The sequence below is a fragment of the Thioalkalivibrio sp. ALJ3 genome, assembly GCF_000377205.1.
In the GTDB taxonomy this organism is placed as follows: domain Bacteria; phylum Pseudomonadota; class Gammaproteobacteria; order Ectothiorhodospirales; family Ectothiorhodospiraceae; genus Thioalkalivibrio.
The window spans coordinates 1-56,299 of sequence record NZ_KB897911.1 but is presented as its reverse complement, the minus strand read 5'-3'; the positions used below and the strand labels follow the sequence as shown (position 1 = coordinate 56,299).

Here is a 56,299-nt window from a genome sequence, read left to right as displayed (position 1 = left end):
CTGACGCGCCTTGCTTGCCTTGGCGCGAAAACGGCGCACGAAATCCTCCAGGTGTGCACGCTCGGCGGCGACCTTCGCGGCCGCGGCCTCGCTTTGGGCCGCGACCTCCGCGCGTCGGGCCTCCGCCTGGGTGTACCCCCCGCTGTAGGTCTCGATCTGTCCGCGTTCGATATGCGCGATGTGCGTGACCACCCCATCAAGGAAGCGCCGGTCGTGGGCAATCACGATCACGGTACCGGGATAGCGCGCCAGCCAGCCCTCCAGCCAGAGTATGGCCTCCATGTCGAGGTGGTTGGTCGGTTCGTCCAGCAGCAGGAGGTCCGAGCGGGTCATCAGGGTCCGCCCCAGACCCAGGCGCATGCGCCAGCCGCCCGAAAAGTCGCTCATCGGGCGCTCGGCATCCTCCGGCGCAAAACCGAGGCCGGCCAGCAGGCGCCGCGCCCGCGCCTCGGCGGACCAGCCATCGATCGCGTCGATGGCCGCATACAGCCGCGCGTGCTCGGCACCATCCTCGACCGACTCCAGCCGCCGTTCCAGATCACGCAGCTCGGCATCGCCATCGAGTACATAGTCGACCGCACGGCGAGGGCTGCCCGGGACCTCCTGCGGGAGGTGGGCCACCACCCATTCCATCGGCACCTCGACACTACCGGCATCCACTGACAGTTCGCCCTGCAAGGCGGCCAGCAGCGACGATTTGCCGCAGCCGTTGGCACCGGTGAGTCCCACGCGCCAGCCGGCATGAACGGTCAGGTCGCTGCGCTGCAGCAGCACCTGCCGGCCACGCCGCAATTCAATATCGGAAAGTCGGATCATCGGAGCAGTTTAGGGAAACGCTTGCCAGTACACACGCGGGCGTACGTGATCAAAGGCCTGCCCCGAACCCATGTGTCAATTTATTGACACCTCTTGCCGGCCGGGGCGGCCCCCCCTTTGCCACCCCGGCAGACCGGCGCCGTTTTTACGTCACCAGGCCACAACCATAAACCACAAGATGCTGATAATTAATTACATTTTTTAAGTGGCACAAAAATCGCTTGACTCAGGCTCCAAGACTCAGGACACGGCGAGGCCGCCATGAATCGCGACGGAAACGCAGGGAATCTGCGCCTGGTATCGGGCAAGGGAAAATCCACCAAGCGCACCGAGGCACCCTTCGATGCACTGGCCTTCGTCCAGTCCCTGACCACTACGCTGGAGTTCGACACCGTCCTTCAGCGGTTGCACGAACAGCTTCACGCACTCGTGAAGCACTCGGGGTGGATCTTCTACACCGAGGGCGACGACCAGAGCTGGTCGGGCGGCGAGGATGACCGCCACCGTATCGAGTACGGCCTGAGCTACAACGGCGTCAACATGGGCTCGCTGATCCTGATGCGCGGGCGCCGCTTCAGCGACGCAGAGCAAGAACAGATCGAGGCATTGCTGGGTCTTGCCGCACCGTCCCTGCACAACGCCCACCGCTTCCGCCGGCTCATATCCAGCCTGGAGGCCGATGAACTCACGGGGCTGGGGAATCGCCGCGCCTTCGAGATCCAGGGTGCCAAGTGGTTGGCCGACTGCCGGCGCCAGGAGCGCCCCTTGTCCGTGCTGGCGATCGACCTGGATCACTTCAAGCGAATCAACGACGAATACGGCCATTCCGTGGGCGACGAGTTGTTGCGCCGCGTCGCCGATACGCTGCGCACCGCCACTCGGCAGTCCGATCTGCTCGTGCGCATGGGCGGAGAGGAGTTTCTGGCCGTTCTGCCGGGCGCCGATCTGGCATGCGCGATGGAATGCGCGGAGCGCATCCGCCTGGCAATTGGCAACATCCGCACCACCGCGACGGCCGACGATGCGTCGGCTCTGCAAAGCGAGGGCGCGGTCAAGGTCACAGCCAGCATCGGGGTCGCGAGCATTGGCCGCACGACGTCACTGCAGGCCCTCTACCAGAAGGCCGACGAGGCGCTTTACGGCGCCAAGCAATCCGGCCGCAACCGGGTCCTGGCCAGTCACTAGGCCGAACGTTTCATGAACGGTTTGGGCCTGAAGCTCGCCGCCCGGAACTTCAGGGGCTCTCACCGGGTTGAATGAAGTCCACACAGGTCAGCGCCGTCGCCAGCACCGCCTGGCGCAGGGCCTCGATTGCCTCCGGACGCGGGAAGCTGGTTCGCCAGGCCAGTGCCACCCGGCGACTGGGTACCGGCTCCTCGAACCGACGCACAGCCAGCAGGCGCTGGGCGTAGCGATCAGCCCCCACCGCAGTGCACGGCAGAATGGTCACCCCCATACCCGAAGCCACCATATGGCGAATGGTCTCCAGTGAAGACCCCTCCAGGTTACGCGGCGTACTGCCATCCGCGGTGACGGTCCGCTGACAGGCGGCACACCGCTCCAGCACCTGGTCACGGAAACAGTGCCCGGCGCCAAGCATCAGCAAGGTGGCATCCGCCATGTCTTCCAGGGTCAGCGTCTCCTTGTCCTGTAGCGGGTGGCCACCCGGAAGCACCGCAACGAAGGGTTCGTCGTACAACGGCAGCGAAACCACACCCGGCTCTTCGAATGGCAGCGAGATGATGATCGCGTCCAGTTCGCCATGCTTCAGACGCTCACGCAACTGCGCGGTATAGTTCTCTTCGATGACCAGCGGCATCCTGGGGGCCCGTTCGCGCAGCGCCGGAATCAGCTCGGGCAGCAGATAGGGGCCAATGGTGTAGATCGCCCCCAGGCGCAGAGGCCCCGTCAACTGGTCCTGACTCTGCACTGCCACCGCGCGCAGCTGTTCCACCTCGGTCAGCACCCGTCGGGCCTGGGCGACCACCTGCTCGCCAGCCGGGGTCACGCTGACCTCGCCACGACCGCGCTCGAACAGGGGGACGCCCAGTTCGTCCTCGAGTTTGCGAATGGCGACGGACAAAGATGGCTGACTGACATGACAGGCCTCGGCCGCACGGCCAAAATGACGCCGGTCGGCTACCGCAACGACATAGCGCAGCTCGCTCAGTGTCATCGTTCGGGAGTCCGATGCCCGACATTGTCATTGCCCTCGACGAGACGCCCATCATCGGGCAGGTCCAGGGTGACCTGGCGCAGGCGCCGCCCATCCAGCGAGATCTCGCCGACATGCCGGCTGGAACCGTCAATGGCAAATTCAAAGCGGTACTGCCGCCGCCAGGCCAGCCCTCCGGGCTGGCGCCGGATGGCCTGGCGCGTGCGCACCACGCTGCCATCCAGGAACTGCACACCAGCCTGTTCGCAACTACGCCGCGCGATCCGGCGGACCCGTTCGTGCGTGCGCCAGGAATCGTTCACGTAAAAGGCCACCAGAACCAGCGCGAGGATTATCAGCAAAGGCGTCATGGATCGGTATGATACCCACATTCCACTTTTCGCCGACGATTGGCCCAGACCCGACGCCCCATGTCCATTAGCGCCATTGCATTCAATCAACTTGCCGCCGAGCTTCGCACCATCGGCCAGAGCGAACTGCTACCGCGCTTCGAAGCCGGGATCGCTGTGGACTACAAGGCGGACGGCTCGGTGATCACCCAAGCCGACCACGCGGTCGATGCACGGCTGCGCAATCTGCTGGAGTGCGCGGTCACGGACGAGCCCGTGCTGAGCGAGGAACAATCCCGACAGGAGCAGACCCGCGTGCTCGAGCAGGCACCCGCCTTCTGGCTGGTCGATCCACTGGACGGCACCAGCAACTTTGCGGGCGGCATGCCCTTCTTCGCGATCTCCGTTGCCCGCATCGAGGGAGACCGGGTCACCCACGGCGCGACCTATGACCCAGTACGCGACGAGCTCTTTACCGCGCGCGAAGACGGGCCATTACTGCTGAACGAGGCGCCACCCCCGGCCGCCGACCGCGCTCCGGTCAGCCGCCTGGACAAGGCGATCGCGCTGGTCGACTACAAGCGCCTGGACCCCGCCCTGGCCAGTGCGATGGCCACGGACGCCCCGTACCGATCGCAACGCAACCTGGGTGCCTGCGCCCTGGAATGGGCGTGGCTGGCGACCGGACGGGCAGATGTGTATCTGCATGGAGGACAGGCACTGTGGGACAGTGCCGCCGGGAGCCTGATGCTGGCCCGCGCGGGCGGTACGATGAGCAACCTCGACGGTGCGTCGGCGTTTGACCGCTCCTTGGAAAAGCGCTCCGCCATTGCGGCCCGTTCAGCCGCGCTGTTCGATCAATGGCGGGAATGGCTGAACCCACGCCGCCAACCCTCCGTGGCTTCTGTTTCGTGAAATCCAGAAAACCCAGCAACGGGCGCCTGTCTGCGGGGGACTTCACCCCGCGTTATCTGCCCATTGCCTGGAAGATCGTCGCAGTCGTAGCCGTCCTCACCTTGCTTGGCATCGGCACCCTCTCGGTCGTGGTGCTGAACCAGGTCACCAACGTCCTCAATAACCAGGTCCGCGCGCAGGCCGAACTGACCCTGGCGCCGGTTGCCCGCACCTCGGCCGAGCTGATGCTGGCCGAGGACTACCTGACGCTGGAAACCCTGCTGAACTCCCTGGTCGAGGACGGCCGCGTCGAGTCCGTGACCGCCTACGCCATCGACCGCGGCGTCATCGCCTCGGCCGGCACCCCACCATCTCCCGGGGGCATCGGGGAAGGAGTCTGGCCACTGGCCGCCTCGGCAGAGCCCTACCAGCGCGAGGTGCGCTTTCAGGATGTCCAGGTCGGGTACATCGAGGCGCATATCGACACCACCCCGATGCAGGAGCTGATCCGCAACACCATCAACGCAGGGATTGCGACTGCCGTCGGTGTGTTTCTGCTCAGCCTGATCCTGGCAATCGACATCAGCAAGCGCCTGGTGCGTCCACTCGAACGCCTGGCACATGCCATGCGCGAACGCATCCGCCGCCCCGTGGATGAACACGGACGCCCCCTGCCGATGGTGCACGAGGACGAGATCGCCCAACTGACTGCCGCCTTCAATAACATGGCCCAGGATCTGCTGCGCAAGGACCAGGTCGAATCGGCTCTGCGCCGCTACGTCTCCGATGCGATCGCGCAGGACATCCTGGAAAACCTGGACCGGATCGAACTCGGCGGGCGTGCGGTCGAGGGCTCAGTGCTGTTCGCGGACATCAAGGGCTACACCTCGCTGTCGGAACGCTGCACACCCGAAGAACTCGGCCGCATGCTGAACGAATTCTTCGGTCCAATGGCGGAATGTATTGCCCGTCACGGTGGGACGGTAGACAAGTACATGGGCGACTGTACCATGGCGGTATTTGGCCTCGGTGGGGATGACAATCACCGCCAGACCGCCGCCCGAACCGGCCTCGCCCTGCTGGAAACGGTCGCGGCGATCAACGCCGAACGGCAAGGTCGGGGCGAGGAACGCGTCGAGTTTCGCATTGGCCTGAATGCGGGCGAGATGCTGGCCGGCAATATGGGCGCGCAAGACCGCATGCAGTTCACCGTGGTCGGCGACACCGTCAACGTGGCGGCTCGCCTGGTCACGGTCGCGCCTTCCGCCGGCATGGTGACCACAAATTGCTTTATGGAGCATGAGCAGGTGAAAGGGCATTTCGAGACCGAGCATTGGGGAATCCACGAACTGCACGGTGTCAGCGAACCTGTCGAGGTCGTTCGCGTCCTCGCGGTGGCGGACGCCGATTGATGGGTTTCCGGGTCTCGCGGCTTGATCTGCTGCTGGTGGCGCTCGCCCTGTTGTTTTTCCAGGGCTGTGCCGGCATGCAGCCCTTCATGACGGCGGAAGACCAGATCGAAACCGCTGTCGAAGAGGGCCACTACCAGCGAGCTCTGGAACTGCTCGACGAGTACGAACCTGAACCGGCCAACGAATGGGCCACCCGACGCGAAGAGATCGAAGTCCTGGCGCAAGAGGCGGCCGATCAGGCAATGAAGGATGCGCGCGCGGTTTCGGCCGAGGGCGCGGTCGCCGAGGCCCTCGGGATCCTGGAGGATGCCGACTCCCGCTTGCCCGAGAGCGAGGAGCGCACGCGCTTTATGGACCAGCTGGAGCGCCAGCGCCAGGTCGGACTGCGTACTCTGCAGCAACGCCACGACATACTCGAGGCCCGCAATCTGGTCGAACAATTGCGCCTGCTGGAAATCATGCGTCCCCTGGTGCAGGAGACCAACCAATTGCCTGCAGACCCGGACGCCCTGAACGAACGTGCGCCTACCCTGGCCGAGAATCTGGAACGCTATGCCGAGGACAGCGAAGGGCAGGAGCGTCTGGAGCTGTTGCGTCTGGCGCAGGACTTGTCCCCCGCGAGTGAACGTGCCACCCGCATCCGCGAACTCAACGAAGAGTTGCGCACACGCGAAGAAGACGAGGATCGCGAAAAAGAGGCCGAACGGCTGTCCGCGATCAATGCGCAACTGCGTCAGGCCCTAGAGGCGGGCGAGCTGCAGCGGGCCTCCCAGTGGTGCCGGAGCGGGGATCTGCAGCTGGACGAAGACGCCTCGGATCCCGACCAGGCCGCCCAGCGGGCGCGCATATCCTTGTGCGAAGAATGGCGCGCACAGCGCGATGCACGCGCGGAGCAACTGCTGGAGGAGGGGCGCCGCCAGTACACCGCCGGCCAGATCCAGGAGGCAGTCAACACCTGGGAGGAGGGGCTCGCGATGGCCCCCAACCACTCCGGTCTGGCTACAGCCCGGGAACGGGCCCTGCGCGTACTCGAACGCCTGGACACGCTGCGCATCCCCGAGGCCCCGATGCCGGTAGGCCCCGACGGGGCGCCGTTGCCCGAGTCCGATGCCGAGGATGCACCCGAGACGGACGCGGAAGACACTGAAGAATGATCCTGAGGAGGTCGCAGCCCTGAAGCGACCCCAACCGGACACCACTTGAGTCGCAAGCTTGCGATTCAAGTGGTGTCTCCCTAGGATTGCCGCGCTGCAGCCCGCGCGCCCAACCGGACCACCCGCTTGCGATGACCGCCTCCGTTCACGACCTGATCGCCGACGAACCCCACCGCATTCTGCAGCTCGGCGATACCGAGGTGGTCGTGCTCGGCACGGCCCACGTGTCCCGCGCCAGTGCCGACAAGGTGCGCGCACTGGTGGACACCGGCGAATTCGACGCGGTGGCGATCGAACTGTGCGAAAGCCGCCAGCGCGCGATGCTCGACCCGGACGCGGTCCGGCGCATGGACCTGTTCAGCGTGATGCGTCAGGGTCAGGCGCCGATGATCGCCGCAAGCCTCGCGCTGGGCGCCTATCAACAGCGCCTGGCCGAGCAGTACGGGATCGAACCGGGTGCCGAGATGCGTGCGGCCATGGACGTGGCACTGGATCGTGGCCTGCCGCTGGCGCTGATCGACCGCGACCTCGGCCTGACACTGCGGCGCACCTATCGCGCGGTGCCCTGGTGGCAACGCATGGGTCTGATCGGCGGCCTGTTCGGCTCGGTACTTTCGCGCGAGAAGATCGACGAATCGGAGATCGAACGGCTGAAGGAAGGCGACATGCTGGAGTCGACCTTCAGCGAGTTCGCCGAACAGTCGGAGGACCTCTACCGGACGCTGATCCACGAGCGCGACCAGTACATGGCGGCCCACCTGCGGCGCCTGGCCGAGTCCGGCAACCACCGCCGCATCCTCGCCGTGGTCGGTGCCGGGCACCTGTCCGGGATCGCGACCCAGGCGGGCGATGACCTGACGCCCCCCGATGCCATCCTCGATTCCCTCGACCAGCCACCGCCCAAGGCGCGCTGGCCGAAGATCCTGCCGTGGGTCATCGTCGCCGTCATCCTGACCGGCTTCGTGATCGGCTTCCTGCGCAATCCGGACATCGGCCTGCAGATGGTGATGGACTGGGTAATGATCAACGGCGGCCTCGCCGCCATCGGCGCAATCATCGCGCTGGCCCACCCGCTGACCGTGGTCACCGCGGCGCTGGCCGCACCGCTGACCTCGCTGAACCCGACCATCGGGGTCGGCTTCGTCGCCGCCGCGGCCGAGCTTTTCCTGCGCAAACCGCGTGTCGACGACTTTGCGCGCCTGCGCCAGGACACCACCACCCCGCGGGGCTGGTGGCGCAATCGGGTCTCGCGCGTACTGCTGGTCTTCCTGCTGACCACACTGGGCTCTGCCGCCGGCACCTATATCGGCGGTGCGCGCGTGTTCAGCCACCTGTTCGGCAGCTGACCCGCACCCTACTCCGGAATCCGCAGGACGAGCTTGCCGCTGCGCCCGGCGGCCTCGATGCGCCGATGCGCCTCCGCCGCCTCGGCCAGCGGCAGGCTGTCCTCCACATTCACCTGCAGGCGCCCGCTGGCGAGTCGCGCGAGCCCCTCGGCCACCAGCGTGGCCTGGTGCTTCAGGCGTCGCCGGTCGCCTTCCAGCATCGGCGTCAGCATCAGTTCCAGGCTGATGCTCGGGTTGCGCAGGCGCGCCGCGTTCCAGTCCACCTCGTCCGGCGGTGCCAGAAGCGTGATCAGATCGCCACCGTAGGCCACCTGCGCGAGTCCTTCGCGAAAGGCCGGCCCACCCACGGTATCCAGCACAATGTCGAAGCCGCGACCGTCCGTGTAGGCCCGGATCGATTCCTCCGAGTCGGACTGGGTCAGGTCGACCACGTCACCGCCGAGGCCGGTAACCAGGCGCTTGGCCTCCTCGCGCCGTACCAGCCCCAGGACCCGTGCTCCGGCAGTGCGCGCGATCTGTACGGCCATCTGCCCCACCCCACCCGCGGCGGCATGCACCAGCACGGCCTGGCCACGCTGCAGGTCGGCACGCTCGAACAATGCTTCCCAGGCGGTCAGCCAGGCCAGCGGCAAGGCGGCGGCCTGCAAGTCGGTTACCGCGGCCGGCACCGGTACGATGGCCGCCTCCGGGACCACTACCTGCTCGGCATAGGTACCCGGATCCGCTCCCACGCCACCAAAGCAGAACGCCACACGCTGTCCCGGGCGCACATGACGCACACCACTGGAACAGGACTCGACCACACCGACGCCGTCACAGCCGGGCGTGTTCCGCACGGCTCCCGGGACGAGCATGCCGCGCGCCCGGACCTTGGTATCGACGGGGTTCACGCCGGCCGCCAGGAGCCGAATCTTGACGTCGTCCGGCCCTTCAAGCTCGGGCTCGGGGACCTCTCTCATTTCCAGGACATCCGCCCCACCGGGCTCGTCGAAAACGATTGCTCGCATCGAGCGACTCCTCGTGTTTGAACATGCCTTGTGGATTTTGATACCGCTTCGGGAAGTCTTTCCAGAGACGCGCTAGAGGCCAATCCCGATGCCGATCCCGAAACGCACGCCCGACGACGGGCGCGGCGGCTCCGGGTCCGGCCACAGATGCACCGAGTAGGCATCCAGCAGCGGAAAGACATACGCGAGCTCGCCAATCGAGCCCTCCTCGGTCCCCGATACCGTACCCACCGCCGTGACACGCCGCCCCGGACGGTAATCGACCGGATCGGCAAAGCCATCGAGCTTGAGGCGAAAACGCCCCGTGTTGGCTTGCCGTGTCTGGGGCTCCTGGCGCTGCAACGGGTAGCTGACCACCTCGAGCACCGTGCTGTCCGCCCGATTGTCGACCCGCGCGATCACCCCGCCCCAGACCTGGTCCTCGGCAGGCAGGCTGTCGGCGGCCACACTGCGCGGGGGTACCGGGTCACCCACCGCGTCGGGGATCTCCAGCGGGCCCGAGGCACAGCCAGCCAGCAGCACCGGCGCAACAACCAGCACCAGCGCAGCCACTCGCGCGCGCCATGCGTTACCAGTACCAGGGATCATATCGCCAGGGGTCGTGACGCCAGTGGTAGGGATGGGGTCGCCAGTACGGGCCCATGTAGCCCGGCGGGCCCCACGGGTCGTAGTAGTACCGGTCGCGCGGCGGCGGACGCTTGGCCCACAGGTGTACCGTTTGTGCCTCGATGCGAACAAAGCGGTAGTCAAACTCGCCGATCGAGCCTTCCTCGACTCCGTCGATCCGTCCGCGAACGGTGACCTCGCGTCCCTCCTCGTAGACCTGGGGATCAAGGAAGTCATCGATGTAGGCGCGGAAACGCCCTTCCGACTGGTCGACTTCGCGCGGACGGGCCTCGCGACCGAGCGGGCGCGCTACAATCTCGAGCCGGGTGCCGTCCCGGGTGTTCTCGACCTGTGCGATGACGCCGCCCCAGACCACCGCCTGACCCTTGGCCGCCTCGGGATCGGCGAGGACCTCGGCACGACTCAGGGGCTCCTCCGGCAGCGGCTCAATCCCTTCGGGGATGCTCGCGCAGCCCACGAGCAGCCCACCGAGCAGCAACCCGGTCAGCAGAGAAAAATGGCGGCATGGATTCATGTCCATTAAGACCGTCCTCACCGCTGCAAGGTTCGTGTCACTCCGGGCCTGGCGCACAAAGCGCCTCGACATCCACGACCTCGTGCTGTGCCGCCTCCACGGCCTGCAACAAGTCGTCGGGTCCGAGACCGACCATCTCCCAGACCTTCGCATCAACCGGCGGGGCGTCGGCCCAGTCGCGAGAGTCGATCTCGGCCAGGTGGGCTCCCGTATTGGCGAGATGCACCAGCGTCACTTCCGTGCGGTATGCCTCCGGCGCTGAACGGGGATGATGGTGCCCGGCCACACAGGCAACCAGGCCATCCGGCAGTCCCCAATGGGCAGCCAGGGCCCCACCCAGTTCCGCATGGTCGAACCCGAGCTGCTCACGCTCGGCCCCCTGCGGGCTCAGGCCGTCCCCGATATCGAGGCTGGAGAGGAACGCACGATGCGCCGCCTCCGGCGACTGGGTGAACAGCAAGAGCTTGCCCAAATCGTGCAGCAGCCCGGCGAGAAACACGCTGCCGGACTGGCGGGGCAGGACCCGGTCGGCCAGGTGACGGGCGATTACCGCGCAATAGGCAGAATGCCGCCAGAACACCTCCAGTGGCAGACGCTCCTGGTCGGGAATATTGCCGGTCGCACGCGTGATGGCACCCGCGACGACCAGACGCTGCAGGGTATCCCGGCCGAGCAGATTTACCGCCCGTTCCACCGTATCCACGCTGCGCGACTGCGCGTAAACGGGGCTGTTGGCCAGGCGCAGGACCAGCGCCACCAGGCCAGGGTCACGCCCGAGGCTGCTGGCGATCTGCCCCGGTGTGCTGGCGTCATCTTCCAGCAGGCGCGCCACGTCGAACACGACCTGCGGCATTGCCAGGAGCTTGTCGGCCGACTGGACGCGTGTCTTGAGGCTTTCCGTTGCGTTCATCTCGGACATCCCGGTTCTCCATAACGGGGCCCTATGCCCCGTGGTATCTACTGTAGCCCCATGCCCCTCGCCAGGGAAACGAAGTGCGGGCAAATCACGACGGAACGAACCATAATCGGGTACTCGGGTCGTTAATTGTTGCTTGTCCCCCACAATGGAGGTTGTCCCATGGCGTTTCGACTGACCGCTGCACTACTGGCCTTTACCCTCCCCGGCCTGGCGCTGGCCGGCATTCAGACCGAAGAGGTCACATACGAACATGATGGCGAGGAAATGACCGGCTATCTCGCCTACCCCGACAGCGACGGACCCCACCCGGGTGTCCTGGTCGTCCATGAGTGGTGGGGTCACAACGAATATGCTCGCGATCGGGCGGAGCAACTGGCACGCGAGGGCTATGCCGCGTTCGCGCTGGACATGTACGGCAGCGGCAAGAAGGCCGACCATCCGTCTGAGGCGGGAGAGTTCGCCGGCCAGATTCGGGGTAACCGGGAACTCTTGCTGGGCCGTTTCACCGCCGCGCACGACTGGCTCAAGGAGCACGATGCCACGGCCGACCAGCCCCTGGCGGGAGTCGGCTATTGCTTTGGCGGAACCGTGGTTCTCGAAGCGGCACGCGCGGGGATGGATCTGGCGCTGGTGGCCAGCTTCCATGGCGCGCTGGCAACTGACCACCCGGCGGGGACGGGCGACGTCAAGGCAGAGGTCCTGGTCTTCAACGGCGCGGCCGACCCGATGGTACCGCCGGAACAGGTGGCCAACTTCCGCGAGGAGATGGACAACGCCGAAGCCACCTACACCTTCGTCGACTTCTCCGGTGTGGTGCACAGTTTTACCAACCCCGGGGCCGACGAGATCGCCGAGAAGTTCGACATGCCGGTGGGCTACGACGAGCGGGCCGACCGCGACTCCTGGAAGCACCTGCTAAGCGCCCTGGAGCGCATGTAATTCGAGTGCCAGGCTGCGTGAGTGTGGCAGGCGCGGCCCGCCACACTCGATTCATGCCCACGCACGGCCGGCGGCTCAATCAGAAGTTGCGGAAGAAGATCAGGGTCCCCAGACCTACCACGACGGCAACCATGACCAGGATAGCCAGCTTCAGCCAGCGCCAGCCGCGCGAACGCCCCGAACGACTGCGGCGCTTGCGCGATGAAGTCCTGGGAGCGGGTGCATCCGCCGCCAGGGTCGGGCCCGCCGCCAGCACCGCGTCATCGGCCCGAGCCACCAGGGGCTCGCGCTGTTCCATGCGCGTCGAGGGCACTTCACCTCCCTCCCCCGAAAGGGACGCGCTGGCATCCAGCGGGGCCGCCCCCTGCTCCAGTTCGCGGATCCGGCTCCGGAGGGCCTGGTTGCGCTCGCGCGCCTCGGCCAACTCCTGCTCACGCTGTGCCAGCCGTTCACCCAGGGCCGAGGTCGAGCCATCCTGTTCCGTGCAACGGGCCTCCAGATCGGCGCGCGCACGCTCGGCCGCGGCCGCACGTTCGCACTGCTGGTTGCGTTCCTGGCGCAGGCGGGCGGCCTCCTCCAACGCCTGGTCTCGCTCCTTTTGCACGGTCTCGCGCAGACGGTCGGCTTCCACCAGTTCGTGGTCAAGACGGATGTTCTCGTTCTCGAATTCGCGCAACCGAGCGCGCAATCCCTCCACCTCATCGGTCAGCTCTGCGGCATCCGAGACCTGCGCCGACTCGTCCGGGTCTTCGCCCACGATCATCTCGGTCGCCTGCAACTCCGCCAGCTGACGTTCGCTGTCTTCGGCCCGCTGCAGGGCAGCGGTCGCCTCGTCGCGGGCTTCACCCAGCGCCGCACGCAGGCGTTCAATCTCGTACTGGGCTTCGCGCTCGTCGGCCGATTGCTGGCGAAGCATCAGTTCGCGACGCAGCCGATCGAGTTCCTGGCGCAGTGCCTGGTCGCCACCGCCCTCGGGGGCACGCGGCAGCAGGTCATTGACCACGTCGCGCACACGGCCGGGCACGAACGGCTTGATCAATACGGCGTTGGCACCCAGCTCCAGCCATTCACGGCTGGCGGACTCGTCGCTTTCCTGGCCGGTGATAATGACAACCGGCAGATCGGCCGGGAGCCCTTCGACGCCATCACGGATGCGCAGCAACAGATCCTGTCCGTCCAGGCCCGGCATGGAGAGGTCCGTCAGCACCAGACCGACATCGGGGTTGCGCTGCAGGAGCGACCAGGCCTCTTCGCCATCCGCCGCTTCATAAACCACACGCTCGCCCTGCAGGATGCGCTGCAGGGCAATCCGGATCACCTTGGAGTCATCCACCACCAGGATCGCGGTGCGGATCGCTGGCGATTGCTGTTCAGTCATCAAAGTCCCCCGGGGCCCGTCGCGGCTATACATCCCTGCACGGGCAGACTCGAGCCCCCTTGGGAAGGTTACGCATGCGTCCGCCCCGGCGCCAGCACACCACGAGCCCCAGCGCGAACCAGGTCACGTTTTTGCGCACCGACTCAGACGGGCTTCGACTTCCACTGAACCGCATACAGATCCCGCCGACGATCGCGCAGGTTGCGCACCGACCCGTGGTTGCGCAGCTCCTTGAGGTTATCGAGGTCGAGATCGACGATCAGGGTCATCTCGGTATTCGGCGTCGCCTCGGCGGCTACTGCATCGTGCGGGAACGCAAAGTCGGACGGTGTGAACACCGCCGCCTGTGAGTACTGCATGTCCATGTTCTCGACTTTGGGAAGGTTGCCGACGGAACCCGACATGACGACATAGCACTCGTTCTCGATCGCGCGCGCCTGTGCACAGCGGCGCACCCGCAGGTAGGCATTCTTGGTATCGGTCCAGAACGGCACGAACAGGATCTGCAGCCCCTTCTCGGCCATTACCCTGGGCAGCTCCGGGAACTCCACGTCGTAGCAGATCAGGATGCCGATCTTGCCGAAGTCGGTGTCGAATACGTGCACCTCGTCGCCCCCCTGCAGCCCCCAGTAGGCCACCTCGTCGGGGGTGACATGGACCTTGTACTGCCGGTCCCAGGTCCCGTCCCGACGACACAGGTAGGAGACATTGCGCAGGACCTCGTCGCTGTACTCGGGCATCGAGCCGGCGACGATGTTGATGTTGTAGGCGAGCGCCAGGCGCACCATCTCCTCGCGGATCTGCTCGGTGTACTCGGCCAGGTGCCGCACGGCCTCGGCCGGATACTCCTGGTTGAACGCGCCCATCAGCGGACCATTGAAGAACTCCGGGAACAGCACGCAGTCAGAGCGGTAGCCGGAGACGGCATCCACGAAGTACTCGACTTGCTGAAACAGCGAGTCGAGGTCCGGTGTCGGGCGCATCTGCCACTGGACCACGCCGATGCGCACGTCCGAACGGCTGCCCCCGATCAGCTTTTCCTTTTCCTCGTAGTAGATGTTCAGCCACTCGATCAGCGTCGCGTAGGCGCCCGATTTCTCGTCGTCCGGGAGGTAGTTGGTGATGATCTTGCGAACGTGGAAATCGTTGGCCAGCTGGAAGGTCAGGATCGGATCGGTGATCTCGTGATTCTTGACCTTCTCCACGTACTGCTGCGGGGTCAGCTCGTCCCGGTGCTGCTCGTAGCCCGGGATGCGCCCACCGGCCACGATCGCGCGCAGATTGAGCTTCTGACACAGCTCTTTACGCGCGTCATACAAACGACGGCCAAGACGCAGACCGCGATAGTCGGGGTGAACGAAGATATCGACGCCGTACAGGGTGTCGCCGTCCGGGTCGTGGGTTGTCAGAAACCCGTTTCCGGTGATCTGCCAGTAGCTGTGCTGATCGCCAAAACGCTTGTACTCGACGATCAGGCTGATCGCCGCCGCGACCACCTTGCCCTTGTCCTCGATGCAGATCTGCCCTTCGGGGAAACGGGAGATCTGCGAACGAAACTGGGCCTCGCTCCAGGCACCGTCGAGGTCGTGGTAGACCCGCTCCATGATCTCGCGGATGTCGTCGTAGTCCTCCATCCGCGTCGGACGCAGTGTCAGGCGATGCGGGGCGTTGGGGTCGGCGTCTTGCTGATTGCTCACGCGTTCGGTGCTCCGTCGTGGTGGGGGCTACCCGCCGACCGATTCAGAAGATCCAGGCCAGCAGCAGCCAGAAAAAGACAAAAAACAGAAAAAAGCCGGGGATCATGAACTGCAGCTCGCCAATGACGCCCTCGCCGGCCGCCAGTGCGAACACCAGCATGATCAACACCGAGACGATCGCAGCCACCAGGGCCGCCATCTGCAGGCCCATGCCATCATCGAAGGTGTTCGCAACCCACTCGGACAACCCAGGCAGGGTGACGGCCGCGCCCAGAACAATCAACGCCACCAGCAATGCAGCCAGCGCCGAAGTCCCGAACAGGATTCGCAGCGCCAGAAGGCTGTCGCGGCGATCGCCGGAACTCACGCGGCCGCCTCGCGACGATCGCGCACATAGTCGCGCACGCGGTGCGGGTCCGGGATACCGCTAACGCGGAACTCCGGGTTGTCGCCGGTGGTGTACACCGCAATCTCGCCGACCCGGAAGATCCGATTCCAGAAGCTCTGGTCGACCTTCACGGTCCGGATCTGGCCGATATCCAGGTCCACATGGGATTTGCTGAGCAGCCCTTCTTCCAGATGCACCTGGTCGGCGTCGATGCGCAGACGCACCGACCGCGTCTGCAGATACCACCACAGCAGAATCAAGAGCCCAAGACCAAAGGCCGCGATCAGCAAAACACTGAAGAGGAAACCAAACGGGTGATTGCGAAACATCGCCGGATGGGCGTCGATCGCGGGGGCACGACTGGTCATGGGACCTCCGGTTCGCGGACAGGTACCGACAGTGTGCCAGATGGAGTGCCCGACGCGGATATCGCCAGAAAATGCGGCCGCGTCAACCGATAAACGCGGCGTTGGGATCAGGCCGGGCGGCTCATGTTCTTGCCGTAGAAGATCTCCATCATCTCGTGCTTGAGCAGCTTGGCGATGCGCTTGGCCTCCTTGGCCGAGTAGTCATCCTTGCCCAGACCGAACAGGTAGGTATCCAGATCGAAATCCTTGAGCACCATCTTCGTGTGGAACAGGTATTCCTGGTACACGTTCACGTCCACCATCTGATACTTCTCCTTGGTATCACGCGAGAGGAAGTCCTGGATGGAGTTGATCTTGTGGTCGATGAAGTGCTTCTTGCCGCGCACATCGCGCGTAAAGCCGCGCACGCGATAGTCCATGATCACGATGTCCGACTCGAAGCTGTGGATCAGGTAGTTCAGGGCCCGCAGCGGCGAGATGCGCCCGCAGGTGGAGACATCGATATCCGCGCGGAAGGTGGCAATCCCGCCCTCAGGATGCGCTTCCGGATAGGTATGAACCGTGATATGGCTCTTGTCGAGGTGCCCGACAACGGTCTCCGGTAGAGGGCCCGGACCTTCGGTGTACCCAATCATCTCGGTCGCCACCGGCTCCTCGGAGATCAGCATCGTCACCGAGGCGCCCTGCGGGTCGTAGTCCTGGCGCGAGATATCCAGGATGTTGGCCCCGATCAGGTGAGCGACGTCCGTCAGGATCTGCGTCAAGCGCTGGGCGTTGTAGGCATCGTCGATATACGCAATGTACTCGTCCCGATGGCGTTCGCCGGAGGCGTAGCAGATATCGTAGATGTTGAAGCTCAGGCTCTTGGTCAGGTTATTGAACCCGTGGAGCTTGATCTGCTTCTTGTGACGGGGCATGGCGTTTCCTCTTGCCCGGTGCGCAGGGAACGGCGGATTGTAGACGTACCGGCTCGTCAGGGAAACACGCCGCGCCTGCTGGCGGAAATTTCCGCTGCCGACGCGGGTGACTCAGCGCGGTGCCGGCCCCTCGACAATCTCGAAATCGTGGGTGACCCTGGCCGCCGCACCAAGCATCAGCGAGGCCGAACAGTACTTCTCTGCGGACAACTCCACCGCGCGACCCACCTGCTTCTCCGACAAGCCATGGCCATACACCCGAAAGTGGACATGGATATCAGTAAACACCTTGGGCACCGTCTCAGCCCGTGTACCGTCCACGGTAACCTCGCAGTCGAGGACCTCCTGACGCCCTTTCTTGAGCATCGCCACGACATCGAAACTGGTGCATCCACCCAAGCCCAGCAGCAGCATCTCCATCGGACGAGCTCCCAGGTTGCGACCGCCGGCGTCCGGAGGACCATCCATCACGATCGCGTGACCGCTGCCGGTTTCGCCGACAAACGCCACCTGCTCCAGCCACTTCACCCTGACCTGCATGCGCGTCTCCTTTTGCCCACAATTCGGCCCCTTTTGGAAGGCCTTGTGTGGCCTATACTCAACAAAAAATGCATGAACTTTGAGATTCAAAGCACAAAATCAAATCCTGCTCGACGGATTTTGTGACTCGATCCCGACACACGGGTCCCGCTCGCGGAGGGCTGAATTACACTGAAAACCGTCCTCAACAAGCGAGACGTGAGAAGCCATGGATGCCATGACTATGAATAACCCGTTCGTCTATCGCCCGGCACAGCCGTCGCCGGCACTGGAGCGCTTCCTCGGTTACTGCCACCGTCGGCACTATCGCAAGCGTACGACGATCATTCACTCCGGCACGGTACCGGACACGTTGTACTACGTCGTCAACGGTTCTGTTTCTGTGTTGGGCGAAAACAACGGTCACGAACTCGTACTGGCCTACCTGAACAAGGGCGAGTTCTTTGGCGAGCTCGGCATGTTCGAGGATGACCCTCGTTCGGCCACGGTCGTCACCCGCGAGGATACGGAGACCGCCGAGATCCCCTACACCCAGTTCCGCGAGATCGTGCAGCGCGACCCGGAGATCCTGATGCTGCTGACCAGCCAGATCGCCACCCGCCTGCGTCAGACCTCGCGCAAGGTGATGGACTTGGCCTTTGTCGACGTTACCGGCCGCATTGCCCACACCCTGCTGGATCTGGCGCGCCAACCCGACGCCATGACCCACCCGGACGGCATGCAGCTGCGCATCACCCGCCAGGAGATCGCGCGCATCGTCGGCTGCTCGCGCGAGATGGCCGGGCGCGTACTGAAGGACCTGGAAGAACGTGGGCTGATTACCGCCCACGGCAAGACCATCGTGGTATTCGGCACCCGCTGACGGCATCCTGTCGGAGGCCTGCCCGGCCCAGTCGCGGGCAGGTGCTTCGCCGGGGGGAACCCCGCACGATGTGGCGTTTTATTCCTCGCCACGGAACAGCTGCCCCAGCGCCAGCCCCGGATCCTCGGTCCGCATGAAGGCCTCGCCCACCAGGAAGGCATTCACCCCCGCCTCTTGCATGCGTGCCACGTCTTCGCGGGTATGGATACCGCTCTCGGTGACCAGCAGCGCATCCTCGGGCACCTGGGCCTTCAACTCCAGCGTGGTCTCCAGCCGCGTCTCGAAGCTGCGTAGATCGCGGTTGTTGATGCCGATCAGGTCCGCGCCGATCTTCTTCGCACGCTCGAGCTCCTCGGCATCATGCACCTCGACCAGGGCATCCATGCCCAGCTCGCGGGTCAGGAAGTACAGCTCATTCAGCGCGGTGTCATCCAGCGCGGCGGCGATCAGCAGCACACAGTCCGCCCCCAGCACCCGCGCCTCATAGACCTGATAGAGGTCGATCACGAAGTCCTTGCGCAGGATCGGCAGCTTGCAGGCCACGCGCGCATCGCGCAGATCCCCGTCGCGCCCCTTGAAGAAGTCCACGTCGGTCAACACCGACAGGCAGGTGGCGCCGTGTTCCTCGTAGCTGCGGGCAAAGGCCTCGGGGTTGAAGTTCGGGCTAATCTGGCCCTGACTGGGGCTGGCCTTCTTGATCTCCGCGATCACGGCCGCGCGGCCGGCATCGATATCGCGCTGTAGCGCAGCCCGGAACCCGCGCGGCTCCGGGGCCGACCCCATCCAGCCACGCAGCTCGCGCAGGGGCCAGTAGGCCTCGCGTTCCTTCAGCTCCTCGCGCTTGCGTTCGAGGATCCGCTTGAGGATGTCCGGCACGTCAGTCATCAGGTTCCTGCTCCTTGATTGGTCAGTCGCGCACTGGTCGCCTGCAGCCGCTCCAGGCGCTCGCGGGCGGCACCCGAATCGATCGCCTCGGCCGCGCGGCCAACACCCGCGGCCAGCGACTCGGCGCCGCCCCCGGCGTAGATCGCGGCCCCGGCGTTCAGCAGGACGATATCGCGGGCCGCGCCGGCCTGCCCCTCCAGCACCCCGCGCAGCATCGCGGCCGAGGCCTCCACACTGTCGACCCGGAGCGCGTCCAGCCCGCTCCGCGCCAGCCCGAAGTCCTCGGGCACCACGGTGTACTCCTCGATCGCGCCATCCTTCAGCTCGGCCACCCGCGTCGGGGCACCGATGCTGATCTCGTCCAGCCCGTCCTCGGCGTGCACCACCAGCACATGCTCGCTGCCCAGTCCCTTCAGGGCCTCGGCCAGCGGCCGCACCCAGACATCGGAGAACACGCCCAGCACCTGATTCGGCGCCCCGGCAGGGTTGGTCAGCGGACCCAGCACATTGAACAGCGTGCGCACACCCAACTCCTTGCGCGGGCCAATCGCGTGCTTCATCGCGCCATGATGGGCCGGGGCAAACAGGAAGCCGACGCCGACCTCCTCGATACAGGACCCGACCGCCTCCGGCGACAGCCCGAGATGGATCCCCAGGTGCTCCAGCACGTCCGCGGAACCGGACTTCGACGACACCGAACGGTTGCCGTGCTTGGCCACCCGCACGCCACCGGCCGCCGCGACCAGCGCCGAGGCGGTGGAGATATTGAAGGTGCCGGAGGCATCGCCGCCGGTGCCGCAGGTATCGACCAGCCCGGTGCGCGGGACCTCCACGCGTGTGGCCAGCTCGCGCATCACACCGGCCGCCGCGCGGATCTCCTCGATGGTCTCGCCCTTCATGCGCAGGGCCACCAGCAGCCCGCCAATCTGGGCGTCGGTGGCCTCGCCGGTCATCACGGCCTGCATCACCGCGGTCATCGCGGTTTCGTCCAGATTGCGGCGTTCGATCAGGGCCGCTATGGCTTGCTGCACGGTCACAGGGCTGCTCCTGTCGGGGAATCGGAGCGCTAGTGTAACGCCCGCTCCCGCGCGGCACGAACCAGGGAAACGCTGACCCATATGCACACTCGCGCTCGAGTCGCTTTTGCGTGCGAACTAGGCGCGGTGACTGCCGTGCAGCATTCTGCACAAGGGAACCGCAACGCCGTTCCCGCGCAAAAGCGGCCGAGCCCCTGCTTTAAATGGATCGTGGGGTTGGCACCCCAGGTTCCCCGATCCTGCGTTGCGGCCCTTGCCGGTAGAACCACTACCGGCTGCGCACCGCGCCTTGCCTCGGAAAACCTGGGGTGCCAACGCGAGTGTGCATATGGGTCAGCGTTTCCCTAACCCCCCACCAAACCAGACGAAAGCGGCGAATAGCCAAATCAGCGCCGCTCCGGCGACCAGGTGCAGCAGTACGTCATCCAGCCAGTCGACCACGAAGAGCGTGAGCAGGGCTGCAAACCCGAGCTGGATAAAGGCCTGCATCGCCGACGCCATACCGCGCGCGCCCGGATAGCAGTCCAGCGCCAGCAGGGTCAACGAGGGCATCCCCAAGGCCAGGGCAAAGCTGTACAGCGCAAACGGCAGGGTGACCGCTGCCACCGGGGGTTCCGAGGCCAGCGCGGCCCAGCCCACCAGCGCCAGCGAAATACCGGTGAGCAGCAAACCAATGCGGACCGTGACCTCGGGCGCCACGCGCCCGGCACTCCAGCCGGAGGCCACACCCCCCAGCATCAGCCCGACCACCATGGGCGCGAACAGCCACCAGAAATCGCGCTCGCCCCCACCGAGATGGACATAGATCAGCGCAGGCGAGGCCGCGACGAACAGGAACTTGGCCCCGAACAGGGTGGTATGCACCAGCACCGGCTGCAGGAACTGCACATTGCGCAGCGTGCCCGCGTAGCGCCCAAGCACCAGTCGCGGCCGGCTGGAAACACGCCCGACCGGGGGCAGCGTCTCCGGCAGCCACAGGCGCGCGGCCAGCAGCAGCACGACCCCGTAGAGCACCAGGAACGCGAACACCGAGCGCCACCCGAATGCGGATTGCAGATAGCCGCCCAGGATGGGCGCGATCGCGGGCCCCATCGCGAACATGATCGTCACGATGGCGAATACGCGTCGGGCATCGATGGGGTCGAAGCGATCGCGCACCAGGGCACGGCTTACGACAACGCCCGCCGCCGCCGCGAAGCCCTGACCGATACGCAGCCCGATCACCTGCCAGTACTCGACCGCCACCACCAGCAGCGCGGATGTCGCGACAAAGGCCACCAGGGCCCACAGCACGACCGGACGCCGGCCAAAGGCATCCGACAGCGGCCCGGCCACCAGGGTGGCCAGGGCAAACGCGACCAGGTAGGCGGACAGCGTCGCCTGCATCGCCGCACCGTCGACGGCCAGATCCGCGGCCATCGCCGGAAACGACGGCAGGTAGGTATCGAGCGAAAACGGCGCCAGCAGCGCCAAGGGCGCGACCAGCAGCGCGAAACGCAGCCGGGTGCGGCGTTCTAGGGAAGCACCGGTCAATGTACGCGCCCGCGCTCGAGTCGCTTTTGCGTGCGAACAAGGCGCGGTGACCGCCGTGCAGTCATTCTGCACAAGGGAGCCGCAACGCCGTGCGCACACCCGTTTTTGATAACAACGGGCGGCCGAGCCCCCGCATTGAATAGCTTGTGGGGTTGGAGCCCCATGTTCCCCGATCCTGCGTTGCGCCCCGAATCAATCAAAAACGGGCCGATAAAACCACTACCCGCTGCACGATGCTCCTGGTCTCGGAAAACATGGGGCACCAACGCGGGTGCGTACATTGACCAGTGCTTCCCTCCGCTCACGCCGGCTGGGGCAGGCGGCGCAGAAAGTTGTCGAGGAGCTCGTGCCCCTGCCGGGTCAGGATGGATTCGGGGTGGAACTGCACGCCCTCGACGTCCAGTTCACGGTGGCGCAGGCCCATGATCTCGTCGCGGGTGCCATCCTCGCGCTCGGTCCAGGCGGTGACCTCCAGGCAATCGGGCAGCGAGGCCGACTCCACCACCAGAGAGTGATAGCGCGTGGCCTCCAGCGGGTTCTCGAGGCCCGCAAAGACCCCCACCCCGGTGTGATGCACCGGGGAGGTCTTGCCGTGCATGATCTCGCGGGCCCGCACCACGCGCCCGCCGAACACCTGACCGATCGCCTGATGCCCGAGACAGACCCCGAGGATCGGAATCTCCCCGGCAAAGCGGCGGATCACCTCCATGGACACACCCGCCTCGTTCGGGGTGCACGGGCCGGGCGAGATCATGATCCCGGCGGGCGCCAGCTCGTCGACCTGGTCGGGGGTGATCTGGTCGTTGCGATGCACCTCGACCTCCGCCCCCAGCTCGCCCAGGTACTGGACCAGATTGAAGGTGAACGAGTCGTAGTTGTCGATCATCAGGATCATGCCGGGATTCCCTCCGCCGCACCGGACCGGTACAAATCGCAGACTAGCGCGAGTGCACCCGGCGTGCCCGACAACCGCGCTCGCGCTGCCCGTTCTGCGCCCGTCATCACGCCCTCAGCCACGGTGCCTGCGCGGCCCCAGCCCGCCCAACGCCAGCTCGGCCGCACGCACGACCGCACGCCCCTTGTTCAGGGTTTCCTGCCACTCGTTCTCGGACACCGAGTCGTGCACCACGCCAGCCCCGGCCTGGATGTGCAGCTCGCCCTCGTGCAGCACGGCCGTGCGGATCGCGATCGCGGTATCCATGTTGCCGGACCAGGAGAGGTAACCGACCGCCCCGGAATACGGCCCGCGCTTGACCGGCTCCAGCTCGTCGATGATCTCCAGCGCCCGGATCTTCGGCGCGCCGGAGACCGTGCCGGCCGGGAAGGTCGCCCGCAGCACGTCCATCGGCGAGTGCCCCGGGGCGAGCTGGCCCTCCACATTGGAGACGATGTGCATCACGTGCGAGTAGCGCTCGATGCTCATGGTGTCGGTCACCTCCACCGAACCGATCTCGCAGACCCGGCCGACATCGTTGCGCCCGAGATCGATCAGCATCAGGTGCTCGGCGCGCTCCTTCGGGTCGGCCAACAGCTCGACCTCCAGCGCGCGGTCCTCCTCCTCGGTACGCCCGCGCGGCCGGGTGCCGGCGATCGGACGCACGGTCACGCGATCGTCCTCCAGCCGCACCAGGATCTCCGGGGAGGCCCCGACCACGTGGTGGTCGTCCAGGTCCAGGTAGTACATGTAGGGCGACGGGTTCAGCGCCCGCAGCGCGCGGTAGAGGTTCAGCGGTGGCGCCGAGAACGGCACGCTCATGCGCTGCGCCAGCACCACCTGCATCACGTCGCCGTCCATGATGTATTCCTGCGCCCGCGCCACGGCCGCCTGAAAGCCCTCGGCCGACCAGCCCGGCACATACTCCGGCACCGCGTGCGGGTGCGGTGGGTCTTCCGGCGGCACCAGCGGCTCGCCGATCCGGCTCTCCAGCTCGTCGAGGCGTTCCGCGGCCACGGCCTGCCCGTCGGGGCGCGAGGTATCGGCATGCACCACCAGATACAGCCGCCCGGAGAGATTGTCGTAGACCACGACCTCCTCGGAGACCATCAGCAGGATGTCCGGTAGCCCCAACGCATCGGGCTTTTCCGGGCCCTCCAGGCGCGGCTCGATCAGGCGTACGGTCTCGAAGCCGAAGTAGCCGACCAGGCCACCGGTGAAGCGCGGCAGGCCCGGCAGTTCGGCGACCTTGAAGCGCGCCTGGTAGGCCTCGACCCAGGCCAGCGGATCGGTCTCGGTGGTCTGCTCGACCACGTCACCGTCGGTCTCCACCGTGATGTCGTGGCCGTGCACCCGCACCCGGGTCCGCGCCGGCAGGCCGATAAAGGAATAGCGGCCCCAGCGCTCCCCGCCCTGCACCGACTCGAACAGGTAGGAATACGGCCGGTTGGCCAGCTTCAGGAAGATGGACAGCGGGGTCTCGAGATCCGCCAGGACCTCGCGTACCAGCGGGATGCGGTTGTAACCCTCGCGGGCCAGTGCGTCGAAATGTTCGGGGGTCATCACAATGGTTCCTGACAAGAGAGCGGGAAGACGGCGCGAACAATCAGTCGCCGTTTCGCCATCGCCCCATTGTCCGGTCCATTGCGATCATCCTCAGGCCGCCCGGGCGGGCAGCAGTTCCGGGAGTTCGTCCAACCGGTCGAGCACCGCATCCGGGTGCTCGTCGCGGATATCGTCGCCGTGATTGTACCCGTAGGTCATGCAGACGATCTGGAAGCCGGCCGCGCGTGCCGCCTTCACGTCGCTCTTCGAGTCTCCGACCATCAGCGACTCGGAGGGGTCGACACCCAGTTCCTTCGCCGCGTGCAGCAGCGGCGCCGGGTCGGGCTTTTTCTGCGGCAGGGCGTCGCCGGCGACCACGATCTCGAAGTCGTCGAGGATGCCCTTCTCACGCAGCAGCGGCACGGTGAAGCGCTCGGCCTTGTTGGTCACGCAGCCCAGGCGGTAGCCGGCGGCCTTCAGCTGGTCCAGCCCCTCGCGCACCCCCGGGTACAGCGGCGAGCGCCCGGCGGTGTTCTCCTGGTAGATGCGCATGAAGACGGGTAGTGCGCGCTCGAAGGCTTCCGGGTCTGGCTCGCCGTCGAGGTCGTTCACCAGCGCCCGTTTGACCAGTCGCTCCACCCCGTTGCCGACCCAGTTGCGTACGGCCGGCTCGCCGCGTTCGGGCAGACCCAGCTCGCGCATCATCGCGTCCACGCTGAACGCCAGGTCCGGCACGCTGTCGATCAGCGTGCCGTCCAAGTCGATCAGGATCATGCGGGGGCGTTTCAGGGACATCCCGGTCTCCGTGGCGGTCAGGCTCAGGCCTTGGCCATCTCGTCGCGCATCTGCTGGATGATGCTGTTGTAGCGGTTCGCGTCGGAGTCGCTGGACGCGCCGAAGATCGCGGAACCGGCGACGAAAGTATCGGCACCCGCGGCCTTGATCTCGCGGATGTTGTCGGCCTTCACGCCGCCGTCGATCTCGAGGCGGATGTCACGCCCGGATTCGTCGATCATCTTGCGCGCGGCGCGCAGCTTGTCGAGGGTGGCCGGGATGAATTTCTGGCCGCCAAAGCCCGGGTTCACCGACATCAGCAGGATCATGTCGACCTTGTCCATCACGTAGTCGAGATACGACAGCGGCGTGGCCGGGTTGAACACCAGACCCGCCTTGCAGCCCTCGGAGTGGATCAGCTGCAGGGTGCGGTCGATATGGTCGGAGGCCTCCGGGTGGAAGGTGATGTAGCTGGCGCCGGCCTGGGCGAAGTCCGGGATGATGCGGTCCACCGGCTTGACCATCAGGTGCACGTCGATCGGCGCGGTCACGCCGTGCTTGCGCAGGGCATCGCAGACCAGCGGACCGATGGTCAGGTTCGGCACGTAGTGGTTGTCCATCACGTCGAAGTGGACGATGTCCGCGCCGGAGGCCAGGACGTTGTCGACTTCCTCGCCCAGACGGGCAAAGTCGGCGGAGAGGATGGACGGGGCAATGAAATCGGGTTGTGCCATGGGAAGCCTCGCAGAAATCTCTGGGATAGCGGGACCGACCATCGGCCACGCTCTCGGAACCGCGGAACTTTACCGGATGCCGCCATGGCAGGCAAAAGGCGGCGCATGCGACAGGTCCTCCAACGCAAACGGGCCGGGGAAACCCCGGCCCGTCGGCTTGCCACTTCCTCGTTGCCCGAATCAGTTGAATTCGGATTCGATGAAGGCGGCCACGTTGGCGATGTCGTCATCGCTCAGCGCCTGGGCATGCGGGCGCATCAGACCGGAATGAGAACCGATCTCTTCACCGGCACGGTAGCGCTCGAGCTTGTCGGCCACGTACTCGGCGTCACGACCAGCCAGCGGGGGGAAGATCGCCTGACCCTTGCCCTGGGCCCCATGGCAGCTCAGGCAGGTCGACTGGTACTTGGACTGGCCAGCCTGGATGTCGGCCGCTTGCGCGGCGGAGGACAGCATCAGCGCACCCCCTGCGATTCCGGCCAGAACGAACAGCTTGATTTTCATTGTTGTGGTCTCCTCGTTTGCAACTCACCAACGGGGTTGCGGCCCCATCTGAAGCGAACGTTAGCAGGGCTTCCCTGAACGGTGCATTAACATAAAAACCGATAGGGATATGCCGATTCCCGCGTGCTCAGCGCCCGTGCACGTAGCGCTCGTCCGACCAGGTTGCCAACCATTCGGGACGCACCATCACCAGACCGGTCACGACCATGCCGTTGAGGACGGCCTCGGGCAGTACGAGCAGCGCCAGATAGCGCACGTAATCGCGATAGATATCGCCCCAGGCCAGGTCGGTGAACAGCGCGTAGATCACGGCCGAGGTCAATACCGTGGCCGCCACCGTCAGGGCCCCGCCGAGGAAGGCGACCCCGTATAGATAGATGAACATGTGGCGTGGCAGCCAGGTCTCGGTTGCCCGCAGCAAACCCCAGGTCACGGCCACCGGCAGCACGCCCGCCAGCAACACCGTCAGCGGAAAGGCCGCAAGCGGCAGCGCCCCCAGCAGGGCCAGTCCCGCGACCACCAGGAACACCATCAGGATCGCCAGCTGCCAGCCAAACATCAGCGTGATCGTGGCCACGCCGAGAAAGTGCAGCGCCAGTCCCTCAAGGGTCTGCGCGCGCAGCCCCCAGATCAGCAGCAAACACAAAGTGGCGATCACAATTAGTTGCGTGCGCCCGGGAACAAAAAACGCCTCCCAGGGCATGCGCCGGAGCATGATCAGCAGCCCTGCCCCCAGGAGCAACGCAGACAACACGCGGAGCGCAACCGGGAGTTCGCCCACTCCCTCGACCATGGTCAGTCGGGCTCGCGTTCGGCGGCCGCGACGGTGTATTCGCGGCCCTGCTTGACCTTGTCGTAGTTGCCGAACACTTCCTTGAACCCCTTCTCGATGAAACGCCGCAATCCGGTAATGGTTACGACATAGATGCGGCCACTGGGGTTCATCTGCTCGTGGGCATCCAGCAGGTAGGTGTAGAGCATCTCCCGCCCTACCTTGGCGGGCAGATTGGAGGCCACGAGATCGAAGCGCCGCTCGCGGATCTGCGCAAAGCCGTTGCTGTTTATGCACTCGACGTTGGTGATGCCGTTGAGCTCGGCGTTGCGCCGGCTGTACTCGACCGCCAGGAAATTGGTATCCACCAGTATCGTCGTGCCCTGCGGGGCCTTGCGCGCGAGGGTCAGGCCGATCGGGCCATAGCCACAGCCCAGATCGAGACAGTCATCGGTCGGACGCACCTCGACGCGATCCAGCAGCATGCGCGTGCCATCGTCGATCCGGCGCGGCGAAAAAAGCCCCCAGGTCGTGCGAAAGCGCAGAGACTCGCCCGCCAGGGCATCGTCGAATTCCAGGTCGCGCTTGAGCTCCGCCTGACGCGCCCGGCGCGAACGGCTGTCCGGGAATGCCTCGCTCACGCGGACACCCCGGCTGCCCGCGCCAGATCCTGCCAAAGCCCCTCGGCGGTGGACGCCGGGGCCATCGCATCGTCCTCGCCAGGCAGGCCCAGCACGCTCAGGTGCCCCATCTTGCGCCCCGCCCGCGCCTCGCTCTTGCCATACAGATGCAGGCGCGCACGCCCGGCGTCCAGCACGTCGGACCAGTCCGGGCTGCCGTCCGCGGGCCACAAATCCCCCAGCAGGTTGACCATCGCCACCGGGGCGGTCAGGCGCGCCGGGGCCAGCCCCAGACCACAGATCGCACGCACCTGCTGCTCGAACTGGGAGACGGTGCAGGCGTCCAGCGTGTAATGACCGGTGTTGTGCGGGCGCGGGGCGATCTCGTTAACCACCAGATCCCCGCCCATGGTCAGGAAGAACTCGACCGCCAGCACCCCGCAATAGTCCAGGCGATCGGCAATCAACTGCGCGATCGCCACCGCGCGCCCGGACAGCTCCTCGTCGACGCGCGCCGGTACCCGGCTCAGGTGCAGGATGCCATCGCGGTGCACATTTTCGGATACAGGGAAGGCCTCGCTGCGACCGTCCGCCGTGCGCGCCACCACGACCGACAGTTCGCGCTCGAGCTCTACCCGCTCCTCAAGCACACAGTCCACGCCACCGAGCTCCGCATGCGCGGCCGCCAGATCGCCCATGTGATCCATGGGGCGCTGCCCCTTGCCGTCGTACCCCAGGCGGGCCGTCTTCAGGATCGCCGGGAAGGATGGCGCGCCGGTGGCGTCCTCGCCACCATCGCCACCGGCTGTCACCGGACGCCACGGCGCGACCGCTACCCCGATCTCGGCGAGAAAGCGCTTCTCCTCCAGCCGGTCCTGGGCCACGCCCAGCGCGCAAAGTCCGGGCCGCAGACAGGCATTGGCCTCCAGCCACTCCAGTGCCGGGCGCGGGATGTTCTCGAACTCGCAGGTAATCACCGCGCACTGGCCGGTCAGGGCCGACAGCGTCTCCGCATCCTCGTAGGGCTGACAAAGATGACGCGTGGCGACCTGTCCGGCGGGGCTGTGCGGGTCGGGATCCAGCACCCACACGGCATAACCCATCTCGCGCGCGGCCCGCACAAAGTAGCGGCCGAGCTGCCCGCCGCCGAGCAGCCCCAATGTGGCGGGAGGCAGGATCATGATGCGGCCGGCGGCAGGATCTGGTTGAGCACCGTGTCGCGCTGCGCGCGACGGAAGGCATCCAGACGTTCGCACAGGGCGGGGTCGGAGTTGGCCAGCATCGCGGCGGCAAACAGCGCGGCATTGGCCGCGCCGGCCTCGCCAATGGCGAAGGTCGCGACCGGGACCCCCTTCGGCATCTGCACGATCGACAGCAGCGAGTCCTGTCCCTTCAGATGGCGTGAGGCCACCGGCACGCCAAGCACCGGCACCGAGGTTTTGGCCGCCAGCATGCCGGGCAGGTGCGCAGCGCCCCCGGCCCCGGCAATAATCGCGGCCAGGCCCCGTTCGCGGGCCTGTTCGGCATATTCGAACAGGAGATCCGGGGTGCGGTGGGCGGAGACCACACGCGCCTCGTAGGGCACGCCCAGTTCCTCCAGCACCTCCACCGCACGCTCCATCGTCGCCCAGTCGGAGGTGCTGCCCATCACCACGCCCACGCGTGGAGCGGTATTGTCGTTGTTGGCCGTCATGGACGGAACCTTAGCCGCCCCGCCCCGGGGCGACAAGCCCGCGATGCGGCCCAATCCCCACGGCCCCGGGCTGACATCCCTCGATCCGCATCCCGTGCGGCGCTCATCCAAGCTCCGCCAGCAACTGGCGGATCATGTGCTCGGCCTGGGAACCATACCCTCCGCCAAACAGGTGGTCGTGGTTCAGGATGTGGTAGAGGTTGTAGAGCGTCTTGCGCACCGGGTAGCCGGCGTCGACCGGGCGCATCTCCTCGTAGGCATCGAAGAAGTCCTGCCCGGGATGGCCGAACAGCTCCATCATCGCCAGATCCGCCTCCGGATCCCCGTAGTACACGGCCGGATCGAACAGTACGGCCGCACCATCGGACTGGAAGCCCCAGTTGCCGCTCCACAGGTCCCCGTGCAGCAGTGAAGGCTCGGGGCGGTAGTCGCTGAAGAACCCGTCCAGACTCGCTTCCAGCGATTCCAGCGCCTGGATCAGCGAATGCGCGGCCCCGCGCTCGCGCGCCAGACCCCGCTGGAAGCCCAGGCGCTCGTCGCGATAGAACGACACCCAGTCATCATGCTGGCGGTTCGACTGCGGTGTCGAGCCGATGTAATTGTCGTGGTCCAGCCCGAAGCGCGCCGCCATCTTCATGTGCATGTCGGCCACCCCGTGCCCCAGCGCGACCCCGTCGCGACGGCCGTCCAGGTCCAGTTCCTCCAGCACGATGAAGCAGACATCCCCCGCCTTGCCCGTACCGATCACCGCGGGGATTTTCATTCGCTCGCAGCGGGCCAGCTCCTCAAGCCCGCGCGCCTCGGCCGCAAACATCGCCTCGGCCATCGCGCCCCGGTTGAGCTTCGCGAAAAAGGTCCGACCATCGGTCCCGGTCACGCGCTGAGCCTGGTTGATCGAGCCCCCGGAACAGGCCTGGCTTCCTGTCGGCTCGAACGCGCTTGCGGTATGGTCCGTGATGCACTGGGCCACCGCCGCCGTGATGGCGTCAGGGCCCGCAGAATCCAATCGGTTCATCCTCGGTATCCGGCTTGCTGATCAACGTGCAGGTTAACGGTTACCGCAGGATTCGTCAGGAGACCTACCCCATGGCCTTTCGCAAACTCGAGCCACTGTGCGACAAGATCGGCGCCGAGCGCATCCGCTCGGTCATCGACGACTTCTATCGCCGCCTGTCCAGCGACCCCGACGTCGGGCACCATTTCGAGCGCATCCAGGACTTCGAGGATCATGTCCGGCGCATCTCGGACTTCTGGTACATGAACCTGGGTGGCCGCCTGGAGCAACCGCCCACGATCGACATGGTTGGCAAGCACGCCCCGCTGAACCTGACCGACGACGACCTGGCAGTCTGGATGCGGCATTTCAAGGCGACCACCGAGGAGCACCTGGAGGCGCCACTGGCGGCCGAGTGGCAACAGCTGGCGGATGGCATCGCCAGCCGGATGCGCGAGGACATCATTCGCTAGCATCTTCCCACCCGCCTGCCCTGTTGAGGCTGGCCCTGGTTCGTCGTCGGTGTTTACTTGCCTTCGGTCCGCCGCCTGCCATGCGCTCACTCGCGAGCGCGCCGCGAGGTACTTCTTTGCTCGTGCAAAGAAGTACCCAAGAAACACGCCCGACTGCCGCGACCCCGGCCCGCTGTGCGGGCCGGGGTTTCCCTCGCTCCGAGGCTTTTCGCGGGCGGCGCTGAAACTCGCTGCGCTACGCTCCGCTCAAACAGTCAGCGCCTCTCTTCCTGCGAAAACCCTCTCCACTCGGCGCGACGACAACGGGGGGTGAAGGTCAAGACAGCAGCTGTCCCGGCGATTTTGCTTGTAGATGGAGGCTAGGTCTTCGGACATCTTCGGCACGCGCGGCCTGCGGCCGTGGCGTGCCGCGCCCGCCAGCGGGCGCTGGGGGGCGGGCAGGATGCGGATGAGTGCAGCGAATCGCATCAGAGTTGCCCCGACGTCGGAACGGTGCGTTTCGCTGCGCTCAACCGCACCCTACGGCGTCGGAGTTGGGCGAAACGTTGGGGAATGGCTCTTGTCTTGACCTTATCCCCCGTATGAAGCCCCTTGCGGAAGGGTTCTCGGGGCGGAAGAGAGGCGCTGACTGTCTGAGCGAAGCGACAGCGTAGCGAGTTTCAGCGCCGCCGGCCCGAGGGCCCTGGAGCAAGGTCCCCGGGCGGAATCCGGGTGCGCCTCGACGGGTACTTTCTTGGGCAAGCAAGAAAGCCAGTTGTTGATCAAAAACGGGCGCGGCGCGCTCGCGAGTGAGCGCATGGCAGGCGGCCGGACGAAGGCACCGTAAACACCAGAGGCCCAAACAGGCCCAGCCTCAGCGCGTGAAGCAGCCCCGGCCCGTCAGCAGGCGTTATCGGTGTAGCCGGGCGCGTCGCAGAAGGCGCGACCGAGCGCGAGGTCCTCGCGCATGTTGCGCAACGCTCGAAGGTGATCCTCGCGGCTCGCCGCGAGCTTGGACTGCGGCGTTACCGGGAACAGCAGCTGCGACAGCGACGGCGGGTCCTGCCCCAGACGCACCGCATAGACGATCTGGTAGGCATATACCCGGCGCACATAATCGCGGGTCTCCGAGAACGGGATCAGCTCGGCCCAGATATCGGCGTCCATCTCGCCGTCGTCCGGCAGCCAGGAGCGCACGCGATGCGCCCCGGCGTTGTAGGCCGCCGTGGACAGCAGGCTGTGCCCGCCAAAGCGATCCAGGTTGCGCCGCAGGTAATAGGTGCCCAGCGTCGCATTGGTCGCTGGGTCGAGGATGTCCCAGTCGGAGTTGACCCGGACCCCGGCGCTGGAGGCGATCGAGCGCCCGGTCGCCGGCATGATCTGCATCACGCCCAGCGCCCCGGCCCCGGAACGCACGTCATGCAGAAAGGCGCTCTCCTGGCGGGCGATCGCCATCGCCCAGGCCGGGTCGATGCCCTGTTTCTCCGCGCCCGGGACGATCACCGAGTCGAAGGCCAGCGGGAAGCGCAGCTCGATATCGTCCCAGTTGCGGGCCCGCGCAATGGTGAAGATCGCGCGGTCGTACCAGTTCCAGTCGGCGAACGCCGCGGCCGCGGCCTCCAGTTCGGGCGTCTCCATGTTGGCCACCGTGCGGGTCCACTCGCGCCGCGCCTCGGCGTAGCGGCCCAGTGCTACCAGCTCGCGCATGCGCTGCATGGCGGGTAGCCCGCTGACCGACTCACGCGCACCATCGGCTAGCTGCAGGGGCTGGTGTCCGATGCGATATGGCTGCCCTAGGCGGTCGGCGGCCAGGAATCCATGGAAGTTGCGCTCGCGCGCCGCACGCTCGTAGAAGAAGCGTGCCTCGTCGGCATCCCCGAGCTGCTCCAGCGCCCGGGCATACCAGTACTGCCAGGCCGTCTCTTCGCGTGCCTCGCGGCTCATCGCCCGAACCGCGCTCTTGACCGTCTCCCAGTCGCGTTCATGCAGCGCCGCACGCACCTGCCATTGGCGCAGCTGGTCATCGAAGACCTCCGCGTCCAGCCCTTCCATGAACTCCAGCGTCTCGGAGCGGAAGCGCAGAGCAAGGCGCAACGCGAGCGCGTGTTCGATCTCGCGGGCCGTCTCGGCCGGGAAGCCCAGACGCTCGCCACGCTCGGCCCAACCCTTCAGTGCCGCGTCCAGGTCCTGCGGAATCCAGCGCTTGAATGCCTGCTCCAGCATCGCCTCGGCCGAACGGTGATCATCCGCACGGAAGTCGACCTCGACTACGCGCGCGGGGCGTGACTCGAGTTCCAGCCAGCGCTCCGCCCAGCCACGATCGGCGCTCGCCAGATAGCGACGGAGGTAGCGCGCGAGCCCGGTCTGGCGCGCCTGCATCGCCAGGGCGAAACGCTCCCAGGCCAGCTCGTCGGTCAGTCCACCGGCATCCCGCCAGGCCTTGAGTGCGGGGTCACAGGCACTGGGGCGCGACTGGCCGTGCAGCCAGATGGACTCCATATCTTCGATCGCCGCCGAGGTATTGCCAGTCTCGATCAGTGCCTTGCGCCGCTGGCAGTCCTGCGTGACGGAGAGATCGCGGCCGTCGTCGGCAAAGTCGAGATACCGCGACCAGGCCTCTTCGCGGGCCAGATAGGAGAGGTAGTTGCTGCGTAGCTGGCTGGCCAGCGGCGTATCGTCGTGCTCCTCGATAAAGTCACGCACGGCGTCGGGATCGGCCCGGCCGAGATCGCGCGCCAGTTCGCGATGATCCAGGTAGGGCGTCAGCGGATAACCTTCCAGCGTGCTGCGAGCATTGCGGTAGGCCGTCATGTCGCCACGGCTGAGTGCACGTTCGGCAAGGAGGAACAGGCTACGCTCAAAGAGCATACCGGCCGGAACCGGGTCGGCCGCCGGGGCCCCGGCGGCGAAGGCCATGACCAGACCGGTCAGACCCGTGGTGAGTATCCTGGGCAGGCGCATCGGGTGGCTTTCTCGCTTGTCTGATCGGTTCATATTCCGCAGCACCGGTGAAGGACGCAACGGTCTTGTGGTGATTTCGCGCTCCTTTGGACGCATTCCGCGACAATACCGTGGTGTCGCGTGGCGCTGCCGGTGACTGGCGTCACTCGCGTTCGATCACGGAAAATGCTCCGCGTTCCAGGCCATCCAGGGTCCAGGAGGCCACACGATAGCGCACCAGGCGCAGGGTCGGATGTCCCACCGCGGCCGTCATGCGCCGTACCTGGCGGTTGCGACCCTCATGCAGTGTCAACGCGAGCCAAGAGGTCGGGATGGACTTGCGAAAGCGTACGGGCGGGTCGCGCTCCGGCAAGTTGGGCGGTTCCATGGGCTCGATCTTTGCCGGCTGCGTGCGGCCGTCCTTCAACTCCACCCCGGTGCGCAGGGCCTCCAGCGCGGCCTCATCGGGCGCGCCCTCCACCTGCACCCAGTAGCTCTTGCTGGTCTGGTGGCGCGGCTGGGTCAGCCGGGCATTCAGGCGCCCGTCGTCGGTCAGCACCATCAGTCCTTCGCTGTCGCGATCCAGACGCCCGGCCGGATAGACCCCGGGGATGTCGATGTAATCCGCCAGTGTGGGGCGCCCTTCCGGATCGGTGAACTGCGGCAGCACACCCCAGGGCTTGTGGAACAAAACGATTCGATGCATCAGTCGCAGCGCACGGTTACACGCTGGGCGAAATGGCGCCCCAGGTCATAGTCCACTGTGGCCCCGTAATCGAGCATCATGGCCTTGGCAACGAGTTGAGGATCCGGGCGGGGGCGCTCCAGCTCCGCGCTGCAGCCCGCGGCCGCGAGCCCGTCGGCCTCGACGATGCGCGTACCGGCCGGCTCCTCGTGCAGGAGCTCGATGAAATAGGTCGGGTCGTAGACCTTGTACGCCAGGGTCTCGGAACCCACATCGACTGGCTCGTCCAGCGCCAGGCGGAAACGGAAGAACAGCAGCCCGTCTTCCATGCGCATGGACGGATCGGACTCGGCGGCGACGTCCACCTCGCGCCCACCGGCCTCGACATGGCTGTACCACTCGTATTCCTCGAGGTTGCCGAGGATCTCGCGGGCGAGCGCCTGCAGTTTCTCGTCTTCGGTCGCGCCCTCCTGATGCGCCAGGGCATCCTCGTAGAGGTACTGCCCGTAGGTCGGATCGAAGCGCCAGCGATGCAGCATGTGGGTAATGCGCCCCTCGTCATCACGCTCCAGCGTGATCTCCAGGTCGATCCAGGCATGCGGATGCGCCTGTACCGGCGCACTGACCAGCAGCCACACCAGGCCCGCGGCAAGGATGGCGTAGAGAAGGGAACGTGGGCTCATGCAATCTCCGGGGTCGTGGACCGCCAGGCACCGGCGGCCGCCAGCAGGCGACCATGATAATCGCGCGCCACCCCGAGTTCCGCGAGCCAGCGCGGGGCATCGGGTTTCGGCCCGGTAGGGCTCAGAGCCTCGAGCCCCGGCAGGTCGGGGATGCGGTCCGCCAGCCCGGTCAGGCGGCGCGACAGGCGCAGCCGGTCCGGCTGCTCGGCAATGCGCGCGGCCACGGCGTCGGCCCGGCGGATATTGCAGCGCGCCACGGCCGTTGGATCGGCCAGCACCGTTTCCAGGTCGCCCAGGCGGCGAAGGATCCGCGCCGCGGTCCTGGGACCCACACCCTCGATGCCCGGGATGTTGTCGCTGGCATCGCCCGCCAGGGCGAGCATGTCGGCCACCTGCTCCGGACGGATGCGAAAGCGCTTCTCGATCGCGCGGCGATCCAGCGCGGTCCCGCGCTCCGGATCATGCATCCGGTCCTGGTCACCGAGGATGACCTGGGTCAGGTCCTTGTCCGCGCTCTTGACCTCGATGCGACAACCCGCGGCCCGTCCGTCCCGCGCCAGGCTGGCGATCAGGTCATCGGCCTCGTACTCGGGATGGGCCAGCGTCCGGAAACCGAGTTGCCCGAGCAGCTCCCGGATACGCGCGAACTGCTCGCGCAGTTCCGGTGGCGCCGGCGGGCGGTGGGCCTTGTAGGTGGGGTCGAGCCGGTGGCGAAAACCCTGGCGCAGACTCTCGTCGAAACAAAAGGCGATCGGACCCGGGGCGCAGGCGGGCAGCCACTGACCGAGCGAATGCACCAGCCCGTGCACAGCCCCGCCCGGCCGCCCGAGCGGATCCGGGTCCAGCCCGCGCGCGAACCAGGCACGGAATACAAAGATGCTGGAGTCGACCAGCGTCAGGGTCGGGCGCGGCGGCCCCGGGCGCGACTCAGTGCAGGCGCTCAAGGTCCTTGCGCACCCCGGCGATGGACCGGTCGAAGGCCGCGCGTTCATCCGCGTCCAGTTCCAGCTCGATCACCCGTTCCATGCCGCCCTGGCCGAGGATGCAGGGCACGCCCATGGCCACGTCGCGTTCCCCGTATTCGCCCTCCAGCAGGGCCACGGTCGGCAGCACGCGCCGGCGATCCACAGCGATCGCCTCCACCATCTCGGCGATGGCCGCGGCCGGTGCACCATAGGCGCTGGAGGTCTGCTTCAGGGCGAGGATCTCGGCACCCCCGTGGCGGGTACGCTCGACGATGTTGTCGAGCGTCGCCTGGTCCATGAAGTGGTGCAGCGGCACGCCGTTGACACTGGAATAGCGCAACAGCGGCACCATCGCATCGCCATGGCCACCCAGCACCAGGGCCTGGATGTCGTGGGTGGACAACCCCGTCTCCAGGGCGATAAAGGCCTCCATGCGCGAGGTATCCAGCACCCCGGCCTGCCCGAAGATGCGATCGCGGCTCCAGCCGGTCTTCTGCCAGGCGCGATAGGTCAGCACGTCCACCGGGTTGGACACCACCAGGATGCGGCTCTGCGGCGCATGGACGAGGATGTCCTGAAGGATCTGGTCGAGGATCTCGACGTTCTTGTCCAGGACATCGGAGCGCGACATGCCCGGCTTGCGCGGCAGTCCGGCCGTGACGATCACCAGTTCCGCCCCGGCGATCACCGAGGGTTCGTGACTGCCGCTCAGGCGCGTATCGAAGCGCAGCAGGGGCGCGGTCTCCTGGATGTCCAGCGCCGCACCGGCTGCCGCACCCTCGCGCACGTCCAGCAACGCGATCTCGCGGGCGACATCGCGCCGGGCCAGGAACTGGGCGGTGGATTCGCCGACGCGTCCGGCTCCGATGATGGCGATTTTCTGCATGCTTGCCTCGTCTGACGGAGGTGGAGTTTGGGGTTAGCGGCGCGCAACCCCGCTGTCGCGCGCGGCCTGTGCGACCGCCTGCGGCACGGTATCAATCAGGCGCGGATCGAACGGGGTCGGCAGAATGTAGTGCGGACCAAACTCGAGCGCCTCCAGGCCGTAGGCGTCCAGCACGGCCTGCGGGATCGGCTCGCGGGCCAGTTCGGCCAGCGCATGCACGGCCGCGACCAGCATCTCGTCATTGATCCGGCGCGCGCGCACATCCAGCGCACCGCGGAAGATGAACGGGAAGCCCAGCACGTTGTTGACCTGGTTGGGGTAGTCCGAACGGCCTGTCGCCATGATCAGGTCGTCGCGCGTCTCGAGCGCCAGCTCCGGACGGATCTCCGGATCCGGGTTGGACAGCGCGAAGATCACCGGCTTCGGCGCCATGGACTTCAGCATCCCGGGTGTCAGCAGATCGGGGCCCGACAGCCCGATGAAGACATCCGCACCCTCGCAGGCGTCCTCCAGCGTGCGTGCCTCGGTATCGACGGCGAAGATCTGCTTGTATTCGTTCAGGTCGTTGCGCTGGCTGTGGATCACGCCCTTGCGGTCCACCATGAACAGGTTCTTCTTGCTCGCCCCCAGGCGCAGCAGCAGCTGCATGGAGGCGATGCCGGCCGCCCCGGCGCCCACACAGACGATCTTCGCGTCACTGAGCTTCTTGCCCTGGATCTCCAGGGCATTCACCAGACCGGCCGCGGTGATAACCGCCGTGCCGTGCTGGTCGTCGTGAAAGACGGGGATATCCAGGCGCTCGGACAGGCGGCGCTCGATCTCGAAGCAGTGCGGCGCGGCGATGTCCTCGAGGTTGATCCCGCCGAAACCGCCGGCGATGCGGGCCACGGTGTTGATGAAGTCCTCCGGCTGCGGCGCATCCACCTCAATGTCGTAGACGTCGATGTTGGCGAAGGCCTTGAACAACACCCCCTTGCCCTCCATCACCGGCTTGGCTGCCAGCGCGCCGACATTGCCCAGCCCCAGCACCGCCGTGCCATCGGTGATCACAGCGACCAGGTTGCCCTTGCCGGTATAGCGGTAGGCCAGCTCCGGGTCGGAGGCAATCGCGCGCACCGGCGCGGCCACGCCCGGCGAATACGCCAGGGAGAGGTCGTCCTGGGTCGCCGTGGGCTTGGTGATATGGATGGCCAGTTTCCCGGCCGGCTGCTGTTCGTGGTAGTCCAGCGCGCGCTGGGTGAAATCCTTGGACATGGTGTTGCGGGGCCTTTTGGTCAAGCAGTGACTGTCAGAATGCAGCGGGGCTCCGGGGCCGGACCGGCCCCGCGACCGGTCAGTTGACCGGGTGCGTCGGCACCGAGGAGCGCCGGGCCTGTTCGTACAGCGGACGAAATTCGTCGGCCATGCGGGTCAGGTCGCGCTGGCGCGACTCGGGCGCCGGGTGCGTACTCAGGAACACCGGATGGCGGCCGTTGGCCTGCTCCGCCATCTTGCGCCACAGGCTCGCGGCCGCGTCCGGATCATAACCGGCCCGCGCGGCCAGTTCGATCCCGATGCGGTCGGCCTCCGCTTCCATCCGGCGGCTGTGCGGCAGCTGCACCGCGAGTGCGGCCCCCAGGGCGGCACCGGTCAGCGCCACGGGCGAGCGGTCGCCAGTCATCGCGTAACCCGCCACTGCGAGATTGCTGGCCAGGGCCACCGACATCTTCTCGGCCGTGTGCGCGGACAGCGCATGGGCGATCTCGTGGCCGATGATCTGCGCCAGCTCGTCATCGGTCAGCTCCAACTGTTCGATAATGCCGGAATAGATCGCCATCTTGCCACCGGCCATGGCGAAGGCGTTGACCGTGTCCGGCGCCTCGATCACGCGAATCTCCCACTCCCAGTCGGCGGTCTCGGGGCGATACTTGACCGCCTGTGCCACCACGCGCTCGGTGATCTGCTGCACGCGCGCGGTCATCTCGGGGTTGGCGTCCACCCTCCCCTCCTCTCGCGCCGGGGCGAGCATCTCCACATAGGCGGTACGCGAGGCGTCGATCGCCTGGTTCTCGGAGACCAGCATCAACTGCGAGCGCCCGGTGACCGGATTGGTGGTGCAGCCCGGCAGCGCGACGGCCAGGCCCGCGCCGATCAGCAGCGTCAGGGCCAGCGCCGCCCAGCGACGGAGAAACAGGCGGGACAGGGCGTTCATGGATCAAGCACCTCGAGATCAAAGGGGTGGCGGATCCGCATCCGCCCTCGCTCCCTCCAAGGATACACCGCACCGCGCGCAACAACGGTGTTACCCAGCAGTGAGCGTGGTTCCAGATCCTCGAAAAAATCGCGGTCATCCCCGGAGATCAGCAGATCCAGTGGACCGTTCAGGACCAGGACCCAGTGCGGGTCGCGCACGCGCACGTCGATCACCTCGCCCTGGACCCGCAGCCGCCCCTGCGAGCGCTCGCGCGGCGGCTCCAGCCAGTCGACCGGGAAGGCCTCGAGCCGCTCCAGCCAGAGCCCTCGTGACTCTTCGCGTGCCACGGTCTCGGCGCCGTAGTAGCAGTCATCCAGGGGATCCGGTTCCGGCCCTGGACGCGGCATGGCCAGGCCCTCCCCGATCAGGCTGGCGGCCAGCAGCGGTCCGTCGTCGATCCAGGCGTGCATGCGCAGGCGGCCATAGGCGTCGCGGGCCGGACGTCCCGGCAACAGCACCAGGCGGTGATCGACATCGAGCAGGCGGGCCTTCAGGGACTCTCGCAAGTCCAGCCCGAAGCCCACTGGCAGCAGCTGTGGCGCGGCGGACGGAAGCGGGGCTGCCGGTGCCAGACCCAGCAAACGGATGTGTCGCCCGTCTTCCAGCTCCAGGGCATCCGATGCCCAAACACGCTCGCCCGTCACGCGCTGCAGATCGCGCGGATCGTGGTCCTCCAGCGCGCACTGCGCCACGGCGCCCGGGGCAAGCAGCCACGCCGACAGCGCGACCAAACAAACGAGGGCGCCCCGCGGGACGCCCTCGTCAAATGGCACGAGCATCCGCTGGACGCCCCGCCAGAAACCGCCTCGCGCCATCGGGCGCGAATACATTCAGAATGCGAAGCGGCGGTTGAACTTGTCGACCTGACCGGCGGTGTCAACGATCTTCTGCTTGCCGGTGTAGAACGGATGGCACTGCGAGCACACGTCCACGTGCATCTCGTCCTTCGAGAGGGTGGAGCGGGTCTCGAACTGCGTGCCGCAGCTGCAGATAACCTTGACGTTGTGGTAGTTCGGATGAATGTCGGCTTTCATGGTCGGCTCACGCGTGTTCTGGCGAAAAGTGCGATAGCATAGCCGCCTTCCCGGGGCTGTTGCAAGGTCCTCCGTAAAGGGCGGGAGGCGAGCCCTGTGTACGCAAGCCCCTGAAGATAGCGCCCCTTCGCGGCATTCGAGGAGGCCTGTGGATAACCTTGTGGACGAATTGTCAGCGACTCCGGCAACCGGGACCATGCAACATAAGGCGACCGGCTCTCGATCGACTACTTGGCCACGCAACCCGTTAAATCAAAAGAACAATCTGGATAGGCACCGGCTGGCGCATCAAGATTCCGGCGCGCCTGGAACTGGCCCCAGAAGGCGATAACGTACTGTGAATAAAAGCAATACCCTGGACAGCGCGCAGCGCGTCGGCTTTGTCAGCCTCGGCTGTCCGAAGGCCCTGGTGGACTCCGAACAAATCCTGACGCGCCTGCGCGCCGAAGGCTACGAGATCGCCGCCGACTACGACGGCGCGGACCTGGTGGTGGTCAATACCTGCGGCTTTATCGACGATGCGGTGGCCGAATCCCTGGACGCAATCGGCGAGGCCATGGATGCCAATGGCCGGGTGATCGTCACCGGCTGCCTGGGCAAGGATGCCGAGCGCATCCACGAGACCCACCCGGGCGTGCTCGCCGTCACCGGACCGCATGCCTACGAGGAAGTCGTCGGCGCGGTGCACGAACACCTGCCGCCGCCGGCAACCCCGTTCGAGTCACTGGTGCCGCCGCAGGGGATCCGCCTGACGCCGCGCCACTACGCGTACCTGAAGATCTCCGAGGGCTGCAATCACCGCTGCAGCTTCTGCATCATCCCCAGCCTGCGCGGCGACCTGGTCAGCCGCCCGATCGGCGAGGTACTGGCCGAGGCGGAGCGCCTGGCCGCGGCCGGCGTGCGCGAAATCCTGGTGATCTCGCAGGATACTTCGGCCTATGGCGTGGACGTGAAGTACCGCACCGGATTCCATGGCGGTCGCCCGGTCCGTTCCGACATCGCCCACCTGGCCGAGGCGCTGGGCCAGCTCGGCATCTGGGTGCGCCTGCATTACGTCTACCCCTACCCGCACGTGGATCGACTGATCCCGCTGATGGGTTCGGGCGAGGAAGGCGGGATCCTGCCGTACCTGGACATGCCGCTGCAGCATGGCCACCCCCGGGTACTCAAGGCGATGCGCCGCCCGGCCGCCGCCGAGCGCGTGCTGGAACGCATTGCGAGCTGGCGCGAGCAGGTCCCCGACCTGACCCTGCGTTCGACGTTTATCGTAGGCTTTCCCGGCGAGACCGAGGCTGAGTTCGAGACCCTGCTGGAGTTCCTGCACGAGGCGCAGCTCGACCGCGTCGGGGCCTTTGCCTACTCGCCCGTGGAGGGCGCAGCGGCCAACGACCTGCCAGACCCGGTGCCGGAGGCCGTGCGCGAGGAGCGCCTGGCCCGCTTTATGGACGTGCAGGCCCGGATCAGCGCCGAACGGCTGCGCCGCCGGATCGGCAGCCAGCCGGTGGCGCTGGTCGACGAGGTGCACACGGACGGGACCGTAATCGCCCGCTCCGCCGCGGAGGCCCCGGAGATCGACGGCGTAATCCGCGTGGCCGGGGTCGACCCGGAGTCGGTGGATATCGGCGACTTCATCGAGGTCTCGATCACCCGCACGGACGAACATGACCTGATCGCCGAACTCCCTGACGACTGACAACAAGCTGACCGAACGGAAGCACTGATGAGCGATGCCCTGCTGGAAAGTGATCTCCCCGATCTCGAACTCGTCCATCGCGGCAAGGTGCGCGACCTGTACGCGGTCGACGCCGACCACTGGCTGATGGTTACCACGGACCGCCTGTCGGCCTTTGACGTGGTCCTGCCCACCCCGATCCCGGGCAAGGGGCGCATGCTGACCGCGATCACCGAGTTCTGGATGCGCAAGGTCGAACGTGAGCTGGACATTCCCAACCAGTTGACCGACGTCCCGCTGGAACAAGTGATCCCCGACCCGGCGATCCGGGCACCACTGGAGGGTCGCAGCCTGGTGATTCGCCGGCTTGAGGCGCTGCCGGTGGAGGCCGTGGTGCGCGGGTACCTGATCGGGTCCGGCTGGAAGGACTACCAGACCAGCGGCATGGTGTGCGGCATCCCGCTGCCGGCCGGCCTAGAACTGGCCTCGAAGCTGCCGGAGGCCATCTTCACCCCCAGCACCAAGGCGGCGGTTGGCGATCACGACGCGAACATTGACTTCGCCACCGTGGTGGACACGATCGGCAAGGAACGGGCCCGACAGGTACGCGACGCCGCGCTGGCGATCTACGCGATGGCGCGCGACTACGCGGCCGAACGCGGGATCATCATTGCAGACACGAAATTCGAGTTCGGGGTGGACGCCAACGGGACCCTGCATCTGATCGACGAGGTCCTCACCCCCGACTCCTCGCGCTTCTGGCCGGCCGATCAATACGTGCCGGGCCGCAGCCCCGAGTCCTTCGACAAGCAGTACGTGCGGGATTATCTCGAGACCCTGGACTGGGACAAGACCGCCCCCGGACCCGAGCTACCGCCCGATGTCGCCGAACAAACAGCCGCGCGCTACCACGAGGCCCTGGAACGCCTGACCCGCGACGCATGATCGAAATACCACAAGGCCTGTTCGTTACCGGGAGCGACACCGGGGTCGGCAAGACCTTTGTTGCCTGTGCCCTGCTGGCGGCCTGGCGCGCCGAGGGTCTGGCCCCGCAGCCGCGCAAGCCGGTGGAATCCGGCTGCCCCGAACGCGGCGGCACTCTGTTCCCCGAGGATGGCGCCGCCCTGACCGCAGCGGCTGGCCTGCCGGAGACGGCCGTAAAGGACGTAACGCCCTGGCGGTTTCCCGATGCCCTGGCGCCCGATCAGGCCGCGGCACGCCAAGGGGTGCAGCTGACCGTCGCGGAACTCGCCCGGGCCTGCGATGCGGATGGTGCCCCCCTGCTAGTGGAGGGCGCGGGTGGTTTCTATTCACCGCTGTGTAGCGATGGCCTGAACGCCGATCTGGCGCAGGCGCTGGGCCTTCCGGTGCTGCTGGTCGCCGAGGATCGACTGGGAATACTGAACACCTGTCTGCTGACACTGGAGGCGTTGGAACGGCGCGGTCTGCGACTGGCCGGGATCGTGCTGAATCGGCGCCGGGCCGATACCGATCCGTTGCTGGACAACGCAAGCGCGCTGACCCGTTACACCCCCGCGCCAATACTGTCGCTGCCGGAGGGGATCAGCCCGGAGGGCGCGACTCAGAAGCTCTCGACCTGGAAGTCGTCACGGCGGATACCGCCCTCGCCGGGGGGGACCTCGTCGAGGGTTTGATCCGGGCGCATATCGCCATTCCCGGCGGCAGGCTCGGCAGTGTCCTCGGCCTGTCGGAACGAGACCAGCAGATCGCGCAGCTCGCGCGTCCCGGCATGATCCACACGCCGGCTCTCAATGATGTGTACCGGCCGCTGCGACTCGCCGTAGTACGCGTCGTTGAAGTCGTCGCGCACGGTCAGGCGTGAACCGGAGAAGCTCATGCCCAGATAGGCCCCTCGCGCGCGCGAATAGGACAGGAAGTCCGCGGTCGGCGTGGACCCGCGCCCGGCCCCGACCGGTCCGGCCGCAACCGAGGCATCGGCCCCCAGACGGATGGCCGAACCGAACATCGAGTCGACCGCATCCTGGGTACGCGCCACCATGACCACCTCGGCGGCATCACCGCCGAACTGCATACCAAAGCTCACGGAACCCATGGAATAGAAGGCGACCGGGGAATAGTCGCCCTTGTCCTCGTCCCAGGCCAGGAACACACCCAGGCCTCCGGAGCCGCCCACGAGGAAGGCACCACGAGCGATACGCGGGAAGATAACGACACCGCGGGCGGTGCGCAGGTCTTCCTTGAGATGCTCGTATTCAGGGTGTGTGGCCAGACGCTCCAGGGTGACCTTCGCCCGGTCGACGATGTCCTGTGGGTCAACCTCGCGGCTGAACGGGTTTGCGTGGGCGGTGGCGGACAGCGCAGCCACCACCAGCGCGGTCAGGCAAAGATGGATCAGTCGCTGCATTGGGTGAACGCTCCGGATAGTTCGGAAATGGCGACATCATCGCATAAAAAAAGGGGGCCGAAGCCCCCTTTTCCGTGCTGCGATCCGCAGATCAGTTGACCTTCGGATCCAGCTCGCCGCTCTTGTAGCGGGCGACCATGTCGTCCAGCGAGATCGGCTTGATCTTGGACGCCATCCCGGCACAGCCGAAGGCCTCGTAACGCGCCTTGCAGATGTCCTTCATGGCCGCGGTGGAGGCCTTCAGGAATTTGCGCGGATCGAATTCCTTCTGGTTTTCCGCCAGGAACTTGCGCACCGCGCCGGTGGAGGCCATGCGCAGGTCGGTGTCGATGTTGACCTTGCGCACGCCGTGCTTGATGCCTTCCTGGATCTCTTCGACCGGCACGCCATAGGTCTCGCCCATGTCGCCGCCGTACTTGTTGATGATCTCCAGCCACTCCTGCGGCACCGAGGAGGAACCGTGCATGACCAGATGGGTATCCGGGATACGGTTGTGGATCTCCTTGATGCGCTCGATCGCCAGGATGTCACCGGTCGGCGGACGGGTGAACTTATAGGCCCCGTGAGAGGTACCAATGGCGATCGCCAGGGCGTCGCACTTGGTGTTCTTCACAAAGTCGGCGGCCTCGTCCGGATCCGTCAGCAGCTGGTCGTGGGAGAGTTTGCCCTCGGCACCGGAGCCATCTTCCTCGCCGGCCATACCGGTTTCCAGCGAACCCAGGCAGCCCAGCTCACCTTCCACGGACACCCCGCAGGAGTGCGCCATTTCGGAAACCTTGGCGGTCACGTCGCGGTTGTAGTCGTAGCTGGCCGGGGTCTTCATGTCGGGCATCAGGGAGCCGTCCATCATCACCGAGGTGAAGCCTGACTGGATCGAGCGCAGGCAGACCGCCGGCTCGGCGCCGTGGTCCTGGTGCAGGACAATCGGGATGTCCGGGTACTGCTCGGCGGCGGCCTCGATCATGCGACGCAGGAAGGGCTCGCCGGCGTACTTGCGCGCACCGGCGGAGGCCTGAATGATCACCGGAGAGTCGACCTCGGCGGCCGCCTCCATGATCGAATGGATCTGTTCCATGTTGTTCGCGTTGTAGGCCGGCATGCCGTAGCCATGCTCGGCGGCATGGTCCAGCAGTTGGCGAAGGGAGATCAGTGCCATGGGTTCCTCCTTAACGGGATCGGACTGACGTAGTGAAAAATCTTGGTATTGCCAGGGGGCGGCGCGTGCTCACAACTCATCGCCAACGCGCACGATCTTCATGGCGTTCGTACCACCATGTTCGCCCTGCAAATCGCCCTTGGTAATGATAACCAGCCCGCCATCCTGCACGACGCCCTCGGCCTGGAGCAAGTTGACCGCCTCACGGTTCAGGCTCTCGTGGCTTTCGGGAATCGGTTCCAGGATCACGGGATACACCCCTCGATAGAGTGTCATGCGGCGGCTGGTGGACTCATGTTGAGTCAGCGCATAGATCGGGATGCCGGAGCTGATGCGCGACATCCACAGGGCCGTGGAACCGGATTCGGTCAGCGCGGCAATGGCCGCCACGTCGAGGTGGTTCGCCGTGTACATCGTGGCCATTGCGATGGCCTCGTCCACGCGACCGAAGGTCGAATCCATGCGGTGATCCGACTGGCGAGCGGCGCGCTGGCGCTCGGCGGCCTCGCAGATCCGGTCCATGCTCTCGACCACCCGCGCCGGATAGCGACCCGTCGCGGTCTCGCCGGAGAGCATCACCGCGTCCGTCCCGTCGAGCACCGCGTTGGCCACATCGAAGACCTCGGCACGCGTCGGGATCGGGTTCTGGATCATGGTCTCCATCATCTGGGTGGCCGTAATCACCAGACGATTGAGGGTACGCGCCCGCGAGATCAGGGTCTTCTGCACCCCGGGCAGCTCGGCGTCGCCAATCTCCACGCCCAGGTCCCCGCGCGCGATCATGATCACCTCCGAGGCCGCGATGATCTCGTCGATCACCTCCAGGGCCTCGGAGCGCTCGATCTTCGCGCAGACACCGGCCTCCCAGCCGGCATCCTTCAGCAGGCTGCGTGCCAGATGCAGATCCTGGGCGGAGCGCGGGAAGGAAACCGCCAGGTAATCCACCTGCAGCTCGGCCGCCAGACGGATATCATCCCGGTCCTTGTCGGTGATCGCGGGGGCGGACAGGCCGCCACCCTGGCGGTTGATGCCCTTGTTGTTGGACAGCTCCCCCCCTACGACGACGGTCGTCTCGATGCGACCGCCGTTCACGGCGCCGACCTTGAGCACGATGCGCCCGTCATCCAGCAACAGGATGTCGTCGGGACGGACGTCCTGCGGCAGCTCCTTGTAGGTCAGGCCGACCTGGGTCGCATCGCCCGCGTCGCGGTCAAGATCCGCGTCCAGCGCGAATGACGCGCCCTCCTGCAAATGGACCCTGCCTTCACTGAATCGGTCGATACGGATCTTCGGACCCTGGAGGTCGCCAAGGACACCGACACAGCGACCGGCGCGGTCGGCCGCGGCGCGCAGGCGCTTGAGACGGGCACGATGGTCGTCCGGGTCACCATGCGAGAAGTTCAACCGGACGACGTCCACGCCGGCCCGGATGATGGCCTCCATGGCCTCGTCGGTATCCGTGGCCGGCCCGAGAGTGGCCACGATCTTGGTGCGTCTCATCCGCGTCGTTCTCCGTCAGCGGAGAGCGCGCCGAGGCATCAGCCGCGGGCGCGCTCTTCCAGGATGGCGACGGCCGGCAGGGTCTTGCCTTCCAGGAACTCGAGGAAGGCGCCTCCACCGGTGGAGATATAGCTGATGCGATCGGCCAGGTTGTACTTGTCGATCGCGGCCAGGGTGTCACCACCGCCGGCGATGGAGAACGCATTGCTCTCGGCGATGGCCTCGCCCAGGGCCTTGGTACCGGCGGCGAACTGGTCGAATTCGAACACGCCGACCGGGCCGTTCCAGACGATCGTACCGGCGTTGCGCAGGGCCTCGGCATAGGTCGCCGCGGTCTCGGGGCCAACGTCGAAAATCATGTCGTCATCGGCCACGGCATCGACAGACTTGGTCTCGGCCGGGGTGGACTCGGAGAATTCCTTGCCCACGGTCACGTCGGTCGGCACCGGGATCTCGCCGCCCTTGGCGCGGGCCGCCTCCATCAGGCGCTTGGACTCGTCGACCAGATCGGCCTCGTACAGCGACTTGCCGACACCGTGGCCCTGGGCCGCGATGAAGGTGTTGGCGATGCCGCCACCGACGATCAGCTGGTCGACCACACTGGACAGCGACTCCAGCACCGTCAGCTTGGTCGAGACCTTGGAGCCGCCCACGATGGCCACCAGCGGACGCTTCGGGGTCTCAAGCGCCTTGCCCAAAGCCTCGAGTTCCTTGGCCAGCAGCGGGCCGGCGCAGGCCTGCGGGGCAAACTTCGCCACGCCATGGGTCGAGGCCTGGGCGCGGTGGGCCGTACCGAAGGCATCCATCACGAACACGTCGCACAGGGCCGCATACTTCTTCGCCAGCGCCTCGTCGTCCTTCTTCTCGCCCGCATTGAAGCGGACATTTTCGAGCAGGATGACCTCACCCGGCTTAGCGTCCACACCGTCGAGGTAATCCCGCACCAGGCGCACTTCGCGGCCCAGCAGACCGGCCATGTGCTCGGCGACCGGGGCCAGGGAATCCTCCTCGGAAAACTCGCCCTCGGTCGGGCGACCCAGGTGCGACATCAGCATCACCGCAGCACCACCGTCCAGCGCCTTCTGCACGGTCTCGAGGCTCGCGCGAATGCGGGCGTCGGAGGTGACCTTGCCGCCCTTCACCGGCACGTTCAGGTCCTGGCGCACCAGCACACGGCGGCCGTTCAGGTCGAGATCGGTCATCTTGATGACAGACATGGGAGTACCTCTCGAAATTCGGTTGAGAAAAAAGGCTTCGGGCGAGCCCCGTGCGAGGCTCGCCCCAGGCCTCTGGACCCCGGAAAATCCGGGACAGGGAAAACGGCCGGGCCCGTCGGGACCCGACCGTCAGACCTTACTTGGCGACGTGCTCCACCATGCGCAGCATGTTGCAGGTGTAGCCGTACTCGTTGTCGTACCAGGCGACGACCTTCACGAAGGTCGAGTCCAGCTGGATGCCGGCACCGGCATCGAACACGGACGGGGCGGTGTAGCCACGGAAGTCGGTGGAGACCACCAGCTCGTCGGTGTAGTCCAAGACGCCCTTCAGTTCACCACCGGCCGCTTTCTTCATGGCCGCGCAGATGTCGTCGTACTTGGCTTCGCCGTTCAGTTCCACGGTCAGGTCGACCACGGACACGTCGGAGGTCGGCACACGGAAGGCCATACCGGTCAGCTTGCCGTTCAGATCCGGCAGCACCTTGCCCACGGCCTTGGCGGCACCGGTGGAGGACGGGATGATGTTCTCCAGGATGCCGCGACCGCCACGCCAGTCCTTCATGGACGGGCCGTCAACGGTCTTCTGGGTCGCGGTGGCGGCGTGCACGGTGGTCATCAGGCCACGCTTGATGCCGTAGTTGTCATGCAGGACCTTGGCCACCGGGGCCAGGGCGTTGGTGGTGCAAGAGGCCGCGGAAACCATGTTCTGGCCCGAGTAGTCGCCGTGGTTCACGCCATAGACGAACATCGGGGTGTCGTCCTTGGACGGCGCGGACATCACGACCTTCTTGGCGCCGGCGTCCAGGTGCTTCTGGGCGGTCTCGGCGGTCAGGAACAGACCGGTGGACTCGATCACGATATCGGCGCCGATGTCGCCCCACTTCAGCGCGGCCGGGTCCTTCTCGGCAGTCAGGCGAATGCGGTTGCCGTTCACCACCAGGTGATCGCCATCGACGCTGATGTCGCCCTCGAAGCGGCCGTGCACGGAGTCGTAGCGCAGCATGTAGGCCAGGTACTCGGGATCCAGCAGGTCGTTGATACCGACCACCTGCAGGTTCGGAAAGTCCTTGGCGATGGCGCGGAAGGCCATGCGGCCGATACGACCGAAGCCGTTAATACCAACCTTGATCGACATGGGATGTCTCCTCTCTTTCTTGCTTATGCGAAATCGATGCGGACGTAAGCTTAGCCGTTCAGCACGTCACGGGCGATCTGGGCGACGTTCTCCGGCTTGAAGCCGAAGTAGTCGAACAGGGCGCCACCCGGCGCGGACTCGCCGAAGCGATCCATGCCGAACACGGCGCCGTCCAGACCGGTGAACTTGTACCAGGTCGCGGTGGCGCCAGCCTCGACGGCCACGCGCTTGCGTACGGCGGCCGGCAGTACGGCCTCCTGGTAGGCGGGGTCCTGCTGCTCGAACAGCTCGACACAGGGCATGGAGACGACGCGCGCCTTCTTGCCTTCGCCGGCGAGCTCTTCGGCCGCCTTCACCGCCAGCTCGACCTCGGAGCCGGTCGCGATGAAGATCAGGTCCGGGGTGCCGTCGCAATCCTTCAGGATGTAGCCACCGCGGGCGATGTTGGCGAGCTGCTCGCCATCACGCTCCATATGCGGCAGACCCTGACGCGACAGGATGAACGCGGACGGACCGTCGGTACGCTCGATGCCGGCCTTCCAGGCGACGGCGGTCTCGACCGCATCGCAAGGGCGCCAGACGTTCAGGTTGGGGATCAGGCGCAGGCTCGAGGTCTGTTCGATCGGCTGGTGGGTCGGGCCGTCTTCGCCCAGACCGATGGAGTCATGGGTCAGCACGTACATCACGCGCTGCTTCATCAGCGCGGACATGCGGATGCCGTTGCGGGCGTAATCGGAGAAGATCAGGAAGGTGCCGCCATACGGGATAAAGCCGCCGTGCAGGGCGATGCCGTTCATGATCGCGGCCATGCCGAACTCGCGCACGCCGTAGTAGACGTAGTTGCCGGCGGCATCGTCCTTGCTGACACCCTTGGAACCGCTGTACATCGTCAGGTTGGAGCCGGCCAGGTCGGCGGAGCCGCCCAGCAGTTCCGGGACGGCCGGGGCCATGCCGGCGATCGCGTTCTGCGAGGCCTTGCGCGAGGCAACCTTCTCGGCCTTCTCGACGGTTTCCTTGATGTAGGCGTTGGCCTTTTCGGTCCAGTCGGACGGCAGGTCGCCGGCCATGCGGCGCTCGAACTCGGCGGCCAGCTCCGGATGCGCCTGCTTGTAGGCGGCAAAGCGCTCCTTCCACTCGGCCTCGGCCTTCGAACCCTTGTCCTTCGCGTTCCAGCCTTCGTAGATGTCGTTCGGGACCTCGAACGGGGCGTGGTTCCAGCCGAGCTCCTTACGAGTCAGCGCGACTTCGTCGTCGCCCAGGGCGGCGCCGTGGCACTCTTCCTTGCCGCACTTGTTCGGCGAACCGAAGCCGATCACGGTGCGGCAGCAGATCAGGCTCGGCTTGCCGGTTTCCTTGCGGGCCTCTTCAATCGCGGCCTTGACTGCATCGGCATCGTGGCCGTCCACGCCACGCACGACGTGCCAGCCATAGGCCTCGAAGCGGCCCGGGGTGTCGTCGGTGAACCAGCCCTCGACCTCGCCGTCGATGGAGATGCCGTTGTCATCCCAGAAGGCGACCAGTTTGCCCAGGCCCAGGGTGCCGGCCAGCGCGCAGCTCTCGTGGGAGATCCCTTCCATCATGCAGCCGTCGCCGAGGAAGGCGTAGGTGTGGTGATCGACGATGTCGTGGCCGGGCTGGTTGAAGTGCGCGGCCATCACCTTCTCGGCCAGCGCCATGCCCACCGCGTTGGAGATCCCCTGGCCCAGCGGGCCGGTCGTGGTCTCGACACCGGCGGTGTAACCGTACTCCGGGTGACCCGGGGTCTGGGAGTGCAGTTGACGGAACTGCTTGATCTCGTCCATCGGCAGGTCGTAGCCGGTCAAGTGCAGCAGGGAGTAGATCAGCATGGAGCCGTGGCCATTGGACATCACGAAGCGATCGCGATCGGGCCAGTGCGGGTTGGCCGGGTTGTGCTGCATGTAATCGTTCCACAGCACTTCGGCGATATCCGCCATCCCCATCGGCGCGCCCGGATGGCCGGAATTGGCCTTCTGGACGGCATCCATCGACAGGGCGCGAATGGCATTGGCAAGCTCTCTACGGGTCGGCATGCTGAACTCCTGCTCTTTCGAAATAGTGTTTGGGTTCGGCTGGCGGCGATCAGCGGCGCGGGGCGCCAGCGGCGGCCAGACCCGGACAGGTCGACCGATCGAGGGCACTCAGATCCTGCCGGCGCTCAAAGACACGGAACGGTCCGAGCAGCCCCAGCAAAGGCGATGCATTTTGGCCACTTTCCGCGATCGGGGCAAGTCGGCGCCAGGGCGCGCCAGAACGCGGTCTCGAGCTCATTCGCACGTCCCAGGGCCCCAAAAACACCGGGAGGGGGCTTAGAAAATCTCGGCGAGTTGCGTTACAGTACGGGTCGTTTTGCGCAAAACTAAATCGAAACGACCCACAAAGGAACGCCTAATGTCCAACGATTACATCTTCACCTCGGAATCGGTTTCCGCGGGCCATCCCGACAAGATGGCCGACCTGGTTTCCGACACCATTGTCGACGCCATCATCGAGCAGGATCCGCATGCGCGCATCGCCTGCGAGACCGCCACCAAGACCGGCATGGTCATGCTGCTGGGCGAGATCACCACCGGTGCCCAGATCGATTACGAGAAGCTGGTGCGCGATACGGTCTGCGAGATCGGCTACAACGATTCCGACGTCGGCTTCGACGGCAAGACCTGCGCTGTGCTGAACGTGCTGGGTGAACAGTCCCAGGACATCGCCATGGGTGTGGACCGCGACGTCTCCGACCGCGCCACCCAGGGCGCCGGTGACCAGGGCCTGATGTTCGGCTACGCCGCGCGCGAAACCGATACGCTGATGCCCGCCCCGATCTTCTACGCCCACAAGATGGTGCGCATCCAGTCCGAACTGATGAAGAGCGGCAAGCTGCCGTGGCTGCGTCCGGACGCCAAGTCCCAGGTCTCGCTGCGCTACGAAGACGGCAAGCCGGCCGGCCTGGATGCGGTGGTCCTGTCCACCCAGCACAGCCCGGACATCTCGCAGAAGGATCTGCAGGAAGCGATCTACGAAGAGATCTTCAAGAAGGTGCTGCCGAACGAATGGCTGAGCCAGGTCTCCGACGACAAGATCCACATCAACCCGACCGGCAAGTTCGAGATCGGGGGCCCGGTGGGTGACGCCGGCCTGACCGGCCGCAAGATCATCGTCGACACCTACGGCGGCATGGCCCGTCATGGTGGTGGCGCGTTCTCCGGCAAGGACCCGTCCAAGGTGGACCGTTCCGCTGCCTACGCCGGCCGCTACGTGGCCAAGAACGTCGTCGCCGCCGGCCTGGCCGACAAGTGCGAGATCCAGGTCTCCTACGCCATCGGCGTGGCCGAACCGACCTCGATCACCATCGACACCTTCGGCACCGGCAAGATCGACGACCGCAAGATCGAAGGCTTCGTGCGCGATACCTTTGACCTGCGCCCGTGGGGCCTGATCCAGATGATGGATCTGCTGCGCCCGATCTACAAGGCGACCGCCGCCTACGGTCACTTCGGCCGCGAAGACGTCGACCTCCCCTGGGAGCGCACCGACAAGGCCGAGGAACTCAAGAAGATGGCGGGCCTCTAAACAGACCCATATTTGGTAAGCGAAACACCCATCCGGCTGAGGAGCGCTGCAGCGGTTTACCGTCAGGCTCAGCCGGATGTCCCTTGAAACTTGAATACGGCGCTCATCCAGACCATAGGAGAAGTTATCCATGAATGCTGTGATGGATGCTAAGAAGACCAACGACTACGTCGTTAAAGACATCAATCTCGCCGAGTTCGGTCGCAAGGAAATTGCGATCGCCGAGACCGAGATGCCCGGCCTGATTCAGACGCGTGAAGAATTCGCGGCCTCCAAGCCGCTGAAGGGCGCGAAGATTGCCGGCTCCCTGCACATGACCATCCAGACCGCGGTTCTGATCCAGACCCTGGAAGCCCTGGGCGCGGACGTGCGCTGGGCCTCCTGCAACATCTACTCCACCCAGGACCACGCCGCGGCCGCGATCGCCGACAACGGCACCCCGGTCTTCGCCGTGAAGGGCGAGACCCTGGAAGAGTACTGGGACTACTGCCACCGCATCTTCGAATTCGACGGCGGTGCCAACATGATCCTGGACGACGGCGGTGACGCCACGCTGCTGCTGCACATCGGCGCCAAGGCCGAGAAGGACCAGTCCGTCATCTCCAACCCGGAGAACGAAGAAGAAGTCGCCCTGTTTGCCTCGATCAAGGATCGTCTGGCCAAGCAGCCGAACTGGTACTCCGAACAGCTCGCCAAGATCCAGGGTGTGACCGAAGAGACCACCACCGGTGTCCATCGCCTGTACCAGATGGCGAAGGACGGCGAACTGGCCTTCCCGGCGATCAACGTCAACGACTCGGTCACCAAGTCCAAGTTCGACAACCTGTACGGCTGCCGCGAGTCCACCGTGGACTCCATCAAGCGCGCCACCGACGTGATGATCGCGGGCAAGATCGCCGTGGTCGCCGGCTATGGCGACGTCGGCAAGGGTGCCGCCCAGTCGCTGGCCGGCCTCGGCGCCACCGTGTGGATCACCGAGATCGACCCGATCTGCGCCCTGCAGGCCTCGATGGAAGGCTTCCGCGTGGTCACGATGGACGAGGCCGCCGACAAGGCCGAGATCTTCGTTACCGCCACCGGTAACAAGGACGTGATCACCGAAGATCACATGACCCGCATGAAGGACCAGGCCATCGTCTGCAACATCGGTCACTTCGACTCCGAGATCGCCGTGGCCGCGATGCGCAAGTACGAGTGGGAAAACATCAAGCCGCAGGTTGACCACATCATCCTGCCGAACGGCAACCGGATCATCATGCTGGCCGAAGGCCGCCTGGTGAACCTGGGCTGCGGCACCGGTCATCCGAGCTTCGTGATGTCCAACTCCTTCACCAACCAGACCCTGGCTCAGATCGAGCTGTGGACCAAGGGTGACCAGTACGACAAGAACGTCTACGTGCTGCCGAAGCACCTGGACGAGAAGGTCGCTCAGCTGCACCTGAAGAAGCTGGGTGCCAACCTGACCCGTCTGACCGACGATCAGGCCAAGTACCTGGGTCTGCCGGTGGATGGCCCGTTCAAGCCGGAACACTACCGCTACTGATCGGCCAGCCTCACATTTCAATTCGTTGTTAATGTGAACGCCGGGGCGGGCCGCATGTTCGTGCGGTCCGCCTTCTTTTTGTCTGGAGGACAAACATGTCTGACCAAAAACGCGTGTTCAGCGTTGAATTCTTCCCGCCCAAGGACGAGGCCGGGGCCGAGCGTCTGGCCAAGGCCCGCAAGCGCCTGGGCACCCTGAAACCCGAGTTCTATTCCGTCACCTTTGGTGCCGGCGGCTCCACCCGCGACCGCACCCTGGAAACGGTCAGGGACATCATCGACAAGGACGGCATCCCGGCCGCCCCGCATGTCTCCTGCATCTCCTCTACCCGAGGCGAGCTGTATGACCTGCTGGCGACCTACCGTGACATCGGGGTCAAGCGCATCGTCGCGCTGCGCGGCGACCTGCCGTCCGGCACCAAGAACTCCGGCGGTGATTTCCGTTACGCCTCCGAACTCGTCGAGTTCGTGCGCGCCGAGTTCGGCGACCAGTTCAAGATCGAGGTCGCAGCCTATCCGGAATTCCATCCGCAGGCCCCGAATGCCGAGAAGGATCTGGAAAACTTCAAGACCAAGGTGGATGCCGGCGCCGATGCCGCAATCACCCAGTACTTCTACAACGTGGACGCCTACGAAGCCTTCATGGAACGGGTGGAGAAGATGGGCATCACCATCCCGATCATTGTCGGGATCATGCCGATCACCAACTACACCCAGATCGTGCGCTTCTCCGAGATGTGCGGCGCCGAAATCCCGCGCTACATCCGCAAGCGCATGGAGGCCTATGGCGACGACAAGGAGTCGATCCGCAAATTCGGGATCGAGATCGCCACGCGCCTGACCGACGACGTGCTCGAGAAAGGTGCCCCGGGCATCCACTTCTACTCGATGAACCAGGCCGGTCCGACCGAGACCATCTGGAAGAATCTGGACCTGGACAACCGTCGGTAACGCCCGATGCGCTGCCCCCGGCTGCTGATCACCGACACGGATCTGGCCGCGGGGCAGTCCATTTCCGCGTCGCAGGACCGGCTGCACTACGCCACCAACGTCCTGCGTCTGAAAAACGGTACCGCCTGCCGGGTGTTCGACGGCCAGGGCAACGAATTCCACGCCCGCCTGGAGATCACCGGACGTCGGTCCGGCACCTTGCATCTGGGTGACCGCGCCGCCGCCCCCACCACACCCGCACGCCCCATTGAACTGCTCCAAGGCATTGCCCGCGGAGACCATATGGACCTGGCCGTACAAAAGGCGGTAGAGCTGGGTGTCAGCGTGATCCGGCCAGTGCTCTGCGAACGCAGCCGCTCGGCCGCCGCCCACAGGGGGCTGGAGAAGCGCCACGCCCACTGGGCCGGGATCATCCAAGCCGCAGCCGAACAGTGCGGCCGCAACGAGTTGCCCTTTCTGGCCCCACCTGCCGAGTTGAACGAGGCGCTGAGTACCACTTCACCCACGCTAGACCTGGTCGCCGACGAACAGGGGCGACCACTGTCCAGAATCCTGGACGAGGCCACCCCGCCACATGCCGTTCGGATACTGATCGGGCCGGAAGGAGGGCTGACAAACGATGAACGCCACGACACGCTCAAGGCGGGTTTTCAACCAGTCGCCATCGGCCCCCGCACCCTGCGCACGGAGACGGCGGCCATCAGCCTTCTGACCCTGGTGCAATGGAAACTCGGGGATCTCGACAGCGGGACCGCCCTCACCTAGGGAGACGCTGATTTAATCGCACGTCCGCGTTGGTGCCCCCTGTTTTCCGAGACAAGGCGCGTCGTGCAGCGGGTAGTGGTTCTACCCGCCCGTTCTTGATGGATTCGGGGCGCAACGCAGGATCGGGGAACAGGGGGCACCAACCCCACAAGCCATCGAAAGCAGGGGCTCGGCCGCCCGTTGTTGATCAAAAACGGGCGCGCGCAC

The 56,299-nt window shown here is 65.9% G+C and carries 56 protein-coding genes and 1 riboswitch (1 of these 57 cut by a window edge); of the genes, 15 read left to right on the top strand and 41 right to left on the bottom strand.

Translation table 11 applies throughout. The annotated features are described in order from the left end of the window. A protein-coding gene (locus tag C935_RS0111650) for an ABC-F family ATP-binding cassette domain-containing protein (RefSeq protein WP_018862673.1) crosses the window boundary here: on the bottom strand, window positions 1-816 show its 5' end (the start). It extends 1,092 nt beyond the left edge of the window; 816 of the gene's 1,908 nt are visible here — the first part of the coding sequence; the start codon lies at window positions 814-816; its stop codon lies off the left edge, out of view. A 261-nt stretch (window positions 817-1,077) separates the two neighbouring features. Here C935_RS0111650 and C935_RS0111645 point away from each other — a divergent pair, with 261 nt between their 5' ends. After that, window positions 1,078-2,001, top strand: a complete 924-nt coding sequence (locus tag C935_RS0111645) for a GGDEF domain-containing protein (RefSeq protein WP_018862672.1) — start codon at window positions 1,078-1,080, stop codon at window positions 1,999-2,001. A gap of 49 nt (window positions 2,002-2,050) precedes the next feature. Here the strand turns inward: C935_RS0111645 and C935_RS0111640 are convergent, their stop codons facing one another. Together C935_RS0111640 and C935_RS0111635 are read right to left on the bottom strand one after the other, a co-directional pair. After that, the gene (locus tag C935_RS0111640) at window positions 2,051-2,992 is read right to left on the bottom strand and encodes a hydrogen peroxide-inducible genes activator (protein ID WP_018862671.1); all 942 of its coding nucleotides are present in this window, start codon (window positions 2,990-2,992) and stop codon (window positions 2,051-2,053) included. Beyond that, window positions 2,989-3,342, bottom strand: coding sequence for a DUF3301 domain-containing protein (locus C935_RS0111635; protein WP_019572126.1), 354 nt, complete (start codon window positions 3,340-3,342; stop codon window positions 2,989-2,991). The genes C935_RS0111640 and C935_RS0111635 overlap by 4 nt, the downstream gene beginning before the upstream one ends. A gap of 60 nt (window positions 3,343-3,402) precedes the next feature. On the opposite strand from C935_RS0111635, the gene C935_RS0111630 reads away from it, so the two are divergent. From C935_RS0111630 to C935_RS0111615, 4 genes are all read left to right on the top strand, one after another. Then, window positions 3,403-4,236: an inositol monophosphatase family protein gene (locus C935_RS0111630; RefSeq protein ID WP_018862669.1), complete on the top strand. Its 834-nt coding sequence runs from the start codon at window positions 3,403-3,405 to the stop codon at window positions 4,234-4,236. Window positions 4,237-4,262: 26 nt separating this feature from the next. Then, window positions 4,263-5,627: an adenylate/guanylate cyclase domain-containing protein gene (locus C935_RS0111625; protein ID WP_026278781.1), complete on the top strand. Its 1,365-nt coding sequence runs from the start codon at window positions 4,263-4,265 to the stop codon at window positions 5,625-5,627. Continuing rightward, window positions 5,627-6,781: a hypothetical protein gene (locus C935_RS0111620; RefSeq protein WP_018862667.1), complete on the top strand. Its 1,155-nt coding sequence runs from the start codon at window positions 5,627-5,629 to the stop codon at window positions 6,779-6,781. The genes C935_RS0111625 and C935_RS0111620 overlap by 1 nt, the downstream gene beginning before the upstream one ends. A gap of 131 nt (window positions 6,782-6,912) precedes the next feature. Further along, entirely contained in the window at window positions 6,913-8,127 is a 1,215-nt protein-coding gene (locus C935_RS0111615; RefSeq protein WP_018862666.1) for a TraB/GumN family protein, read from the top strand. A gap of 8 nt (window positions 8,128-8,135) precedes the next feature. Here the strand turns inward: C935_RS0111615 and C935_RS0111610 are convergent, their stop codons facing one another. From C935_RS0111610 to C935_RS0111595, 4 genes are all read right to left on the bottom strand, one after another. Next, window positions 8,136-9,134 (bottom strand): zinc-binding dehydrogenase, encoded by a 999-nt coding sequence (locus tag C935_RS0111610; RefSeq protein ID WP_018862665.1) that lies wholly within the window; start codon window positions 9,132-9,134, stop codon window positions 8,136-8,138. Window positions 9,135-9,206: 72 nt separating this feature from the next. Beyond that, on the bottom strand, window positions 9,207-9,722 hold the full coding sequence (locus tag C935_RS0111605) for a Slp family lipoprotein (protein ID WP_081616607.1): 516 nt from the start codon (window positions 9,720-9,722) through the stop codon (window positions 9,207-9,209). Next, complete coding sequence (locus C935_RS0111600; RefSeq protein WP_026278779.1) at window positions 9,703-10,275, bottom strand: Slp family lipoprotein; 573 nt, start codon at window positions 10,273-10,275, stop codon at window positions 9,703-9,705. Before C935_RS0111600 ends, C935_RS0111605 begins: the two co-directional genes overlap by 20 nt. Before the next feature lie 37 nt (window positions 10,276-10,312). Beyond that, window positions 10,313-11,194, bottom strand: a complete 882-nt coding sequence (locus C935_RS0111595) for an HDOD domain-containing protein (RefSeq protein WP_018862662.1) — start codon at window positions 11,192-11,194, stop codon at window positions 10,313-10,315. 159 nt (window positions 11,195-11,353) lie between these two features. Here C935_RS0111595 and C935_RS0111590 point away from each other — a divergent pair, with 159 nt between their 5' ends. Next, a complete protein-coding gene (locus tag C935_RS0111590; RefSeq protein WP_018862661.1) occupies window positions 11,354-12,133 on the top strand; it encodes a dienelactone hydrolase family protein in 780 nt (259 codons plus the stop codon). 79 nt (window positions 12,134-12,212) lie between these two features. Here C935_RS0111590 and C935_RS0111585 read toward each other — a convergent pair whose 3' ends face one another. The 6 genes from C935_RS0111585 to C935_RS0111560 all read right to left on the bottom strand — a co-directional run bounded on the left by C935_RS0111585 (window position 12,213) and on the right by C935_RS0111560 (window position 17,421). Further along, window positions 12,213-13,511 (bottom strand): response regulator, encoded by a 1,299-nt coding sequence (locus C935_RS0111585; protein WP_018862660.1) that lies wholly within the window; start codon window positions 13,509-13,511, stop codon window positions 12,213-12,215. A 143-nt stretch (window positions 13,512-13,654) separates the two neighbouring features. Continuing rightward, complete coding sequence (locus C935_RS0111580) at window positions 13,655-15,208, bottom strand: bifunctional GNAT family N-acetyltransferase/carbon-nitrogen hydrolase family protein (protein WP_018862659.1); 1,554 nt, start codon at window positions 15,206-15,208, stop codon at window positions 13,655-13,657. A gap of 43 nt (window positions 15,209-15,251) precedes the next feature. Then, window positions 15,252-15,575 carry a hypothetical protein gene (locus C935_RS0111575; RefSeq protein ID WP_018862658.1) on the bottom strand — a complete coding sequence of 108 codons (324 nt, stop codon included), beginning with the start codon at window positions 15,573-15,575 and terminating at the stop codon, window positions 15,252-15,254. Continuing rightward, window positions 15,572-15,964 (bottom strand): PH domain-containing protein, encoded by a 393-nt coding sequence (locus C935_RS0111570; RefSeq protein WP_018862657.1) that lies wholly within the window; start codon window positions 15,962-15,964, stop codon window positions 15,572-15,574. The genes C935_RS0111575 and C935_RS0111570 overlap by 4 nt, the downstream gene beginning before the upstream one ends. A gap of 107 nt (window positions 15,965-16,071) precedes the next feature. Then, a complete protein-coding gene (gene speD, locus C935_RS0111565) occupies window positions 16,072-16,881 on the bottom strand; it encodes an adenosylmethionine decarboxylase (protein WP_018862656.1) in 810 nt (269 codons plus the stop codon). Window positions 16,882-16,992: 111 nt separating this feature from the next. Continuing rightward, window positions 16,993-17,421, bottom strand: a complete 429-nt coding sequence (locus C935_RS0111560) for an OsmC family protein (RefSeq protein WP_018862655.1) — start codon at window positions 17,419-17,421, stop codon at window positions 16,993-16,995. 223 nt (window positions 17,422-17,644) lie between these two features. On the opposite strand from C935_RS0111560, the gene crp reads away from it, so the two are divergent. Beyond that, entirely contained in the window at window positions 17,645-18,283 is a 639-nt protein-coding gene (crp, locus tag C935_RS0111555; protein WP_018862654.1) for a cAMP-activated global transcriptional regulator CRP, read from the top strand. 78 nt (window positions 18,284-18,361) lie between these two features. Here the strand turns inward: crp and trpC are convergent, their stop codons facing one another. From trpC to C935_RS0111490, 13 genes are all read right to left on the bottom strand, one after another. Then, a complete protein-coding gene (trpC, locus tag C935_RS0111550; protein WP_018862653.1) occupies window positions 18,362-19,168 on the bottom strand; it encodes an indole-3-glycerol phosphate synthase TrpC in 807 nt (268 codons plus the stop codon). Beyond that, window positions 19,168-20,205: an anthranilate phosphoribosyltransferase gene (trpD, locus tag C935_RS0111545; protein ID WP_018862652.1), complete on the bottom strand. Its 1,038-nt coding sequence runs from the start codon at window positions 20,203-20,205 to the stop codon at window positions 19,168-19,170. Before trpD ends, trpC begins: the two co-directional genes overlap by 1 nt. A 333-nt stretch (window positions 20,206-20,538) precedes the next feature. Continuing rightward, entirely contained in the window at window positions 20,539-21,738 is a 1,200-nt protein-coding gene (locus tag C935_RS0111540) for a multidrug effflux MFS transporter (RefSeq protein ID WP_018862651.1), read from the bottom strand. A 301-nt stretch (window positions 21,739-22,039) separates the two neighbouring features. Continuing rightward, on the bottom strand, window positions 22,040-22,633 hold the full coding sequence (locus C935_RS0111535; RefSeq protein ID WP_018862650.1) for an aminodeoxychorismate/anthranilate synthase component II: 594 nt from the start codon (window positions 22,631-22,633) through the stop codon (window positions 22,040-22,042). Window positions 22,634-22,747: 114 nt separating this feature from the next. Next, entirely contained in the window at window positions 22,748-24,235 is a 1,488-nt protein-coding gene (gene trpE / locus C935_RS0111530; RefSeq protein ID WP_018862649.1) for an anthranilate synthase component I, read from the bottom strand. 93 nt (window positions 24,236-24,328) lie between these two features. Then, on the bottom strand, window positions 24,329-25,012 hold the full coding sequence (locus tag C935_RS0111525) for a phosphoglycolate phosphatase (protein WP_018862648.1): 684 nt from the start codon (window positions 25,010-25,012) through the stop codon (window positions 24,329-24,331). A 23-nt stretch (window positions 25,013-25,035) separates the two neighbouring features. Further along, window positions 25,036-25,725, bottom strand: a complete 690-nt coding sequence (gene rpe, locus C935_RS0111520) for a ribulose-phosphate 3-epimerase (RefSeq protein WP_018862647.1) — start codon at window positions 25,723-25,725, stop codon at window positions 25,036-25,038. A 180-nt stretch (window positions 25,726-25,905) separates the two neighbouring features. After that, entirely contained in the window at window positions 25,906-26,229 is a 324-nt protein-coding gene (locus tag C935_RS0111515; protein WP_018862646.1) for a cytochrome c, read from the bottom strand. Window positions 26,230-26,356: 127 nt separating this feature from the next. Then, entirely contained in the window at window positions 26,357-27,022 is a 666-nt protein-coding gene (locus C935_RS0111510) for an energy-coupling factor ABC transporter permease (RefSeq protein ID WP_018862645.1), read from the bottom strand. A 2-nt stretch (window positions 27,023-27,024) separates the two neighbouring features. After that, on the bottom strand, window positions 27,025-27,642 hold the full coding sequence (locus C935_RS0111505; RefSeq protein WP_018862644.1) for a class I SAM-dependent methyltransferase: 618 nt from the start codon (window positions 27,640-27,642) through the stop codon (window positions 27,025-27,027). Further along, entirely contained in the window at window positions 27,639-28,802 is a 1,164-nt protein-coding gene (locus C935_RS0111500; protein WP_018862643.1) for a 5-(carboxyamino)imidazole ribonucleotide synthase, read from the bottom strand. Before C935_RS0111500 ends, C935_RS0111505 begins: the two co-directional genes overlap by 4 nt. Beyond that, on the bottom strand, window positions 28,799-29,314 hold the full coding sequence (purE, locus tag C935_RS0111495) for a 5-(carboxyamino)imidazole ribonucleotide mutase (RefSeq protein WP_018862642.1): 516 nt from the start codon (window positions 29,312-29,314) through the stop codon (window positions 28,799-28,801). Before purE ends, C935_RS0111500 begins: the two co-directional genes overlap by 4 nt. A 103-nt stretch (window positions 29,315-29,417) precedes the next feature. Then, on the bottom strand, window positions 29,418-30,329 hold the full coding sequence (locus tag C935_RS0111490; RefSeq protein ID WP_018862641.1) for a fructosamine kinase family protein: 912 nt from the start codon (window positions 30,327-30,329) through the stop codon (window positions 29,418-29,420). 71 nt (window positions 30,330-30,400) lie between these two features. Between C935_RS0111490 and C935_RS0111485 the strand changes: the two genes are divergently transcribed. Further along, a complete protein-coding gene (locus C935_RS0111485) occupies window positions 30,401-30,781 on the top strand; it encodes a group III truncated hemoglobin (RefSeq protein ID WP_018862640.1) in 381 nt (126 codons plus the stop codon). 879 nt (window positions 30,782-31,660) lie between these two features. On the opposite strand, the gene C935_RS0111480 is transcribed toward C935_RS0111485, so the two are convergent. The 9 genes from C935_RS0111480 to rpmE form a co-directional block, all read right to left on the bottom strand. Continuing rightward, window positions 31,661-33,721 (bottom strand): transglycosylase SLT domain-containing protein, encoded by a 2,061-nt coding sequence (locus C935_RS0111480; RefSeq protein WP_018862639.1) that lies wholly within the window; start codon window positions 33,719-33,721, stop codon window positions 31,661-31,663. A gap of 142 nt (window positions 33,722-33,863) precedes the next feature. Then, entirely contained in the window at window positions 33,864-34,406 is a 543-nt protein-coding gene (locus C935_RS0111475; protein WP_038040077.1) for a pseudouridine synthase, read from the bottom strand. Beyond that, window positions 34,406-35,068 (bottom strand): DUF1007 family protein, encoded by a 663-nt coding sequence (locus C935_RS0111470; protein ID WP_018862637.1) that lies wholly within the window; start codon window positions 35,066-35,068, stop codon window positions 34,406-34,408. The genes C935_RS0111475 and C935_RS0111470 overlap by 1 nt, the downstream gene beginning before the upstream one ends. Beyond that, window positions 35,065-36,012 (bottom strand): 5'-3' exonuclease H3TH domain-containing protein, encoded by a 948-nt coding sequence (locus tag C935_RS0111465; protein WP_018862636.1) that lies wholly within the window; start codon window positions 36,010-36,012, stop codon window positions 35,065-35,067. Before C935_RS0111465 ends, C935_RS0111470 begins: the two co-directional genes overlap by 4 nt. Then, the gene (gene mdh, locus C935_RS0111460) at window positions 35,996-36,919 is read right to left on the bottom strand and encodes a malate dehydrogenase (protein ID WP_018862635.1); all 924 of its coding nucleotides are present in this window, start codon (window positions 36,917-36,919) and stop codon (window positions 35,996-35,998) included. The genes C935_RS0111465 and mdh overlap by 17 nt, the downstream gene beginning before the upstream one ends. A gap of 33 nt (window positions 36,920-36,952) precedes the next feature. Then, window positions 36,953-38,173 carry a malic enzyme-like NAD(P)-binding protein gene (locus tag C935_RS0111455; protein WP_018862634.1) on the bottom strand — a complete coding sequence of 407 codons (1,221 nt, stop codon included), beginning with the start codon at window positions 38,171-38,173 and terminating at the stop codon, window positions 36,953-36,955. Between the two features lie 79 nt (window positions 38,174-38,252). Further along, on the bottom strand, window positions 38,253-39,110 hold the full coding sequence (locus tag C935_RS0111450; RefSeq protein WP_018862633.1) for a M48 family metallopeptidase: 858 nt from the start codon (window positions 39,108-39,110) through the stop codon (window positions 38,253-38,255). Continuing rightward, the gene (locus tag C935_RS0111445) at window positions 39,107-39,883 is read right to left on the bottom strand and encodes a thermonuclease family protein (RefSeq protein ID WP_026278778.1); all 777 of its coding nucleotides are present in this window, start codon (window positions 39,881-39,883) and stop codon (window positions 39,107-39,109) included. The genes C935_RS0111450 and C935_RS0111445 overlap by 4 nt, the downstream gene beginning before the upstream one ends. 99 nt (window positions 39,884-39,982) lie before the next feature. After that, window positions 39,983-40,186 carry a 50S ribosomal protein L31 gene (gene rpmE / locus C935_RS0111440; RefSeq protein WP_012983743.1) on the bottom strand — a complete coding sequence of 68 codons (204 nt, stop codon included), beginning with the start codon at window positions 40,184-40,186 and terminating at the stop codon, window positions 39,983-39,985. A gap of 337 nt (window positions 40,187-40,523) precedes the next feature. Here rpmE and rimO point away from each other — a divergent pair, with 337 nt between their 5' ends. From rimO to bioD, 3 genes are read left to right on the top strand one after another with little or no spacing between them, the layout of a single operon-like run. Then, window positions 40,524-41,879 (top strand): 30S ribosomal protein S12 methylthiotransferase RimO, encoded by a 1,356-nt coding sequence (gene rimO / locus C935_RS0111435; RefSeq protein WP_018862631.1) that lies wholly within the window; start codon window positions 40,524-40,526, stop codon window positions 41,877-41,879. 27 nt (window positions 41,880-41,906) lie between these two features. Then, the gene (locus C935_RS0111430) at window positions 41,907-42,803 is read left to right on the top strand and encodes a phosphoribosylaminoimidazolesuccinocarboxamide synthase (protein ID WP_018862630.1); all 897 of its coding nucleotides are present in this window, start codon (window positions 41,907-41,909) and stop codon (window positions 42,801-42,803) included. Then, window positions 42,800-43,513, top strand: a complete 714-nt coding sequence (gene bioD / locus C935_RS0111425; RefSeq protein WP_018862629.1) for a dethiobiotin synthase — start codon at window positions 42,800-42,802, stop codon at window positions 43,511-43,513. The genes C935_RS0111430 and bioD overlap by 4 nt, the downstream gene beginning before the upstream one ends. On the opposite strand, the gene C935_RS0111420 is transcribed toward bioD, so the two are convergent. The 6 genes from C935_RS0111420 to tkt form a co-directional block, all read right to left on the bottom strand. Next, entirely contained in the window at window positions 43,441-44,244 is an 804-nt protein-coding gene (locus C935_RS0111420) for a lipid-binding SYLF domain-containing protein (protein ID WP_018862628.1), read from the bottom strand. The two genes, bioD and C935_RS0111420, sit on opposite strands and share 73 nt — an antisense overlap. 91 nt (window positions 44,245-44,335) lie before the next feature. Continuing rightward, complete coding sequence (gene fba / locus C935_RS0111415; protein WP_018862627.1) at window positions 44,336-45,400, bottom strand: class II fructose-bisphosphate aldolase; 1,065 nt, start codon at window positions 45,398-45,400, stop codon at window positions 44,336-44,338. 69 nt (window positions 45,401-45,469) lie between these two features. Beyond that, window positions 45,470-46,900 (bottom strand): pyruvate kinase, encoded by a 1,431-nt coding sequence (gene pyk / locus C935_RS0111410; protein ID WP_018862626.1) that lies wholly within the window; start codon window positions 46,898-46,900, stop codon window positions 45,470-45,472. A 38-nt stretch (window positions 46,901-46,938) separates the two neighbouring features. Further along, a complete protein-coding gene (locus C935_RS0111405; protein ID WP_018862625.1) occupies window positions 46,939-48,117 on the bottom strand; it encodes a phosphoglycerate kinase in 1,179 nt (392 codons plus the stop codon). A gap of 136 nt (window positions 48,118-48,253) precedes the next feature. After that, complete coding sequence (gap, locus tag C935_RS0111400) at window positions 48,254-49,252, bottom strand: type I glyceraldehyde-3-phosphate dehydrogenase (protein ID WP_018862624.1); 999 nt, start codon at window positions 49,250-49,252, stop codon at window positions 48,254-48,256. A gap of 50 nt (window positions 49,253-49,302) precedes the next feature. Further along, complete coding sequence (gene tkt, locus C935_RS0111395) at window positions 49,303-51,303, bottom strand: transketolase (protein ID WP_018862623.1); 2,001 nt, start codon at window positions 51,301-51,303, stop codon at window positions 49,303-49,305. A gap of 358 nt (window positions 51,304-51,661) precedes the next feature. On the opposite strand from tkt, the gene metK reads away from it, so the two are divergent. The 4 genes from metK (at window position 51,662) to C935_RS0111375 (ending at window position 56,092) form a co-directional block, all read left to right on the top strand. Next, on the top strand, window positions 51,662-52,834 hold the full coding sequence (gene metK, locus C935_RS0111390) for a methionine adenosyltransferase (protein ID WP_018862622.1): 1,173 nt from the start codon (window positions 51,662-51,664) through the stop codon (window positions 52,832-52,834). Between the two features lie 32 nt (window positions 52,835-52,866). Further along, a riboswitch (S-adenosyl-L-homocysteine riboswitch) is annotated at window positions 52,867-52,946 on the top strand. 18 nt (window positions 52,947-52,964) lie between these two features. Next, window positions 52,965-54,377: an adenosylhomocysteinase gene (gene ahcY / locus C935_RS0111385; RefSeq protein ID WP_018862621.1), complete on the top strand. Its 1,413-nt coding sequence runs from the start codon at window positions 52,965-52,967 to the stop codon at window positions 54,375-54,377. 95 nt (window positions 54,378-54,472) lie between these two features. After that, window positions 54,473-55,327, top strand: a complete 855-nt coding sequence (metF, locus tag C935_RS0111380) for a methylenetetrahydrofolate reductase [NAD(P)H] (RefSeq protein ID WP_018862620.1) — start codon at window positions 54,473-54,475, stop codon at window positions 55,325-55,327. A 6-nt stretch (window positions 55,328-55,333) separates the two neighbouring features. Continuing rightward, window positions 55,334-56,092 (top strand): 16S rRNA (uracil(1498)-N(3))-methyltransferase, encoded by a 759-nt coding sequence (locus C935_RS0111375; RefSeq protein WP_018862619.1) that lies wholly within the window; start codon window positions 55,334-55,336, stop codon window positions 56,090-56,092. The last annotated feature ends 207 nt before the right edge of the window (window positions 56,093-56,299 follow it).

Excerpts from the sequence above, each read along its gene's own strand:
- C935_RS0111500 (WP_018862643.1), bottom strand. The coding sequence starts at position 28,802 with ATGATCCTGCCTCCCGCCACATTGGGGCTGCTCGGCGGCGGGCAGCTC.
- ahcY (WP_018862621.1), top strand. The coding sequence starts at position 52,965 with ATGAATGCTGTGATGGATGCTAAGAAGACCAACGACTACGTCGTTAAA.
- C935_RS0111485 (WP_018862640.1), top strand. The coding sequence starts at position 30,401 with ATGGCCTTTCGCAAACTCGAGCCACTGTGCGACAAGATCGGCGCCGAG.
- C935_RS0111405 (WP_018862625.1), bottom strand. The coding sequence starts at position 48,117 with ATGTCTGTCATCAAGATGACCGATCTCGACCTGAACGGCCGCCGTGTG.
- metK (WP_018862622.1), top strand. The coding sequence starts at position 51,662 with ATGTCCAACGATTACATCTTCACCTCGGAATCGGTTTCCGCGGGCCAT.
- C935_RS0111515 (WP_018862646.1), bottom strand. The coding sequence starts at position 26,229 with ATGAAAATCAAGCTGTTCGTTCTGGCCGGAATCGCAGGGGGTGCGCTG.
- C935_RS0111615 (WP_018862666.1), top strand. The coding sequence starts at position 6,913 with ATGACCGCCTCCGTTCACGACCTGATCGCCGACGAACCCCACCGCATT.
- C935_RS0111605 (WP_081616607.1), bottom strand. The coding sequence starts at position 9,722 with ATGATCCCTGGTACTGGTAACGCATGGCGCGCGCGAGTGGCTGCGCTG.
- C935_RS0111630 (WP_018862669.1), top strand. The coding sequence starts at position 3,403 with ATGTCCATTAGCGCCATTGCATTCAATCAACTTGCCGCCGAGCTTCGC.
- trpC (WP_018862653.1), bottom strand. The coding sequence starts at position 19,168 with ATGACTGACGTGCCGGACATCCTCAAGCGGATCCTCGAACGCAAGCGC.
- rpe (WP_018862647.1), bottom strand. The coding sequence starts at position 25,725 with ATGGCACAACCCGATTTCATTGCCCCGTCCATCCTCTCCGCCGACTTT.
- C935_RS0111590 (WP_018862661.1), top strand. The coding sequence starts at position 11,354 with ATGGCGTTTCGACTGACCGCTGCACTACTGGCCTTTACCCTCCCCGGC.
- C935_RS0111645 (WP_018862672.1), top strand. The coding sequence starts at position 1,078 with ATGAATCGCGACGGAAACGCAGGGAATCTGCGCCTGGTATCGGGCAAG.
- C935_RS0111620 (WP_018862667.1), top strand. The coding sequence starts at position 5,627 with ATGGGTTTCCGGGTCTCGCGGCTTGATCTGCTGCTGGTGGCGCTCGCC.
- rpmE (WP_012983743.1), bottom strand. The coding sequence starts at position 40,186 with ATGAAAGCCGACATTCATCCGAACTACCACAACGTCAAGGTTATCTGC.
- C935_RS0111610 (WP_018862665.1), bottom strand. The coding sequence starts at position 9,134 with ATGCGAGCAATCGTTTTCGACGAGCCCGGTGGGGCGGATGTCCTGGAA.
- C935_RS0111570 (WP_018862657.1), bottom strand. The coding sequence starts at position 15,964 with ATGACCAGTCGTGCCCCCGCGATCGACGCCCATCCGGCGATGTTTCGC.
- speD (WP_018862656.1), bottom strand. The coding sequence starts at position 16,881 with ATGCCCCGTCACAAGAAGCAGATCAAGCTCCACGGGTTCAATAACCTG.
- C935_RS0111635 (WP_019572126.1), bottom strand. The coding sequence starts at position 3,342 with ATGACGCCTTTGCTGATAATCCTCGCGCTGGTTCTGGTGGCCTTTTAC.
- C935_RS0111430 (WP_018862630.1), top strand. The coding sequence starts at position 41,907 with ATGAGCGATGCCCTGCTGGAAAGTGATCTCCCCGATCTCGAACTCGTC.
- gap (WP_018862624.1), bottom strand. The coding sequence starts at position 49,252 with ATGTCGATCAAGGTTGGTATTAACGGCTTCGGTCGTATCGGCCGCATG.
- C935_RS0111420 (WP_018862628.1), bottom strand. The coding sequence starts at position 44,244 with ATGCAGCGACTGATCCATCTTTGCCTGACCGCGCTGGTGGTGGCTGCG.
- C935_RS0111490 (WP_018862641.1), bottom strand. The coding sequence starts at position 30,329 with ATGAACCGATTGGATTCTGCGGGCCCTGACGCCATCACGGCGGCGGTG.
- C935_RS0111475 (WP_038040077.1), bottom strand. The coding sequence starts at position 34,406 with ATGCATCGAATCGTTTTGTTCCACAAGCCCTGGGGTGTGCTGCCGCAG.
- C935_RS0111510 (WP_018862645.1), bottom strand. The coding sequence starts at position 27,022 with ATGGTCGAGGGAGTGGGCGAACTCCCGGTTGCGCTCCGCGTGTTGTCT.
- C935_RS0111640 (WP_018862671.1), bottom strand. The coding sequence starts at position 2,992 with ATGACACTGAGCGAGCTGCGCTATGTCGTTGCGGTAGCCGACCGGCGT.
- metF (WP_018862620.1), top strand. The coding sequence starts at position 54,473 with ATGTCTGACCAAAAACGCGTGTTCAGCGTTGAATTCTTCCCGCCCAAG.
- C935_RS0111375 (WP_018862619.1), top strand. The coding sequence starts at position 55,334 with ATGCGCTGCCCCCGGCTGCTGATCACCGACACGGATCTGGCCGCGGGG.
- C935_RS0111480 (WP_018862639.1), bottom strand. The coding sequence starts at position 33,721 with ATGCGCCTGCCCAGGATACTCACCACGGGTCTGACCGGTCTGGTCATG.
- bioD (WP_018862629.1), top strand. The coding sequence starts at position 42,800 with ATGATCGAAATACCACAAGGCCTGTTCGTTACCGGGAGCGACACCGGG.
- pyk (WP_018862626.1), bottom strand. The coding sequence starts at position 46,900 with ATGAGACGCACCAAGATCGTGGCCACTCTCGGGCCGGCCACGGATACC.
- C935_RS0111525 (WP_018862648.1), bottom strand. The coding sequence starts at position 25,012 with ATGTCCCTGAAACGCCCCCGCATGATCCTGATCGACTTGGACGGCACG.
- C935_RS0111535 (WP_018862650.1), bottom strand. The coding sequence starts at position 22,633 with ATGATCCTGATGATCGACAACTACGACTCGTTCACCTTCAATCTGGTC.
- fba (WP_018862627.1), bottom strand. The coding sequence starts at position 45,400 with ATGGCACTGATCTCCCTTCGCCAACTGCTGGACCATGCCGCCGAGCAT.
- C935_RS0111470 (WP_018862637.1), bottom strand. The coding sequence starts at position 35,068 with ATGAGCCCACGTTCCCTTCTCTACGCCATCCTTGCCGCGGGCCTGGTG.
- crp (WP_018862654.1), top strand. The coding sequence starts at position 17,645 with ATGAATAACCCGTTCGTCTATCGCCCGGCACAGCCGTCGCCGGCACTG.
- C935_RS0111455 (WP_018862634.1), bottom strand. The coding sequence starts at position 38,173 with ATGTCCAAGGATTTCACCCAGCGCGCGCTGGACTACCACGAACAGCAG.
- purE (WP_018862642.1), bottom strand. The coding sequence starts at position 29,314 with ATGACGGCCAACAACGACAATACCGCTCCACGCGTGGGCGTGGTGATG.
- C935_RS0111560 (WP_018862655.1), bottom strand. The coding sequence starts at position 17,421 with ATGCAGGTCAGGGTGAAGTGGCTGGAGCAGGTGGCGTTTGTCGGCGAA.
- C935_RS0111600 (WP_026278779.1), bottom strand. The coding sequence starts at position 10,275 with ATGAATCCATGCCGCCATTTTTCTCTGCTGACCGGGTTGCTGCTCGGT.
- mdh (WP_018862635.1), bottom strand. The coding sequence starts at position 36,919 with ATGCAGAAAATCGCCATCATCGGAGCCGGACGCGTCGGCGAATCCACC.
- C935_RS0111585 (WP_018862660.1), bottom strand. The coding sequence starts at position 13,511 with ATGACTGAACAGCAATCGCCAGCGATCCGCACCGCGATCCTGGTGGTG.
- trpE (WP_018862649.1), bottom strand. The coding sequence starts at position 24,235 with ATGACCCCCGAACATTTCGACGCACTGGCCCGCGAGGGTTACAACCGC.
- C935_RS0111595 (WP_018862662.1), bottom strand. The coding sequence starts at position 11,194 with ATGTCCGAGATGAACGCAACGGAAAGCCTCAAGACACGCGTCCAGTCG.
- tkt (WP_018862623.1), bottom strand. The coding sequence starts at position 51,303 with ATGCCGACCCGTAGAGAGCTTGCCAATGCCATTCGCGCCCTGTCGATG.
- C935_RS0111450 (WP_018862633.1), bottom strand. The coding sequence starts at position 39,110 with ATGAACGCCCTGTCCCGCCTGTTTCTCCGTCGCTGGGCGGCGCTGGCC.